50 protein-coding genes (1 of these 50 running past the window's edge) are annotated in these 57671 nt (G+C 36.2%); 22 read left to right on the top strand and 28 right to left on the bottom strand.

Going from position 1 to position 57671, the window contains the following annotated elements; all coding sequences use genetic code 11:
• Positions 1 to 154: 154 nt before the first annotated feature.
• Positions 155 to 598, bottom strand: coding sequence for a DUF4268 domain-containing protein (locus tag ABH942_RS15510; protein ID WP_370033549.1), 444 nt, complete (start codon positions 596 to 598; stop codon positions 155 to 157).
• A gap of 67 nt (positions 599 to 665) precedes the next feature.
• On the opposite strand from ABH942_RS15510, the gene ABH942_RS15515 reads away from it, so the two are divergent.
• Together ABH942_RS15515 and ABH942_RS15520 are read left to right on the top strand one after the other, a co-directional pair.
• Complete coding sequence (locus ABH942_RS15515; RefSeq protein ID WP_370033551.1) at positions 666 to 1304, top strand: CoA pyrophosphatase; 639 nt, start codon at positions 666 to 668, stop codon at positions 1302 to 1304.
• Between the two features lie 51 nt (positions 1305 to 1355).
• Positions 1356 to 2171: a 1-acyl-sn-glycerol-3-phosphate acyltransferase gene (locus tag ABH942_RS15520; RefSeq protein ID WP_139997850.1), complete on the top strand. Its 816-nt coding sequence runs from the start codon at positions 1356 to 1358 to the stop codon at positions 2169 to 2171.
• Between the two features lie 32 nt (positions 2172 to 2203).
• On the opposite strand, the gene ABH942_RS15525 is transcribed toward ABH942_RS15520, so the two are convergent.
• Both ABH942_RS15525 and ABH942_RS15530 read right to left on the bottom strand, forming a co-directional pair.
• Complete coding sequence (locus tag ABH942_RS15525; RefSeq protein WP_370033553.1) at positions 2204 to 2839, bottom strand: hypothetical protein; 636 nt, start codon at positions 2837 to 2839, stop codon at positions 2204 to 2206.
• Positions 2840 to 2855: 16 nt separating this feature from the next.
• Positions 2856 to 3350 (bottom strand): RNA polymerase sigma factor, encoded by a 495-nt coding sequence (locus ABH942_RS15530; RefSeq protein WP_056073003.1) that lies wholly within the window; start codon positions 3348 to 3350, stop codon positions 2856 to 2858.
• A 122-nt stretch (positions 3351 to 3472) separates the two neighbouring features.
• On the opposite strand from ABH942_RS15530, the gene ABH942_RS15535 reads away from it, so the two are divergent.
• The gene (locus tag ABH942_RS15535) at positions 3473 to 4777 is read left to right on the top strand and encodes an NAD(P)/FAD-dependent oxidoreductase (RefSeq protein WP_370033556.1); all 1305 of its coding nucleotides are present in this window, start codon (positions 3473 to 3475) and stop codon (positions 4775 to 4777) included.
• 14 nt (positions 4778 to 4791) lie between these two features.
• On the opposite strand, the gene ABH942_RS15540 is transcribed toward ABH942_RS15535, so the two are convergent.
• Together ABH942_RS15540 and ABH942_RS15545 are read right to left on the bottom strand one after the other, a co-directional pair.
• Positions 4792 to 5466, bottom strand: a complete 675-nt coding sequence (locus tag ABH942_RS15540; RefSeq protein ID WP_370033557.1) for a hypothetical protein — start codon at positions 5464 to 5466, stop codon at positions 4792 to 4794.
• Between the two features lie 60 nt (positions 5467 to 5526).
• Positions 5527 to 6609 carry a DUF3810 domain-containing protein gene (locus ABH942_RS15545; protein ID WP_370033559.1) on the bottom strand — a complete coding sequence of 361 codons (1083 nt, stop codon included), beginning with the start codon at positions 6607 to 6609 and terminating at the stop codon, positions 5527 to 5529.
• Between the two features lie 164 nt (positions 6610 to 6773).
• On the opposite strand from ABH942_RS15545, the gene ABH942_RS15550 reads away from it, so the two are divergent.
• The 3 genes from ABH942_RS15550 to mazG all read left to right on the top strand — a co-directional run bounded on the left by ABH942_RS15550 (position 6774) and on the right by mazG (position 9450).
• Positions 6774 to 7031: a ferredoxin gene (locus ABH942_RS15550; RefSeq protein ID WP_139997842.1), complete on the top strand. Its 258-nt coding sequence runs from the start codon at positions 6774 to 6776 to the stop codon at positions 7029 to 7031.
• Positions 7032 to 7090: 59 nt separating this feature from the next.
• Positions 7091 to 8557, top strand: a complete 1467-nt coding sequence (locus ABH942_RS15555) for an aminoacyl-histidine dipeptidase (protein ID WP_370033561.1) — start codon at positions 7091 to 7093, stop codon at positions 8555 to 8557.
• A gap of 119 nt (positions 8558 to 8676) precedes the next feature.
• Complete coding sequence (gene mazG, locus ABH942_RS15560) at positions 8677 to 9450, top strand: nucleoside triphosphate pyrophosphohydrolase (protein WP_370033563.1); 774 nt, start codon at positions 8677 to 8679, stop codon at positions 9448 to 9450.
• Between the two features lie 63 nt (positions 9451 to 9513).
• Here mazG and ABH942_RS15565 read toward each other — a convergent pair whose 3' ends face one another.
• From ABH942_RS15565 to ABH942_RS15650, 18 genes are all read right to left on the bottom strand, one after another.
• On the bottom strand, positions 9514 to 9969 hold the full coding sequence (locus ABH942_RS15565; protein ID WP_370033565.1) for a hypothetical protein: 456 nt from the start codon (positions 9967 to 9969) through the stop codon (positions 9514 to 9516).
• Between the two features lie 74 nt (positions 9970 to 10043).
• Positions 10044 to 10397 carry a hypothetical protein gene (locus tag ABH942_RS15570; protein WP_370033567.1) on the bottom strand — a complete coding sequence of 118 codons (354 nt, stop codon included), beginning with the start codon at positions 10395 to 10397 and terminating at the stop codon, positions 10044 to 10046.
• A 101-nt stretch (positions 10398 to 10498) separates the two neighbouring features.
• Entirely contained in the window at positions 10499 to 12529 is a 2031-nt protein-coding gene (locus ABH942_RS15575) for a DUF349 domain-containing protein (protein WP_370033642.1), read from the bottom strand.
• 185 nt (positions 12530 to 12714) lie between these two features.
• Complete coding sequence (locus ABH942_RS15580; RefSeq protein ID WP_370033569.1) at positions 12715 to 13458, bottom strand: shikimate dehydrogenase; 744 nt, start codon at positions 13456 to 13458, stop codon at positions 12715 to 12717.
• 76 nt (positions 13459 to 13534) lie between these two features.
• Positions 13535 to 14923: a tetratricopeptide repeat protein gene (locus tag ABH942_RS15585; RefSeq protein ID WP_370033570.1), complete on the bottom strand. Its 1389-nt coding sequence runs from the start codon at positions 14921 to 14923 to the stop codon at positions 13535 to 13537.
• 134 nt (positions 14924 to 15057) lie between these two features.
• Complete coding sequence (locus ABH942_RS15590; protein WP_370033571.1) at positions 15058 to 16251, bottom strand: aspartate aminotransferase family protein; 1194 nt, start codon at positions 16249 to 16251, stop codon at positions 15058 to 15060.
• 24 nt (positions 16252 to 16275) lie between these two features.
• Positions 16276 to 17973: an OstA-like protein gene (locus ABH942_RS15595; protein ID WP_370033572.1), complete on the bottom strand. Its 1698-nt coding sequence runs from the start codon at positions 17971 to 17973 to the stop codon at positions 16276 to 16278.
• Between the two features lie 240 nt (positions 17974 to 18213).
• On the bottom strand, positions 18214 to 19485 hold the full coding sequence (locus ABH942_RS15600; RefSeq protein ID WP_370033574.1) for an adenylosuccinate synthase: 1272 nt from the start codon (positions 19483 to 19485) through the stop codon (positions 18214 to 18216).
• Between the two features lie 22 nt (positions 19486 to 19507).
• Positions 19508 to 19972, bottom strand: a complete 465-nt coding sequence (locus ABH942_RS15605) for a Fur family transcriptional regulator (protein ID WP_056072956.1) — start codon at positions 19970 to 19972, stop codon at positions 19508 to 19510.
• 136 nt (positions 19973 to 20108) lie between these two features.
• Positions 20109 to 22328: a bifunctional (p)ppGpp synthetase/guanosine-3',5'-bis(diphosphate) 3'-pyrophosphohydrolase gene (locus ABH942_RS15610; RefSeq protein WP_370033576.1), complete on the bottom strand. Its 2220-nt coding sequence runs from the start codon at positions 22326 to 22328 to the stop codon at positions 20109 to 20111.
• Between the two features lie 143 nt (positions 22329 to 22471).
• Entirely contained in the window at positions 22472 to 23998 is a 1527-nt protein-coding gene (locus ABH942_RS15615; protein ID WP_370033578.1) for a serine hydrolase, read from the bottom strand.
• 13 nt (positions 23999 to 24011) lie between these two features.
• A complete protein-coding gene (locus ABH942_RS15620; protein WP_370033580.1) occupies positions 24012 to 24797 on the bottom strand; it encodes a TrmH family RNA methyltransferase in 786 nt (261 codons plus the stop codon).
• 95 nt (positions 24798 to 24892) lie between these two features.
• Positions 24893 to 26224 carry a DUF58 domain-containing protein gene (locus ABH942_RS15625; RefSeq protein WP_370033582.1) on the bottom strand — a complete coding sequence of 444 codons (1332 nt, stop codon included), beginning with the start codon at positions 26222 to 26224 and terminating at the stop codon, positions 24893 to 24895.
• A 17-nt stretch (positions 26225 to 26241) separates the two neighbouring features.
• Entirely contained in the window at positions 26242 to 27258 is a 1017-nt protein-coding gene (locus tag ABH942_RS15630) for an AAA family ATPase (RefSeq protein ID WP_370033584.1), read from the bottom strand.
• 12 nt (positions 27259 to 27270) lie between these two features.
• Entirely contained in the window at positions 27271 to 28497 is a 1227-nt protein-coding gene (locus ABH942_RS15635; RefSeq protein WP_370033586.1) for a DUF4350 domain-containing protein, read from the bottom strand.
• Complete coding sequence (locus tag ABH942_RS15640) at positions 28497 to 29258, bottom strand: DUF4129 domain-containing protein (protein ID WP_370033588.1); 762 nt, start codon at positions 29256 to 29258, stop codon at positions 28497 to 28499. Before ABH942_RS15640 ends, ABH942_RS15635 begins: the two co-directional genes overlap by 1 nt.
• A complete protein-coding gene (locus ABH942_RS15645) occupies positions 29251 to 30204 on the bottom strand; it encodes a hypothetical protein (RefSeq protein ID WP_370033590.1) in 954 nt (317 codons plus the stop codon). Before ABH942_RS15645 ends, ABH942_RS15640 begins: the two co-directional genes overlap by 8 nt.
• The gene (locus ABH942_RS15650; RefSeq protein WP_370033592.1) at positions 30201 to 31169 is read right to left on the bottom strand and encodes a stage II sporulation protein M; all 969 of its coding nucleotides are present in this window, start codon (positions 31167 to 31169) and stop codon (positions 30201 to 30203) included. The genes ABH942_RS15645 and ABH942_RS15650 overlap by 4 nt, the downstream gene beginning before the upstream one ends.
• 20 nt (positions 31170 to 31189) lie before the next feature.
• Here ABH942_RS15650 and ABH942_RS15655 point away from each other — a divergent pair, with 20 nt between their 5' ends.
• The gene (locus tag ABH942_RS15655) at positions 31190 to 31936 is read left to right on the top strand and encodes an RDD family protein (RefSeq protein WP_370033594.1); all 747 of its coding nucleotides are present in this window, start codon (positions 31190 to 31192) and stop codon (positions 31934 to 31936) included.
• Positions 31937 to 32147: 211 nt separating this feature from the next.
• A complete protein-coding gene (locus tag ABH942_RS15660; RefSeq protein ID WP_370033596.1) occupies positions 32148 to 32750 on the top strand; it encodes a trimeric intracellular cation channel family protein in 603 nt (200 codons plus the stop codon).
• A 1-nt stretch (position 32751) separates the two neighbouring features.
• On the opposite strand, the gene ABH942_RS15665 is transcribed toward ABH942_RS15660, so the two are convergent.
• Positions 32752 to 34563 (bottom strand): gliding motility-associated C-terminal domain-containing protein, encoded by a 1812-nt coding sequence (locus ABH942_RS15665; RefSeq protein ID WP_370033598.1) that lies wholly within the window; start codon positions 34561 to 34563, stop codon positions 32752 to 32754.
• Positions 34564 to 34696: 133 nt separating this feature from the next.
• Between ABH942_RS15665 and ABH942_RS15670 the strand changes: the two genes are divergently transcribed.
• The 4 genes from ABH942_RS15670 to ABH942_RS15685 are packed head-to-tail and all read left to right on the top strand — an operon-like array spanning position 34697 to position 38807.
• Positions 34697 to 35674 (top strand): GNAT family N-acetyltransferase, encoded by a 978-nt coding sequence (locus ABH942_RS15670; protein WP_370033600.1) that lies wholly within the window; start codon positions 34697 to 34699, stop codon positions 35672 to 35674.
• A complete protein-coding gene (locus ABH942_RS15675) occupies positions 35671 to 36768 on the top strand; it encodes a DegT/DnrJ/EryC1/StrS family aminotransferase (protein WP_370033602.1) in 1098 nt (365 codons plus the stop codon). Before ABH942_RS15670 ends, ABH942_RS15675 begins: the two co-directional genes overlap by 4 nt.
• Positions 36769 to 38061: an O-antigen translocase gene (locus ABH942_RS15680; protein WP_370033604.1), complete on the top strand. Its 1293-nt coding sequence runs from the start codon at positions 36769 to 36771 to the stop codon at positions 38059 to 38061.
• An 11-nt stretch (positions 38062 to 38072) separates the two neighbouring features.
• Positions 38073 to 38807 carry a glycosyltransferase gene (locus tag ABH942_RS15685; RefSeq protein ID WP_370033606.1) on the top strand — a complete coding sequence of 245 codons (735 nt, stop codon included), beginning with the start codon at positions 38073 to 38075 and terminating at the stop codon, positions 38805 to 38807.
• A 7-nt stretch (positions 38808 to 38814) separates the two neighbouring features.
• Here ABH942_RS15685 and ABH942_RS15690 read toward each other — a convergent pair whose 3' ends face one another.
• On the bottom strand, positions 38815 to 40479 hold the full coding sequence (locus ABH942_RS15690) for a hypothetical protein (RefSeq protein ID WP_370033608.1): 1665 nt from the start codon (positions 40477 to 40479) through the stop codon (positions 38815 to 38817).
• A gap of 3 nt (positions 40480 to 40482) precedes the next feature.
• The gene (locus tag ABH942_RS15695; protein WP_370033610.1) at positions 40483 to 41631 is read right to left on the bottom strand and encodes a glycosyltransferase; all 1149 of its coding nucleotides are present in this window, start codon (positions 41629 to 41631) and stop codon (positions 40483 to 40485) included.
• A 66-nt stretch (positions 41632 to 41697) separates the two neighbouring features.
• Here ABH942_RS15695 and ABH942_RS15700 point away from each other — a divergent pair, with 66 nt between their 5' ends.
• Both ABH942_RS15700 and ABH942_RS15705 read left to right on the top strand, forming a co-directional pair.
• On the top strand, positions 41698 to 42768 hold the full coding sequence (locus ABH942_RS15700) for a glycosyltransferase (protein WP_370033612.1): 1071 nt from the start codon (positions 41698 to 41700) through the stop codon (positions 42766 to 42768).
• 3 nt (positions 42769 to 42771) lie between these two features.
• Complete coding sequence (locus ABH942_RS15705) at positions 42772 to 43170, top strand: FdtA/QdtA family cupin domain-containing protein (protein WP_370033614.1); 399 nt, start codon at positions 42772 to 42774, stop codon at positions 43168 to 43170.
• Here ABH942_RS15705 and ABH942_RS15710 read toward each other — a convergent pair.
• Positions 43161 to 44105: a glycosyltransferase family 2 protein gene (locus ABH942_RS15710; RefSeq protein ID WP_370033616.1), complete on the bottom strand. Its 945-nt coding sequence runs from the start codon at positions 44103 to 44105 to the stop codon at positions 43161 to 43163. The two genes, ABH942_RS15705 and ABH942_RS15710, sit on opposite strands and share 10 nt — an antisense overlap.
• Positions 44106 to 44185: 80 nt before the next feature.
• Between ABH942_RS15710 and ABH942_RS15715 the strand changes: the two genes are divergently transcribed.
• A complete protein-coding gene (locus ABH942_RS15715; RefSeq protein ID WP_370033618.1) occupies positions 44186 to 45310 on the top strand; it encodes a hypothetical protein in 1125 nt (374 codons plus the stop codon).
• Here the strand turns inward: ABH942_RS15715 and ABH942_RS15720 are convergent.
• On the bottom strand, positions 45307 to 45990 hold the full coding sequence (locus ABH942_RS15720; protein WP_370033620.1) for a cell division ATP-binding protein FtsE: 684 nt from the start codon (positions 45988 to 45990) through the stop codon (positions 45307 to 45309). The two genes, ABH942_RS15715 and ABH942_RS15720, sit on opposite strands and share 4 nt — an antisense overlap.
• Before the next feature lie 231 nt (positions 45991 to 46221).
• Here ABH942_RS15720 and ABH942_RS15725 point away from each other — a divergent pair, with 231 nt between their 5' ends.
• From ABH942_RS15725 to secDF, 7 genes are all read left to right on the top strand, one after another.
• Entirely contained in the window at positions 46222 to 49239 is a 3018-nt protein-coding gene (locus ABH942_RS15725) for a tetratricopeptide repeat protein (RefSeq protein WP_370033622.1), read from the top strand.
• Between the two features lie 31 nt (positions 49240 to 49270).
• Entirely contained in the window at positions 49271 to 51028 is a 1758-nt protein-coding gene (locus ABH942_RS15730) for a TonB-dependent receptor (RefSeq protein ID WP_370033624.1), read from the top strand.
• Between the two features lie 154 nt (positions 51029 to 51182).
• Positions 51183 to 51632, top strand: coding sequence for a hypothetical protein (locus ABH942_RS15735; RefSeq protein WP_370033626.1), 450 nt, complete (start codon positions 51183 to 51185; stop codon positions 51630 to 51632).
• Between the two features lie 204 nt (positions 51633 to 51836).
• On the top strand, positions 51837 to 53453 hold the full coding sequence (gene asnB, locus ABH942_RS15740; RefSeq protein WP_370033628.1) for an asparagine synthase B: 1617 nt from the start codon (positions 51837 to 51839) through the stop codon (positions 53451 to 53453).
• 221 nt (positions 53454 to 53674) lie between these two features.
• Positions 53675 to 55615, top strand: coding sequence for a DNA topoisomerase (ATP-hydrolyzing) subunit B (gyrB, locus tag ABH942_RS15745; RefSeq protein ID WP_370033630.1), 1941 nt, complete (start codon positions 53675 to 53677; stop codon positions 55613 to 55615).
• A gap of 54 nt (positions 55616 to 55669) precedes the next feature.
• On the top strand, positions 55670 to 56605 hold the full coding sequence (mdh, locus tag ABH942_RS15750) for a malate dehydrogenase (protein WP_370033632.1): 936 nt from the start codon (positions 55670 to 55672) through the stop codon (positions 56603 to 56605).
• Between the two features lie 221 nt (positions 56606 to 56826).
• Positions 56827 to 57671 carry the beginning of a protein translocase subunit SecDF gene (gene secDF, locus ABH942_RS15755; RefSeq protein WP_370033634.1) on the top strand. The gene runs 2173 nt beyond the window's last position, so 845 of the gene's 3018 nt are visible here — the first part of the coding sequence; the start codon lies at positions 56827 to 56829; its stop codon lies beyond the right edge, outside the window.

Consider the following 57671-nt stretch of genomic DNA (forward strand, 5'->3'; position numbering starts at 1 on the left):
GCGCAGATGGTACTGCAATCCTGTGGGAGAGTATGTCGCCGCCTTCCTTTGAAAAGGGTTCCCATAGGGAACCCTTTTTTGTTTTGGAGATAATTCATAAATAAAATAAGCCAATTAAAATTGGCTTATAAAATCTTCGAGAATGAAAATGCTATTATGTATTGATTTCTAAATCAGTTATATAGTCTTGGTATTCATAGAAAAACCTTTCAAAAGCATCCATATTTTCATAGAAAAAATCAAATATGGCTGGCCAGGTTGACTTATTAAAAAGGCTAATTCCTGTCTTTTCAACCCAAATTTTACTGATTATCTTTCCTGTTTCTAAATGAAAGTTTCTTTCAAAAATAGCATCAGGAATGTATTCGTCTATAAGAATCTGTTTTAAAGACTCAATTTTTTCAAAGTAGATTTTTCTTTTCTCTTCATCTTTAGATTCGATATCAATGAGTACTTGCGCCTTTTTGTTGTCGACATAAAATTTAAAAGAGAAATCTTTTATTTTGGTATCATAGAGAAGCCATTTTCTTGGATATTCCTCAGCGAAATTGACCCAGAATTCTTTTTTTATGATTTGTGCTTCTGCCTTGCTGTACATTTGGATAAATAGATTTGATTAAAATTAATTTTGCGTACCTTTATTGGATAACACTGCAAAATTTATAATGGATTTTCAAGCATTTTTAAAATACCTCCCAAAAATAGAAAAAGAAACGCTACCAGCCGTCGAAGCTCATGTAAAATTGGCTTCATTTGAACGCATTTCTGCTTTGCTTAATCAATCATATGATAGAGAAGGACTTCGAAATGCTGCTGTCATGATGCTGGCGTATCCTAAAAATTCAAAAGCCTACCTAGCTTTGATTTTAAGAAATGCTTCTACGGGAGTTCATTCTTCACAAATAGCTTTGCCTGGTGGTAAGGTAGAGCCGGAAGATATAAATCTGGAAGCTACTGCACTTCGCGAAACTTTTGAAGAAATTGGCGTTCTGCCTGAAAGAATACAGGTCGTAAGAGCTTTTTCAGAGGTATACATACCACCAAGCAGGTTTTTAGTTTTCCCATTCTTAGGAGTTTCCCAGAACGAATTGACTTTTGATCCAAGTCCTGATGAAGTTGCAAAAATGATTGAATTGCCTCTTGAAGATCTTTTGGATGATTCTAATCTGACTGTTGTTCCATTGAAAACATCCTATTCTGACGAGATTGAAGTGCCTGCATTTGATCTACAAGGATATATTGTATGGGGAGCAACAGCAATGATGCTTAATGAGCTTAAAGAAACGATAAAAAGAGTGCTTTAATAACGATGATTTTGTATGTTTGCCGTTCTGTTTTAAAAATGCTGAATTCTTATGGGATTGTTTAAAAGAAATCCTTTTGGCCACATACTTTTTTTGAAAAAATGGCTTATCCGCGTGTTCGGAATACTAACTCATAGACGCTATAGAGGCTTTAATGAACTGCAAGTTGATGGTTCTGAAATCATTAGGGCGCTACCGGATAGAAACGTGCTGTTTATTTCAAATCACCAGACCTATTTTGCGGATGTAGTGGCTATGTTCCATGTTTTTAATGCCAGCTTGAAAGGAAGAGAAGATAACATAAAAAATATTGGTTATATCTGGAATCCAAAGCTTAATATTTATTATGTGGCAGCCAAAGAAACAATGAAAGAAGGTCTTCTTCCTAGAATTTTGGCTTATGCAGGAGCTATCACAGTTGAAAGAACCTGGCGTGCCAAAGGAAAAGATATCCAACGTGAAGTTAACCTAAACGATACTGAAAATATTAAGGTTGCTTTGGAAGATGGTTGGGTAATCACGTTCCCACAAGGAACTACAAAGTCTTTTAAACCCGTACGAAAAGGTACTGCTCATATTATCAAACAGCACAAACCAATTGTTGTCCCGATTGTTATTGACGGTTTTAGACGTTCTTTTGATAAAAAAGGACTACGCCTGAAGAAAAAAGGAATACTTCAATCCTTTATTGTCAAAGAACCATTAGATATTGATTATGAAAACGATTCTATTGAAGAAATCGTTGAAAAAGTAGAATACGCTATTGAGCAGCATCCTTCATTTTTAAAAGTACTTCAACCGGAAGTTTTGGAAGAAGTCTTAAAAGTAGAAGAAGAATTAAACAAAAAAAGGAGATGGGATTATTAATCCCATCTCCTTTTTTTTATAATCAAATTCTGTTAAAGGTCAATCTTTTTTAGTTCTTCATAATTCTTATAGAGTTTTCGCATCAGGATACCATAGAGCAATTTGTAGAAAAGCCAGAATATCAACGTCAATACGATTAACATTAAGACCATTATCCCGATAAAAACCACTAAGGTTTTTATACCATCATGCTCAATTTTATCCTTTACCATGGCTAATTCAGGATTGTAAAAATAGGCTAAATAAAATCCTATTATTAGGCAGGTAATAACCATTCCTAAATTATACCATACATAAATATTTACGGTTCTTCGTGTTTTCAGGATATTTTTCATCAGGACTTTAGTGGAGTCCGTTGTTGAGATAACTACATAATTTTTATAAAATGCATAGATGAAAAAGATAATAATTGCATAATGAATGTAAGAGAGCACTTTTAAAAACGTTACTACATTCTCAAGATTAAGTTTATTAAAATAATCATCATTATTTGAGAAGACGCTGATTCCTATCCAAAATAAAAATTCGAAAATTCCTATAATTAATATTAAGCGTACCACAGATGACGAACTCTTGTGGATCATCTTATAGATATCTTTTTCAGAAACCTGTTGGAAGGAATTTGCCCTCTGTTGCCAGTCTTTCTTTAATAAATCTAATTCTTTCATATTCTTTATTTCCCTATTAAGGATTTAATATTTTCTTTAATTTTCCTTTAATCCTGTTCATTTTCACTCTCGCATTCACTTCGCTGATTCCCAAGGTTTCTGATATTTCTTCATAATCCTTGTCTTCCAGATACATAAAAATTAAAGCTTTTTCAATATCGTTTAATTGATATACGGCTTTGTACATTAATTTTATCTGCTCTTCTTCTTCATAATTATAATCCTCCTGCTTAATGAAATGCTTTGTATTGTCAAATTCTGTTGTTGATATTGACCGTGTGCTTTTCCTATATAAAGTAATAGCTGTATTCAGGGCAACCCGATAAGCCCAGGTGGTGAATTTTGAGTCACCTCTGAATTTAGGATATGCTTTCCAAAGCTGGATTGTTATTTCTTGAAAAAGATCATTATGGGCGTCTTCACCAGACGTATATAATCTACAAATCTTGTGGATTATATTCTGGTTCTCTTTTAACTGTTTGACAAAAGACTTTTCTAAATCTTGACCCATATTGTGTTAGTAGCGTACAAAACAAATTTGTTACAAGTTAGCTAAATTTTATTTTTAATAGGGTCGTGGACAGCCCAATTTTAGGCAGAAAACTTCGTATCTTGCAGTAAGAATAAAGCAAGATGAATATTCCACAGTCAGATTATCCCAGAATTGTTATAGTTGGTGGCGGTTTTGCAGGAATTGCATTAGCCAAGAAATTAAAAAATAAACCTGTGCAGGTTGTACTTTTAGACAAGCACAATTACCATACTTTCCAGCCTTTGCTGTATCAGGTGGCTACTGGCGGCCTAGAAGCAGGTTCTATTGCTTATCCAATTCGGAAAGTCGTACACGAATATAAAAACTTCTACTTCAGGCTTTGTCATGTAAATGAAATTAATACAAAAAGCAATAAGGTTATAGCTGATATTGGAGAGCTCCGATACGATTATCTGGTCATTGCAACCGGTTCTAAGACCAATTATTTCGGAAATAAAGAAATTGAAAGGAATAGCATTGCCATGAAAACGATTCCGCAGTCGCTTAATATCCGAAGTCTGATTCTCGAAAATTTTGAACAGGCACTTCTGACAGATGATGAGCTCGAAAGAAATGCACTTATTAATTTTGTTCTGGTTGGAGGCGGGCCAACAGGCGTAGAGCTGGCTGGCGCTTTAGCCGAAATGAAAAATGCCATATTGCAAAAGGATTATCCGGATCTGGACATCAGCAAAATGCAAATCAATCTGATTCAGAGTGGTGATAGGATACTGAATACAATGTCTGAAAAATCGTCAGCCGCTGCAGAAAAATACCTGAAAAATTTGGGCGTAAACGTCTTAAAAAATATCAGGGTGACCAGTTATGACGGAAGGACAATTTCTACTAATACAGGCCTTATTTTGGAAACTGCTACATTAATATGGACAGCTGGAGTACAAGGAGCAATTGTTAATGGTCTTCCGGCTTCTTCTCTGTTGGAAAAAGTAGAAAGAATTAAGGTCAATGAATACAACCAGGTTCTCGGTTTCCCGAATATTTTTGCAATTGGTGATATTGCGATGATGGCCACCGAAGAATTTCCACAAGGACATCCTATGGTGGCACAACCAGCAATACAGCAAGGCAAATTACTTGGAGAAAACATTATAAGACTCATTCAAAAACAAGAAATGAAACCATTTCACTATAATGACAAAGGATCAATGGCAACAATTGGAAGGAATAAGGCCGTTGTCGATTTGCCAAATTATCATTTTCATGGTGTTTTTGCCTGGTTTGTATGGATGTTCGTCCATCTTTTCTCGCTAATCGGATTTAAAAATAAGGCGGTTGTCTTTTTAAACTGGCTCTATAATTATATCCGTTTTGATCGTGAAGGAAGACTTATCGTAAGGCCTTATAAAAAGAAAAGCTTTACCAGTTTTACCTTTGACGAGATATAGAAAATTATCTATAATTAAGGAACAATGGTATAAGAAACCAATCGATCTTCCCATGAATAATTAGAAGAAACGGCATGGCAAACTCTTTTAACAAGCCCGACCTGTTTCTGATAGTTGTATTCTACAGTTTTGCTCACAAGATTAACATCGGTAGGAATGAATACGCCTTTATATGGCAAGACGCGATAATTGTTGTTTTCAACACTCATTGCCGTTTCTCCTGTTAAATTATAAGTAATTGTTCCCCACGGTTGTTCTTGAACAAATTGAAATCCGGAATCTGTTCCTGGATGTTGGATAAATCCATCGCTTGCAACAAAATGAGCCATAGTTTCGTCTGTACCTGTATAAACACTTCTCAAATGACCGAGTTCATCAATTCTTAGAAACTCATATTCAATAATCGGGGTTGAGTTGTTTTCGAAAGTTTTAGTGTGCTTTAATTTAGAAAAGCTCAATCCATCGACGGTTACAATTTCCGTCACTTCTACTGTCTCAGTTTGGCCTGAAAAAGTATAAACACCAGGATTACTGAAATCAAAATCATATTTTTTGTAAACCCATCGGTTACCAACATTAATATTGAAAAATTCAGTATTTGTTACAGATGGACTACTATCGTCATTTGAGCAAGAGGCAAATGAAACGGCTAAAAAAAGAATGGAAATTTTAATAAAATAGTTTTTCATAAAGTTGAGGGATTGGTTTATGAAACAACGCAAGAATTATATTTGTAGTATTTTTTTTGCTTATAATTCTTCTGTTCTATAATAACCAATCATGAGTCCCACAAATTTGCTGTAGCTTTCCAAGCCGTCTTTTTGTTGATTTATCTTGAGGAAATTGTCATAGAAATAATGAAAAAATGTATCGATAGGAGTCTGGTAGCTTTTCCAAAAATCTTTTGTTTCCTGAAAACTTTTAAGTATTCCCGGATGAATGAGTGGCAGGAATTCTTTACTTTTTCCCTCTTCAATTTTTTCGAGATTGCTTAGGCAATATTTCAAAGCATAGGAATAACCCGAATATTGAAAGTAATCGTCTTTATTGTTTATAGAGGCCAGATAGCCTATAAAATTAGCTTCGCTTTCTGAGGCATAACCAATCTGATGTGCCATTTCATGACAAACCGTTGTTGGGAAGTTATATTTTGGAATCTTATAATTGACCTGGGCCTCATTCGTAAAAGGATTCAGATAGCCACCAAAACCCATATAAGTTAACGGTAGACTCACAAGCGACTTTTTTATGCTTGGTGATTGGTATTCAAAGTAGGAGTGTTTTTTTCCAAGATTGCCATATCCGCTTAATGTCATGGCATATATGGTTTCAATATCATGAGGGTTGATAACCTGCAAGCTGTCATCTTTTACAATCCTGCTATGTACTTCATTGGTTTTGGCAATCATTTTTTTTGTAAAAGCCTGCAATTCTTCCAACGTATATTCTTTGTCGATACCCATTTTAGTGTATAAAGGCACACGATGGTAATTTAATCCCCATAGGACATTGAAGAAAAAATAAAAAATAGAGATAAAGCTCAATACAGTAAGCGACTTCGATTTCCAATCCATTTTCCACGATTTCCATGAAAAAACGTCTTTCCTCTTTTTATAAAGTTTGAACAGCAGGAAAAGAATCAAAATCAGATACAAAACATCACCTACTGAAAATGGAAGGTTGCCAAAAACGGTCCTTGAAATTTTAGAAACCTTTAGATAGAAGCCATTACTGTAGTATTTTTCGATGACTTCAGGAAAGAAAGATACTATTTTGAGCACAATTATCTGAACCACTAAAAAAATGCTCCAAATAATTTTCGATTTCTTCATAAATAGAATGTTTGTTTGCGTAAATATACGACAGAACGATTTAAAGTTTTTTAGAAGTCAAATTTTAGGCAAAAATTAATATCCGGGACTCATCAGGAAAGAATAATAAGTCGTAAAATTGCAGTAGGTTTTAACGCAAAATCAAGAGCTTACTTTGATGGTTTATGAAAAAGAAAAATGACGAGAAGATAATTTTTTTCTGTAATGGAAAAAAGTGTGGTAAGTATAACAAAGACCCGAAAGATTACCTCAAAAATAAGATTATTGAGTTTGGTCTGGAAGATAAGGTTTGCGTCTCAAAAATGGACTGCCAGGGAATGTGTAAAAAGGCACCGGTAGTTTGTATACAGCCAAAAGACGTTTGGAAAAAAGAAGTCTCTGTAAAAAAAGCCAAAAAAATATTTGAAAAACATATCCTTTAAGACCAGTCTTAGCCTGTAGGATTTTGTAACTTTGTTATACACTAAATTCAAAATAAATAATGAGTCAGGAAATAAGAAACCTTGAGCCAAAAGCACTTTGGAATAAATTCGCCGATTTGAATGCTGTGCCTCGTCCTTCAAAAAAAGAAGAAAGAGTTATTGCTTTCATGAAAGATTTCGGTAAAAAACTTGGTCTTGAAACTATCGAAGACGAAGTAGGGAATGTAATCATCAAAAAACCGGCAACTGCTGGTATGGAAAATAGGAAGACCATCGTTATGCAGTCGCATTTAGATATGGTGCACCAAAAAAATAACGATACAGTCTTTGATTTCGATACCCAAGGTATTGAAATGTATGTAGACAATGGCTGGGTTCGTGCTAAAGGAACCACGCTTGGAGCAGATAATGGTCTTGGTGTTGCTACTATAATGGCTATTTTGGAATCTACAGATATTCCTCACCCGGCAATCGAAGCTTTGTTTACGATTGATGAAGAAACAGGAATGACCGGAGCAATGGGCTTAAAAGGAGGCCTGCTTGATGGTGAAATTCTGTTGAATTTGGATACAGAGGAAGACGATGAAATCGACATAGGATGCGCTGGCGGAATTGATGTGACAGCAACAGCTGAATATGATGAAGAAGATACACCGGAAGGATCAGTTGGATATGCCATTACGGTTAAAGGATTGAATGGCGGGCATTCTGGAATGGATATTAACAAAGGTCTAGGTAATGCCAATAAAATCATGAACCGTTTATTATTTGACGGTTTTGATAATTTTGGTTTGCAGATTTCCGAAATCAAAGGTGGAAGCCTTAGAAACGCAATTCCTCGTGAGAGCGTTGCTAAAGTGATTATCGCTAAAGTGTATGATGAAGCATTTGTTTTTGACATGCAGGAAATCGTAAATGAAATCAAGACAGAATTCAAGACAATGGAGCCTAATCTGGAAATCTTGTTTGAAAAACTAGAAACGGTTCCAACGAAAGTAATGCCTTCAATTGCACAATTCTATTTCGTAAGAGCAATGTATACTGCTCATAATGGCGTTTATAGAATGAGTGCTGATTTCGATGATTTAGTTGAAACATCTAACAATATTGCAAAAGTTATTGTAGGCGAAGGAAAATTATCGGTACAATGTCTGACGCGTTCGTCTGTAGAATCTTCAAAAATGGACTTGGCAAACGCTTTACGTTCAGCATTTGAACTAATGGGCTGCGAAGTTGAATTTACAGGTTCTTATCCAGGATGGACTCCAAATGCAAAATCAGAAATCCTTGATGTATTAACGGGGATCTATGAGAAGCAAAACGGAAGCAAGCCAAACGTAGTAGCTTGTCATGCAGGATTAGAATGCGGAATATTAGGAACCAATTATCCGGAAATGGATATGATTTCTTTTGGACCTACAATCAAAGGAGCGCATTCTCCGGATGAGAGAGCTGATATTGCTTCGGCTCAAAAATACTGGAAATTTGTTCTGGAGATCCTGAAAAATATTCCAAGCAAAAATTAATAATTTCTATACAATTTTAAGCCATGGATTAAAAGATTAGCACAGATAGGATAAGTCCAAAATCTGTGAAAATCCTCTAATCTGTGGCTATTTTTTTTACTTTTATAAAAACCTTTCCTATGAATACAAGACAGCAAAAACTCGATGCCTTTGGTAGATTGTTGGATATTATGGACGATCTGCGTGAAAAATGTCCTTGGGATAAAAAACAGACATTGCAGACTTTACGACATCTTACCATTGAAGAAACCTACGAATTGGGCGATGCAATTCTGGATAACGACCTGCAGGAAGTCAAAAAAGAATTGGGAGACCTTTTGCTGCATATTGTTTTTTATGCCAAAATAGGAAGCGAAACCAATGATTTCGACATTGCTGATGTTTGCAATGAGATATGCGAAAAGTTGATTTACCGCCATCCGCATATATATGGAGATGTAGTTGTGGAAAATGAAGAAGATGTCAAACAGAATTGGGAAAAGCTGAAATTAAAAGAAGGAAAAAAATCGGTTTTGGAAGGTGTTCCTAAAAGCCTTCCGGCACTTGTAAAGGCAAGTAGAATACAAGATAAAGTAAAAGGCGTTGGATTTGATTGGGAAGAACCGCATCAGGTTTGGGATAAAGTAGAAGAGGAAATTCAAGAATTCCAGGAGGAAATCAAAAACGGAGATCAGGATAAAATCGAGGCGGAATTTGGAGATGTTTTGTTTTCGATGATTAATTATGCCCGATTCTTAAAAGTCAATCCTGAAGATGCTTTGGAAAGAACCAATAAAAAATTCATCAAGAGATTTCAATATCTTGAAAATAAAGCAGGCGAACTAGGCAAACAATTATCTGAAATGACATTGGCAGAAATGGATGTCTTTTGGAATGAAGCCAAGAAGCTGTAAAACAAAAAAGCCGTCTAAAAATAGACGGCCCTTTCAAATGAATTATAATTAACACAACTAACTTTAGATAGTACTTTCAACAATCAATTGCCATTTTTTGGCTATTTGTTCGTTTTCTTGCCAATAGGCCTTTCCTAGTTTATCATTTTCTAAATCGTATAGCACGATTGAGGTTGTATTCCCGTTCTTTAACTTGAACGTAAATAATATTTTGTCGTCATTTCCTGAAGATGTTTCTTCTATCCTGCAAGAATTGACTTCGTTTAGATCCACGAAAGAAGCCCTGTCATTTTCTTTATTTAAGTCAATAAATAAAAAGCCTTTATTGTCTTTGTCTAAGGCGTAGATCTTTTTATAATGTGTTTCTCGTGTTGAAAAATCATATTTTCCCTGACGGAAGTGATTGAAGATTTCTTTTACTTTCTTTTTGTTTTTTGCCTGATTGTTGGCAATATAGAATAAAGGCACGGCGCAAACTAATGTCAGCACAAGCCCTATGATAAGAGATGCTGTATCCATTTTTTTTTATTTAATAAATAGTAACTGTGGGCTGTAAAGTACAGCCTTAGATTTTTAATTCAACAAAATAAAAATCACCAGAAAATATGGAAGGGAAATAATAAGATTGAAACATTCAGGCATCGATTGATGTCTTGTTTCAAAAAAGCTGCAGTAGCTTCGCAGGCGCTGAACCCTGAAAAACTTATGTTGTAATATAACTCAAACCACTTGGCATAGGTAGGAAGATCTGCTCTAGGATTTGAGATTGAATGTATACTTACTTCCTGGTTGATTAAGGCAGAAGCCTTGAGGAAATCAACCTGTTCAATAGACTTTTTATTTAGAGGAATGGATACAGCGCCAAAGGCCTTAGCTTCTCCTGTTTGGGTAAAAAGGAAAGAAGCCAGGAACACAAAAAACACTGTTATGTTTTTAATCCATTTCATTGCGCAAAGATACCTTTTATCCTAAAGGAACAAAAGGAATAGGGCATTAAATGCTATAAATCAAAGAAAAGCCCCGCAAATGCGGGGCTTTTTATGAAATTTTATTCTGTTTTTAAGTTTCTTACTTGCTTCAACTTATCTTTCCACATCTGTAAGCTCTCTTTATGTCTTTCGATGTTTTTCTTTACTTCAAGCACCATCGGATTGTCTTTTTTCGCATTGGCAAAAAACTGGATGTTGTTTTCAAGCTGGAAAATTTCCTGTTGTACTTCTTCGATTTTACGAATCAGGAAGATTTTCTCATTTTCTAGTTTTCTGCTGTCGTCAGAGCTGGAAAGCTGGTCAATTCTGCTATTGAATCGTGCCATTTCTGAATCTTTTTTACTCAGGCTCAGCTTGTCGAATAAGGCATCCAATATCTTATTGAATTTTCCTTCAATATGACGTCTGGCGTGTGGTACTTTTCCAAAGCCTTTCCATGTTTCGATATGAGCTTTGATAGCATCCAAATCTGTTTTATGATCGCCAGTCAATTCAAAATCCCTGATGGTTTCAAGATACGTTTTCTTTTTCTCAAAAGCTTCCAATTCTTCTGAATTTACTTCATTTCTCTGGGCATGAAGTTTGTCAAAATAATGATTGCAGGCTTCTTTAAATTCTTTCCAGATACTATCTGAATATTTTCTAGGAACATGACCAATCTGCTTCCATTCTTCCTGAATTTGTTTCATTACTGGAGTGGTTGCCCCAAAGTCTTCACTATCCTTTAAAGATTTTGCTCTTTCGACCAAAGCCATTTTTTTGTTTAGGTTTTCTTGCTGGTCTTTTTTGATGTCTTTATAGAATGAGTTTTTCAACGCATTGAAGTCACGGACAGCATTTTTGAATGCAGACCAGGTTTCTTCATTAACATCAGCAGGAACTTTTCCGGTAGCAAAAAACTCATTACGTAAGGTCTCAACTTTTTCAATTTGTCCCTGCCATGAAGAGTGCGCCTCTACTTTTTCCTTAGCGAGTTCTGCTATTTTTGATATAATATCTTTTTTCTTTTCAAGATTTTCCTGCTCGGTACCTCTTTGTTTTTCAAACAAAAGCTCTCTCTTGTCGTGGATTTTTTTAGTCAATTCGCTAAAAGTATTCCAAATAGCTTCACGGTGTTCTCTTGAAACCGGGCCGATATCTTCTTTCCAGATTTTATGTAGGTCTTGCAGTTCGCGGAATGCTTTGTTTACATCCGACTCATTGACAAGTTCTTCTACTCGTGAAATAATTCTTTGCTTTTGTTCAAGATTGTGTTTGAAATCTAAATCTCTGGCTTCTCTGTCAAGATGCAGGTAGTCATAGAAATTTTCAACATGGAAATGGTAGTTGTTCCAAACGTGGTTGTATTTGTCTCTTGGAATTGGTCCTGCATTTTTCCATCTTTCACGTAGCTCGTTGAAATGTTTCAACGTGTCTTTGATGTTTTCCTGAGGATTGATTAATTCTTTGAGTTCTTCAACAATTGCCAAACGTACATCTAAATTTGCCTTTAGGTTGTTTTGAAGGCTCTTAAAATGAGTGTTTTTCTTATCTCTATATTGATTTATTAAAGTATCAAATTTAATTTTCAATGGAAGATGGTAATGGAAATCTTCTGTTGTATCCGGATTTTCGGCCAGAAATTCTTCTCTTTTTTCTTCTATGAAATGGTTGTATTTTGATAAGAAAGCAGTGCGAAGCTCTTCTACGTGGTCTTTTACAGACATCACTTTTTCTACAGTAACCAGTTTTTCCAGTTCCGCAACAAGTGATTCCATGTCCATTGCTTCATAATCCTGCATTGGAATCTCATGGCGTTCCTTAAGAGTTTCATCTTCGCTTTCTTCGGCATTGGAATCCGCTATGGCGTCCAAAGCTTTTTGGTTGTCATTGACAACAACGGTTTCTTCCAGTTCTTCTGGAGAAATTTCTATTGCATCCGCATTTTCAGAAACAGCATCATTTACATCGTCTGAACTTACTTCTGCAGCATCAGCGTTGTTTTCGATTGGCTCCTCAATTTGCGAATTTTCGTTTTGAGACACATCTTGTGTTTCATTCTCATTACTTCCATCTGCTTCATGCAGGTTATCATTCTTTTCGTCTAACATCATTAAATGTTTATGGTTGGTAATACTTTCGTTTGGAAAGATAGTAAAGGCAACTGAAAATTCAAAGAAAAACCAATATTTTACTTGATTTTTCTAGGTTATTCTTTTTTTGCGAATAAGATTGTTTCAGATTTTGGTAATCTGTTTTTTATCAGAACGATAGTAGTCTTATCTTTTTTTAATGTTTATTTATTCCAGATTTTCCATGATTTTTCTGCCTGATATTGAAGCATCTCTAAACCGTTCTTAATTTTTGCGCCTTGTTTTTTTGCTTTTTTAAGGAAAATCGTTTCTGCCGGATTATAAATCAGGTCGTGAGCAATATGCTTTGGTGTAAAATACTCATAAGGAATAGGTGGATAAGCATCGGTATTAGGTGATGTACCTAATGGAGTGCAATTGATGATAATCTGATGATTGTCAAACGTGGTAGCATTAACCAAATTATATCCAATACTTTCACCTGTCGCTTCTCTGGAAACGAACGTGTATAAGATTCCAAGTTCTTCTAATGCGAAAGCAACGCCTTTTGAGGCGCCTCCGGTTCCTAAAATCAAGGCTTTTTTATGATGTGGTTCTAACAGAGGTTCTAAAGATTTCTTGAAACCATAATAATCGGTATTGTAGCCTTTTAAATTTCCTTTTCGGGTAACTCTTATGGTGTTGACAGCACCAATTTTCTCTGCTTTTCTGGAAATTTTATCTAAATAGGGCAGAACGGCTTCTTTATATGGAATCGTTACATTCATCCCTTTTAAGTTGGGATTTTTCTGTCTGATGTCACGAAATTCTTCGATTGATGGAATATCAAAGTTTACGTAATCGTAGTTTTTCAAATTTAAAGATTTGAACTTTTCCGTAAAATATCCTTTTGAAAAAGAATATGCGATGTTTTTTCCAAGAAGTCCGAATAAGTGAGTGATTTCCATATAACCAAAATTAAAAAGCCTGACAAAGCGAAATTAATCATTTTTGTCAGGCTTTAAAAGTTATCCTCAGTATTGTCTATTTCTTGTTTATCATTTCCTGGACATCTTCTCTTGCCCAAACATCTGGAAATAGGTTTTCTAAGATTGTATTATTTTCAAAACTTACACGTAAACCATTACTCAAGTGAAACTTACCTTTGGTATCGTCTCCATCCATGAAGTAAAGTCCGGCCAAACGATATTCTAATTGGAATTCTTCAGGGAAATATTCTGAAGCCTGCAATAATGTATGGATAGCAGCGTCATATTCGCCTAAGTTCTGTAATATGTCAATCCAATAGAGCCAGGTGTCTAGTTCATAGTCACCAAATTCTACGGCTTTTCTATATCCCATTTCGGCTTCTTCCAGAAAATCCAAGGCTTTGTTGATGGTTGCATAACGTTTCCAGTACAATCTGTTTTCGTTATCGATTCCTATCGCCTTATTTACATAGAACAACGCTTTTTGGTAGTTTTTCTGTCTTACATAGAAATCAGTAATGGCAATCCATCCTTTGTCTAATAATGGGTCTTCATGTACCGTCTTATGGAAATATTTTAAAGCCAAAGGCTTGTTACCTAATTTCTCATAACATTTTCCAATTCGCAATAGCGCATACGACGTAGGATCGTCTAATTCGATAGTCCTGTTATAACTTTCAATTGCTTCTTCATAACGTTTAAGACGCTCCAGTGATTTTGCCTTTTCCATAAAAGCGCCCATGAATTCATCATCAATCATCGAAGCATAATCGAAGCATCGCAATGCGTTTTCATAATCCTGTAATCCATAGTAAAGCCTTCCGCTTTGATGCCATGCAATTTCACTATACGGATTTCTGTCGATATATTTCTCAAGGAATTCAATAGCTTCCTTGTTTTGGTCTAAAAATTCAAAACAATACACCACATTATATAATGCGGCCTGGTCTTCAACATCTTCTTCAAGGCATTTAATAAAGTTCTCTTTGGCGAATTCCAGATTGTCCATAAAAAGATATTCCATACCAATCAGGTTATAAACGTCAGCATAATCATCAGTAAGTTTTAAGGCCTCCTGTAATAATTCTACCGCTTTTTCATGATTGTCTCTTTTGGAATAAATGTTGGCTTTCTGGATAAAAATCTCCTCGTTTTGTGGTTCAATGGCGTAGAGTTCATTTAATAGCTTTTCAGCTGTTTCAAGCTTGTCATCATATACCAACATTTCTACTTGTACTAGTTTTAAGCCTGTAGAACGTGGATGCTGCTCAAGCGCTAATTTTAAGGCTTTTTTAGCCAGAGACGCTTTACCCATATCCAGGTAATGAAGAATAATTTCTTCAAATTCTTCCGAATCAAAGAAGAGAACTTTGTTAGTTTTCAACATAGATTCGAACTTGGACAAGGATAAATTGTAATCTTCTTCATCGTGACTCAAATGCATACTCTTTGTTTTTAAAATTATCCTTAATAAATTTAGGGAACGTAAATCTTTTGTCGAGGTTGGGCTAAAATTGTTGTGAACAATTTAATTAACAAAACTACTCTCTGTAAGTTACGGATTTTTATTGTTAAATCCTAGTTTTTCAGTGCTGCATGAACTTCATCCATTACTTCTAACATGATCGCACATCCTTCTTTAATTTCCTCTTCGGAGATAGTAAGAGGAGGCGTAATCCGGATTGCTTTTCCTTCAAACAGCAGCCAAAATAAAATCAGTCCCTTGTCCTGGCATTTTAAGATGATCTGGTTTGTAATTTCGGCGTCTTCGGTCATTGCCGCCAACATTAATCCACGTCCTCTTATATCTTTTATCAAAGGATGTACCAAAAGCGATCGGAACAGCTTTTCTTTTTCCAGCGTCTGTGGAATCAGGTCGGTTTCTGTGATTTCCTGGAGTGTAGCAAGGCTTGCAGCCGCTATGACAGGATGTCCTCCAAAGGTTGTGATGTGTCCCAGTTTTGGATTGTCGCTTAGTAAATCCATCATTTCTGACGAAGCTGTAAAAGCGCCTACTGGCATACCGCCACCCATTCCTTTGCCTAGAATTATGATATCAGGAACAACATCGTAGTTTTCAAAACCAAATAATTTTCCGGTTCTTCCAAAACCAGGTTGGATTTCGTCAATAATCATCATGGCGCCTACTTCAGTGCAGCGTTCTCTAACTTTTTTCAAAAAGCCATTTTCTGGCTGTATGAATCCAGCCCCACCTTGTATACTTTCTAAGATTATCCCGGCGGTTTTTGTCGTAATTTTCTTTAGGTCTTCTTCATTGTTAAATGTAATAAAGTCGATATCAGGAATCAACGGACGGAAGGCTCGTTTTCTTTCTTCAAAACCCATAACGCTCATGGAGCCCATCGTATTACCATGATAGGCATTGTTGCAGGAAATCAGCTGGCTACGTCCTGTAACTCTTCGGGCTAGTTTTAATGCACCTTCAGTAGCTTCAGTACCTGAATTGACCAAATAGGTTTTTTCAAGCGGTTTGGGTAGGAGAGAAGCTAATAATTTGCAAAATTCAACGGCCGGATTTTGCGAATATTCGCCATACACCATGACATGCGAATATTTGTCAAGTTGGTTTTTTATAGCATCATTCACTCTTTTGTTCTGATGGCCAAGCGTACAGGCGGAAACTCCGGCTACGAAGTCAAGGTATTTTTTATTGTTTGTGTCGTAAATGTAAGAACCAACGGCATGAGAAACTTCCATTCCAAGCGGGTAAGGGGAAGTTTGTGCCTGGTATTTTTGAAAATCTTTGTTCATTTTATTTGCATTATCATAGTGGTGCTACTGAGTTTTTGCTTTTTTTTCAAGTTTTTTCTCAGGTTTTTTCTTGTCGTAATCCAGAGTTTCTTTGCGGACTTCCATAGGAACATCTTCCTTGGCTTTGTCGACTTTGCTCTGCTTTACTATTTTTTCATGGATTTCATTTTCTTCCGGAGGAAAAATATCATCCTTACTTTTTATTATTTCATCGCCGCGCCATATAAATCCTCTCAGTTTCCGGGCATTTTCGGGCAGGTCTTTTTCAGGATAACTTTCACTTTCTGGATTTGTAAAAGAGGTGACAGAGGTAATTTTGTTATCTTCCAGTTCCAGATGGATACGGCTGCTAATTCCTTTATCAATAGCCATCAATTGTCCTTTGTCATATCCGTAGTAGAGCTTCTCTGTATTTTTGACGAGATCGACTTCATATAGTTTATTATCCCGGAATTTGCCATATAGGTTGACGCCTTTAACCTGATTGTAACCGGTTCCTAAGGTGTCTTTTGACGCTATAAACGCGTCCGTCAGAACCTTGAGCGAATCCAGCTTTTCCGTTTGGGTATTTGAAATCAGATGTATCACTTTTCCGGTCAACTGGTTTTCTCCGTTCCAAATAACAGGTCTTCCAATCAATTGTGTCAGCCCATTTTTTTGATTGGAATGTAAAGAGTCGCATTTGCCGCTCATGTCGATTTTATAAAATCGGACGTTATTAAAGGCGCGAATAATACGGTTTTCGGGTTTTCCGGTTACCATTAGCTTTTTTCCATGAACATAAAGTGTGTCTTTTTCTATCAGCGTGGCTGCTACGGCTCTTTTAGTCATAACTAAAGAATCCTGGTTTCGATAGACTTCCCCATAATGGCCGCGAACAACTCCTTTGTTGATGGAATCTGTAACTTTTACATTATTCGTGGCGGAAGCAAATTCCCGATTTCGGTCATAATATAAACTATCTCCTTCAATGAGACGATTGTTGTATTTGATATAGGAGTTTTTGACAAAATGGGCAAAATTCTTCTTGGTGTCATAAAATCCTTTTTCTGTATAGATAAAGTTTTCTTTGCTCGTAATTGTTGAAGGGCCAAATAGATAAGAATGTCCCGAATTTGAATAGTAATCCAAATGGTTTGATTTGATTACGTATTTTGGATTTGTTATGGTAACGGCAGTCAGGAACTGGAACTTTTTCTCATTAAGATAATATCTTCCCGATTTGCTTCTCAGCGTGTTTTCCTGATCTTTTATAGTTCCGTATGTTGTATAATAAGCCTGTTGTATTCTCCTGTCAAAGTTAATCGTGTCTGTTGTCAGTGTCATTTTTGGATCGCGCATGACCACATTTCCGGTCGCAAAGGCAAATTTTATATTCCCTTGGTATTCGGCATAACGGCTGTCCATAAATACGGTATCGCCCTGGTTCATTTTTACATCACCGAAGGCTTTTATATAGTTTTCCTTTTGAAATAAATAGGCCGTATTACAGGTCATTCTGACACCATCATGCAGAATTCTCACATTTCCTCTGTATCGGATAGCTCCAGGGATTTCTTCCTGTTGGATATCGACAAAATCGGAATTCTCTACTATTATTTTTTTTGGTGGTGCTTGTGCCAGCAGCGTATTGAAACTCAGTAGGATAAAAAAGCTTGCAAGAAATAAAAAGTTCTTCTTCAATGGATTGAATTTTGGCTCAAATTTAATTAAAATCTCCATAACTGATTTTTAATTAAGAATTATTTGTGTAAACAATTGAATGTAAACTTTGTGGAGATGATTTTTTTAGAATTTGTCACTGATTATAAGTCTTAATGGATTTTGTTTTGGAATAAATCCGCTAGAATCCGTGATATCTGTGGCATAGTTTTTTTGCCGCAGATTATAATGATTAGAAAGATTTTTTGTTAAATCTATTCAGAATAAAAAAACGCCTTGAAATTATCCAAGGCGTTGTTCTTATTTTAAAATGGTCTGTTTTCTGTCAGGACCAACGGAGATAACCTTGATTGGTACTTCTACGAAATTTTCGATAAATTCGACATATTCCTTTAATTCTGAAGGAAGTTCGTTGTAGCTTGTCATTCCGGTAAGGTCAGCTTTCCATCCTTTTTTCTCTACATAAACAGGAGAAACGTTTTCCGGTTCAATATTGTAAGGAAGGTGGTCAATTTCCGTTCCGTTGTATTTGTATGCCGTACAGATTTTTAGCGTATCAAATCCGGATAGTACGTCACCTTTCATCATATACAAAGCCGTTACTCCGTTAACCTGGATAGCATATTTCAAGGCTACCAGATCCAACCATCCACATCGTCTGGCACGACCGGTAACTGAACCAAATTCGTTTCCAACTTTTGCCATAGTTTCGCCGTCTTTGTCAAAAAGCTCGGTAGGGAAAGGGCCGCTTCCAACTCTTGTAGTGTAGGCCTTGAAAATTCCAAACACTTCCTTTACGCGGTTTGGAGCAATTCCTAATCCTGTACAAGCTCCGGCAGCTGTTGTGTTTGATGAAGTAACGAAAGGATAAGTTCCAAAGTCAATATCCAAAAGAGAACCTTGAGCTCCTTCGGCTAAAATTGACTTACCATCTTTCATAGCTTTGTTGATGTATTCTTCGCTGTCGATGAATTGTAGTGTCTTTAAGACTTCAATCGATTGGAAAAATTCGTCTTCCAGTTCTTTCAGGTCATACTGAAGATCAACATCATAAAAAGCAATCATTGCCTGGTGCTTGTCAGCCAAAGTTCTATAACGATCTTTAAAATCAGCCAATTCGATATCGCCAACACGCAAACCATTCCTTCCGGTTTTATCCATATAGGTTGGCCCGATTCCTTTTAATGTAGAACCGATTTTTGCCTTGCCTTTTGATGCTTCAGATGCCGCATCAAGCAAGCGGTGTGTTGGTAAAATAAGGTGTGCTTTTCTTGAGATAATCAATCGGGACTGGATGTCAATATCAAATTTTGCCAAGCCTTCCAATTCTTTTTGGAAAACCACAGGGTCAATTACGACACCGTTTCCGATAATGTTGATTGAATTTTTATGAAAAATCCCTGACGGAATTGTTCTCAAAACGTGCTTGATTCCATCAAATTCGAGCGTATGCCCGGCATTAGGTCCGCCTTGAAAACGGGCAATAATATCGTACTTTGAAGTGAGAACGTCAACAATCTTTCCTTTGCCTTCGTCGCCCCACTGCAAGCCGAGTAGTAAATCTACGGTCATTTTTTTGTTGTTAGTTGTTTATTTATTCTTTAGGTGTAGTCTTTTTGTTTCCGTAAAGGTATAGGGAGTGATTGTGAATTTCGATATCAAAAATTTCTTCAATAGTTTTTTTGATGCTTTGGATTCGAGGGTCGCAAAACTCAATCACCTCGCCAGAATCTGTCATGATGATATGATCGTGCTGTTTGTCGAAATAAGATTTTTCGTAGTGTGCCTGATTTTGCCCGAATTGGTGCTTTCTTACCAGGGCACAATCCAATAAAAGTTCGATCGTGTTGTAAAGTGTTGCTCTACTCACACGATAGTTTTTGTTTTTCATCTTGATATAAAGAGATTCGATGTCAAAATGCTCTTCATTATCATAAATCTCCTGGAGAATAGCATAGCGCTCAGGAGTTTTGCGATGTCCTTTCGTTTCAAGATATTTTGTAAAAACATTTTTTACAATCTCTTGATTTTTATTATTATCTACAGAAATTAGTGTCATATCCTGCAAAGATAAATCATTTTATTTCAAGTATCAAGTTTCTCGTTTGTTGATTTTTACCTAAAAAAATATTAAAATTTTTTAGTAGAGAAAGTCTCTCAATTTATTGAGTACAAACGGGTTTGATTCTTATTTTTTAATTCTTGTTAATTCTCGTGACTTTATCGATTCCATCAATTTTTTTGATGTTTTCGATTAGCTTTTTCAAGATCGTATTGTTCTGTACAACTACTACGACTTGTCCGTTAAAAATACCGGCATCACCACTCAGGGAAATACTCTGGATATTTACATGCATGTTGTTGGAAATTACTTTAGTCAGCTCGTTTGTCAAACCAAGAGTATCCATTCCGGTAATGTTCAGGATAGCTTTAAATTCTTGTTGTGATGAATCAATCCATTTGGCTTTGATAATCCTGTAAGCATAGTTAGATTGAAGACTAATGGCATTAGGGCAGTCTTTTTTATGGACTTTAATTCCTTCGTTGATAGTTACGAATCCAAAAACTTCATCACCCGGAATCGGGTTACAGCAAGTTGCCAGCTTATAATCCAGTTTGTCTTGTTCTTTTCCAAAAACCAGCATGTCAAAATTATTGCTGATTTCTGGCTTGTTGATGGTTTCGGGATTTGAAGAAGGCGTACGTTTGATCTTGTTTTTGAAGAAATTCATAAACGTATTGCTCTTCTGGGCAGCGAAATCTTTAAGCTGTTGGTTGTCAATAGCTCCAATTCCTACGCGATAGAAAAGGTCAAGACTGGTTTTTAGCTTGAAATAATTGACCAGCTCGTTTACGGTTGCTTCTGACATGTTGACTTTCAAATGGCGTAATTTTCGGGTCAATAATTCTTTTCCGTCTTCCGCAATTTTCTTTGTATTCTCGTTGAGTACGTTTTTAATTTTGGTTTTCGCACGTGATGTCGTTACATAATCCAGCCAGTGCGAGGTAGGTTTTTGATTTGGAGACGTAATGACTTCTATCTGGTCACCACTATTCAATACGTGGTTTAATGGGACTAATTTTCCATTAACTCTGGTTCCGCGTGTCCTGATTCCAATTTCGGAGTGGATACTGAAAGCAAAATCCAGTGATGTAGCTCCTTTTGGAAGCGATTTGATTTCTCCTTTTGGAGTGAAGACGTAAATTTCTTTGGAATAGAGATTCAGTTTGAAATCTTCTACAAAGTCAACTGCATTGGTTGAGGCATTTTCCAGAGCTTCTTTTAAAAGATTCAGCCAGGTATCCAAACCGTGTTCTTCGGAGCCGCCTTGTTTGTATTTATAATGTGCTGCGTAGCCTTTTTCAGCAATCTCATCCATTCTTTCACTTCGTACCTGAATTTCTACCCAACGTCCTTTTGGGCCCATTACAGTAATGTGGAGGGCTTCATAACCCGTCGATTTTGGAGAAGAAATCCAATCGCGAAGACGGCTCGGGCTCGGGCGATAATGGTCGGTTACGATCGAATATATTTTCCAGGCAAGGAATTTTTCTTCACTAGGAGCCGCCTTGTAAATAATCCTCAGGGCGAATTTATCGTATACTTCGTCAAAGCTCACGCCTTGTGCAAGCATTTTCTTCCGGATGGAAAAAATAGATTTAGGACGGCCTTTGATGATATAGTCAATTCCTTCAGCATCCAATGATTCTTTCAATACATCAGAAATAGACTTGATGTATTCGTCCTGCTGTTCTTTGGTTTCTTTTATCTTGCTGACAATGTCATTATAAATTTCAGGCTCCGTATATTTCAGTCCTAAATCTTCCAGCTGGTTTTTGATGTTATACAATCCCAGGCGGTGGGCAAGTGGTGCATAAATATAAAGCGTTTCAGATGCTATTTTTGCCTGTTTGTAATCCACCATCGATTCCATAGTCTGCATATTGTGCAAACGGTCAGCAATCTTGATAAGGATAACACGTACGTCATCGTTTAAAGTCAGCAGCATTTTACGGAAATTTTCCGCCTGCATCGAAATTTCGTTATCTGTCTTTACCTGAGCTATTTTAGTCAATCCTTCAACGATTTTTGCAATCTTCGGATTGAACATTCTTTCAATGTCTTCTACTGTGATATCAGTATCTTCAACAACATCATGCATCAACGCAGCAGCAATAGAAGTAGCGCCCAAACCGATTTCCGAAGCTACAATTTTTGCTACGGCAATAGGATGGAAGATATAGGCTTCGCCAGATTTCCTGCGCTGGTCCTTATGGGCATCTACAGCCACATCAAAAGCCTTACGGATTAGTTTCTTGTCATCTTCTGACAACGTTTGATAACTGATTCGTAAAAGTTCTTTGTATTCTCTCGCAATTGCCTTGTTTTCTTTTTCTAAATCAATCTCTACCATGGCGTTTCTGATGTTTGTTTGCTATTGACTAAAAGTAAAATAAAGTTTTTGAATTTGCAATTTTTTTGCCTCTTTGTATAAAAGCAAAAACCGCTCCAAATTGGGCGGTTTTTATGCTCTGAAAATAGTTCAGAGTTGTCTTTTTATTTTATTCTGAAAAAGTTAAGATCTTGAAAATCATAACTAAAATCTGTAGCTGGAGAAATTGGTTTCATAGTAAATTCTGCATTATCTTTTTGGAAGAAGATATGAGCATCTGCATGAAAATAGCGATTGTCCCATTTTACTACAAAATTATTGTCTTTATAGAAGAAAATTTCGCCTTTGAGTTGCGGTGAACGTTTGGAAGCGAAATACATTTTCCCTTTTTTTTCAGTGATGGTAACTTCGCCAAACCAATTGTCTTTATAGGTTCCGATATACTTTTTGGTATCGATTTTCAGGTTTTTATTTTTTGCGACAGTTTGCCATACTTCATCTGTAATTTTGTCTGCTTTTTCTCCGCTGGCTTTTTCCCTGTCGCTAAAATATTTGACGTGGTCAATAGGTTCTATTCCAAGGTAGCTGTCTTTGATTGTATTGGTTATTGCAGAAAAAGCAGCGCCGGATTGCTGGTTCGTGAAAACAATAATTCCAAGCTGAAGTTCAGGAATCAGAGTTACCTGTGTTACGATTCCTTCCAGGCCTCCTGTATGGGAAACCTGCATTTTTCCTTTAACATCATTCAGCTGCCAACCCAAACCATAGGCTTTAAAAAGCGAATTGTATGGCGGAATCGGTTTGTTAGGCATAAGTGTTTGCGGCGTCCACATTTCGGAATGTTCTTTCTCGGAGAACATTTTCTGGCCGTTGCCATATTTCCCTTTATTCAGTTGCATGATTGCCCATTTGCTCATGTCATTTACGCTGGAATAAATACCTGCGGCGGCATCAAACATTTGGTTTTTGTAACGTGAGATTACTTTTAGCTTTCCATCAATAGGAACGTGAGGTACAATAACATTGGATGTATCTTTTAGCCTGACCCATGAAGAAGCCGTGTTAGCCATTCCAAGCGGCTTAATGATCCTGTTTTCTATAAATTCATTCCATGTCTGCCCGCTTACTTTATGGACGACTTCTCCGGCAATAATGTATAAAAGATTGTCGTAATCGTATTTTGCTCTAAATCCTGAAACCGGTTTAAGGTATTGGATGTTTCCAATAATATCTTCTGCTTTGAAATCAGAACCGTCAGGCCAGATCATCAAATCGCCGGCACCAAGCCCAAGTCCGCTACGGTGAGTTAGTAAGTCACGAATTGTAAATTCATTGGTAACGTAATCATTATACATTTTGAATTCTGGAAGGTAGTTGATGACTTTATCGTCCCATTTGATTTTACCTTCATCAACAAGCATTGCCAATGCAGCACTTGTAAATGCTTTACTGTTGGAGGCAATTCCAAATAAAGTGTTTTCATCGACTTTTTGCTTGGTGATTATTGATTTTACGCCATAACCTTTGGAATGGATAACCTTTCCATCTTTTACGATAGCCACGGCAATACCCGGAACGTCAAATGTTTTTATGGTTTTTTCAACGACTTCGTCGATTTGAGTCGGAGTAATTTGCGCTGAAAGGCTGGTGCTTATTAAAAAAGTAGCTAAGAAACCTAATTTAAAATTCATAAGTTGTAATTGATTAAAATCCTCTTTGTCTTTTTGCTTCAAAAATCAAGATGGCCGCTGCAACAGAAACATTCATCGAGTCGATTGCTCCCTGCATTGGGATAATGATATTTTGAGTTGAATTGTCGCGCCATTCCTTTGTCAATCCTGTTGCTTCCGTTCCCACAACCAATGCGGTTGGAGTAGTGTAGTCTTGGGTATGGTAGCCAGTCGAATCTTGTAAAGTAGCGCAATAAATATTGATGTTTTTTTCTTTTAGGAAAGCGATAATCTCTTCGGTAGTTCCTGTTGCAATTTGGTTTGTAAACAGGCATCCTACGCTGGAACGTACTATGTTGGGATTGTATAAGTCGCTTTTTGGATTGGCGATGATCACGGCATCCATTTTTGCAGCATCGGCTGTTCTTAGCATAGCGCCAATATTTCCTGGCTTTTCAGGAGATTCAGCAATCAAAATCAACGGATTTTTACCAAGATTTAATTCTGAAAGAGAAAGGTTTTTGGATTTTGCTACGGCTAATATGCCTTCTGTAGTATCACGATAGGCCAGTTTCTGATATACTTCTTTGCTGATTTCAATCAATTCAGCAGAACCGGAAAGTTTTTTGGTGTCATTTTCGGAACTGATTTCCGGAAGGAATAAAACAGTTTCGATTTCATAGCCGCCTTTTTGAGCCAGTTCAATTTCTCTGTGGCCTTCAATTAAAAATGTTCCAGTCTGTTTTCGGGCTTTAGATTTTTCCTGAAGCAGTACTAGTGATTTGATAAATGGATTCTGAACTGAAGTGATTTGTTTCAAGATTCTGATTTCTGTATTTCTAAGCCGCTAAGGTACTAAATCATAAACCATAATCAAAAATCGCCAATCCCAAATCTAAAATCAGAAATCCCAAATCAAAGTATTCCCCTTGCCTTAATCTCCAAATATTTATTAATCGTGTCTAAAGTCAGGTTTTCAGGTTGTGTCAATACAGAATGGATTCCGTATTTTTTCAGCTCATTTACAATCAATCGCTTTTCGAATGCAAATTTCTCAGCAATTACTTTGTCATATACTTCCTGGACAGTAACGGCTTTTGAATTGATAATATCGTTTAATTCCGTGTTTTGGAAGAATACAACAACAAGCAGGTGGCTTTTTGCAATTGCTTTCAGGTAAGGAAGCTGTCGGTGCAGGCTGTCTAGCGTTTCAAAATTGGTGTACAGGATAATCAAACTCCTGTGGTTGATGTTTTTCTTTATATCAACATACAATCGGCTGTAGTCGCTCTCAAAAAAGTCGGTTTTGATGTTGTAGAGGCTTTCCAAAATCTTGTGCATTTGCGAGGAACGCTTTTCTGCCACAACACGATTTTCTACTCTTTTAGAGAAGGTAAACATTCCTGCCTTGTCCTGCTTTTTTAAGATAACATTAGATAAGACAAGCGTTGCATTTATAGCATAATCCAGCAAACTCAATCCGTTAAAAGGCATTTTCATAACGCGCCCTTTATCGATAGCCATGTAAATAGATTGTGATTTTTCGTCCTGAAACTGATTGACCATCAATGCATTTTTCTTGGCGGTCGCTTTCCAGTTTAGCGTACGGATATCATCGCCCTGCACATATTCTTTAATCTGCTCAAATTCCATCGTATGACCAATTCTCCTGATTTTTTTTACACCATATTGGAATAAATTGTTGGAAAAGGCCATTAGGTCATATTTTCTTAGCTGTATATAGGACGGATACGTCGGAACCATCTGGTTTTTGTCAAATGTAAATCTTCTGGAAACAAGCCTAAGCGGTGACATGGCATAAATATTCAGATTTCCAAAGACATATTCACCTCTCGAAGTCGGACGTAAGTAGTATTGAATATCATCTTGCGAAGAAGCCTTGATTTTTCTTTTTATTTCAAAATTACGAATCTGGAACTGTTCCGGAATTTCGTCTATAATTTTTACGCCAATAGGAAAGGTGTAATAGTTTTTAATATTGATTCCTATAGGATTCTCATCTCCATTTGACAATTTTTCGGGTGCAATACGAGTTCCATCAAGCCCGTTTTTGGCACTAAACAAAATCAATATGTCAAGAACCAAAAATGCCAAAAGCATCAGCAATAGATAACCCGCAGCGTTGTAAAGTGCCGGAAAAATAAAGGCAACGCAATACAAGAATGCCACGCCAATCAGCGCGTAAAAAAAGAAATTGTTGATGTATAATTTTTTGAGCAGTTTCAACAGGCGTAACTTTTAGATTATCTAGGAATTTCGATGGCTTCGATGACTTGTTTGATGATTTCTGTGCTGGTAATACCTTCCATTTCACGTTCCGGAGTTACGATAACTCTATGTTGTAATACCGGAATTGCAGCTTCTTTAATATCTTCTGGTGTTACGAAATCTCTTCCGCGGATTGCCGCATATCCTTTTGCTGCATTTAATATGGCAATAGACGCACGAGGCGAAGCTCCCAAGTATAAGAAAGCATTTTCACGCGTATTGACAACCAGTTTGGCAATGTATTCCAAAAGCTGAGGTTCTACGATAATCTGCTTTACAAGAGATTGGTATTTCTGGATTTCATCAGAAGTCAGTACAGTATGGATATTGTCTAGTTTTCCGTGATTTTGCAATTGGTGTTCTTTCTGGATGATAAGGATTTCTTCATCCAGTTTTGGGTAATCAATATTGATTTTGAACAAGAATCGGTCTAATTGAGCTTCCGGCAGGCGGTAGGTTCCTTCCTGTTCGATAGGGTTTTGGGTTGCAATTACTAAAAATGGAGCATCCATTTCGTATGTAATTCCGTCCATTGTAATCTGGCGCTCTTCCATAACTTCAAACAAAGCGGCCTGGGTTTTGGCAGGAGCTCGGTTGATTTCGTCAATCAAAACCAAATTAGAGAAAACAGGCCCTTTTTTGAATTCAAATTCAGATTTTTTCAAGTCGTATACTGAAGTTCCCAATATATCTGATGGCATCAGGTCAGGAGTAAACTGAATCCTGCTGAATCCGACATTTAAGGTTTTAGCGACTAATTTTGCAGTAATTGTTTTGGCAACACCAGGAACACCTTCCAGCAAAACATGACCATTGGAAAGAATGGCAACCAAAAGTTGGTCGATCATTTTGTGTTGTCCTACAATAACACTACTGATTTCAGACCTGATTTTTTCGATGCTTTCCTGCAGTTGGCTCAAATCAATTCGGGATTGAAAATTTACATTCTCAATTGGATTTTCATTCGGATTGTGTGCTATATTTTCTTCCATTTTGTAATTGGATTATGTTTCTTGATTGTTTTTTTCTTTTGCTAGAATTTTTTCAATGGCTGTATTCAAGGCTATAAGGTCGCTTTCAATACTTTGATGATAGCTCTTTCTGCGCTGATTGATAAGATGAATAACTCTGCGTATGTCTTCTGGTTTTTTACCGGACTTCTGCTGTAGCTTTTTTTCAAAGTTTTCATCCAGTACTGTCGTGTCCAGCAAATAATCGTTCCTTATTTTTTCAAGGAAATATATGATTTTCTTTTCAATTATGTTGTCATGGTTCCCTTCCTGAAAGTATAAATTCCCGATGGTCTTCGTAAAATCGACAGTAGTATTTTCTAAAGGTTTTATGATAGGGACGATTCGTTGTTTTCTTTTTGCATTGAATATGAAAAAAACAACTATACCTATCAAGAATATATACCATGCCGCTTTTAATGCGGGCTGACTCAAAAAATAACGCATAGGCGAATTGGAGAGAATTTCTCCAGACTGGTTTTTAAGTAGCCAGAATATTTCTCCTTCAGTATAGCTTAAGACTTTGGCTGTATATTCAGAACCATTGCCCTTTAAAAGATGGTAATTAGTAAATACGGTTGGTTGCGTATGTAGGTAAAATTCTCCTTTGCCGTAGGGAACTTTTATGAAATTGACCAGTTTTTCTTTTGAATTTTCATGATAGCCAAGAACTGTCGTTTTTAAAGTATCAATTTTTTCAAAGTATGAATTTCCGGCACCCACAGAGATGTCGTATTTTTTCTTGCCAAGATGCGGATTGGCTAGCATGGTAAAAATAGAATCTTTGCCCAGCCCCATGAATTTCATAGTATAGGAGAATTTTAAGCTGTCCTTCAATTTACTAGGAAAGGATTTCGCACTAATAAAAACCTTATTTCCATGTTGGGCAAAGTACAAAAGTTCCTGTGCTGATTCTTCATCAATCAGACATTGGTCTGAAATAGACAAGATGGTTCCATGCACCGTATACGTATTTACGAGACTGTCGTAGTCGTATTTTGGTTCAAAATATTCATAGGCAGTTTTTGTGATTCTATTCACTTTTTGCCCAAATAGGTCGGGAGCTTCTTTGTTAAAGACATACATCCCGAAAGGAATCTTGTCTGTGATGTCGTAAGTTGGAGACCAATTGATAGGTTTTGGACGGACTACATCAATAAAAACAATGCCTACCAAAAGCAGTACCAAAAACGCGATATATATTTTGATAGTCTTGTTCATTATAAAGTCTTGATTGTTTTTTCAAACGATTGTATTGCTTTGGAAAGTGTTTCTTCTTCAAGCTCAAATTCTCCATACCAGATATAGTTGTAGAGGTAGGAAAGATAAGCAAAGTCGTTCCTTAGCTTTTCGTTTTTTATTTCATAGAGATAATCGGAGTTTGTTTTTTCGGCATCCCATTCGATAATTTCTTTTGCAGCTAGTTTTTTTAGAAGCCACAAATAATAGTAGCGTATAACCAAACGGCTTTCACCCGTTTTTACAGCTTCTTTAATCAGTTTTTCAAAATCTACCAGATGAAGGTTCTTTTCAATTTCATCGTAATGAATGACTTTTTTGTCGGATGGTTTTCCAAATACCCATCGTCCTTCGTCATTCATGATTGCTTTTACTATAAGGTAAATCACGATCAGAATGATAATGACGGCTAAGATTTTTAAAATCAGCTCAATAGCTGTTTTAGAGGCTCCCTCATTGCCAATACTGAAAATTTTATTATACCAATAGGCGAGCCATTCCTTAAAACGTTCCCATGCACTTTTTTCTTTGACTTTGGTTTCATAATTAAAGTCAGGATCGTTGTATTTTTTTTTATAATCGGGAAACGAAAGGCTTTTTATTTTAGTAGTGTCAATAAGAATGTCTTTCTCGGAAAATTTTTGGGCTACAACAGTTGTATCCGTTTTGTTAACCGAAAGAGAGTCCTGTCCGAAAGCATTTAGGCAGAAGAAAAATAAAAATATGTAGAATAGTTTATTCAAAATTTGTTCCGATACTGTCAATTTCACCAAAAGTAGCTTTGTTCTCATCATGTTCTTTTCGGCTATAATAGATCATGCCTTGGTTTACGATTAATAAGTTGTTCAATATATAATTGGCTAAAATTACGGTTACGAATACGACAGTCATCAAAACTCCAAAAGTTGATAAGGCATCTTGGGTAGGCCCGGTTGTACGATCTCCAATGGATGTAAAAAGCATGACCATAGCAATCACATAAGGAATCATTGAAAATAGGGTTAACACGACTTGAATAATCATATACATGAGCATAGTAACCCCAACAATTGGCCAGAATTGCTTTTTTAAATAGCCTGCTGCATTGCCAAGTGAGGTAAAATAGCCGTTCTCAGTTGTCAGATAGTCATAGAATGTCAATGTAATCAGAGAGAAAATGGCAGGAAAGGCAATCATCATCAATGGAATCCCGATAATAATAAATGAAAGCAGTATCAGGACTGTGAATAAGATTGCTATTGCTGGAGTTATCACAAACAGTGAAATAATAAAAAATAAAAAGATCCTTCCCATTTTGGCTTTTAGGCCGTTTATTATTTCCGCAGTGCTAAAATTACTTCCTTGGAACTGGTCGTATTTGTCAAGATAAATAATAGGATAAGCAAAATTCAGCAGCGTAAGAAAAAGTGATAATAGTATGAATCCGATGAGCGACGCAATAAAGACACCTAAATTTTCATTAAAAAGCTCTTCTACAAAATTATATCCCGGATTGGTCTGATCTAGTGTAGAAAAAATAGCTTCAAAATAAATTTTCGAAAGGAAATAAATAAAAACGACCAGCAACAACAGGAAAATCCCGTTGAGAACGAAATAGTTTTTTAGGAAATGCTTTCCGTCTTTTTTGAAAAAAGAGAAAGTGTCATTAAGGTAGTCGTTAAAATTTCTTTTCTTGAATAAAGCGATCATTTGGCGGATTGTATTTTTTTATTGACTATAAAAGGAAAGATCAAGAAATAAAAAGAAATTAAAGATAGGGTAGACAAGATGATAAACACGTTTAGCCAATTAGGCATTTCGAGAGAATAACGGGTTACAAAACCTTCTAAAATTCCGGCAGCAATAGTAAAAGGCATTGTTCCTAATACTATTTTAAAGCTGTTTTTAAAACCTATTTTAAAAGAAGCCATTCTGGAATAGGTTTTCGGAAACAATAGGGAAGCTCCTAAAATAAAACCTGCTGCAGCTTCAATAACAATGGCAAAAATTTCCATAGAACCGTGAATCCATATTCCTTGTACACTTTCCCAAAAGACACCCTGCTCGTAGAAGAAATATTGAAAAGAACCCAGCATAATGCAGTTTCGGATCAGTATATAAAAGGTTCCAATTCCAGCAAAGACGCCAAATATAAAAGATAGGAGCCCTACATATAAATTGTTTAATGTGATTCCAATGGTCATGCCCCAATTACTTCCACTTTTGTATACCGCTACAGGATTGCCCTCTTTAATATTCTGTAGGGTCATATTGACATATTCGTCACCCATAATCAGCCGTACAAAATCGGGATCATATTTTGCTGAAACAACACCAATGGCTGTTGTCATGAAAAAAAGCAGGAATGCATATAGCACATACCTTCGATATTGATACACGATTAGCGGTACTTCTATTGAAAAGAAATATACGAACCAATTGGTTTCGGTTCTTTTGGTTTTGTAAATCTTTTGGTAAATCTGTGCGGCGAGGTAATTGAGATAGACAACTGTCTTGCTTTTAGGATAATAAGTTTGTGCATACGACAAATCGTTGACCAAATGTATATACAAACTGGCCATTTCATCAGGATTTTTTTTAGCTTTACCGAAAATTGCTTGCTCGAAGTCGAGCCATTTTTCTTTATTTTGCTTTATGAATGCAACTTCTCTCATTGGAAGCTAAAATATAAAATATGACACAATTATCTATAAATACGACTCAAAATGTCAATATTAATTTTACGGCAGCTACTATAGGTGATAGGATTTTGGCGTATATACTTGATTTTCTGGTTAAAGCGGCTTATGTGATTGTTGTATACTATATCTTTTTTTATGCCTTGGGAATCAATAAGCTCATGGATAGGATGGATGATAAGTGGTCACAAGCTTCAATACAAATTATGTTTTATTTGCCGGTTATTTTTTATTCGCTTATTCTAGAAAGTTTGCTTGAAGGGCAGACATTAGGCAAGAGACTGCTTAAAATCAAGGTGGTTAAAATAGACGGTTATCAGGCCTCTTTTGGAGACTATATCATGAGGTGGATTTTTAGGATTGTAGATGTCAGTCTTAGCAGCGGTATTGTAGGATTGGTTAGTATTATCGCAAGTGAAAAATCGCAAAGACTGGGAGATATGGCAGCGGGTACTTCAGTCATTACGCTAAAAAACAATATCAACATCAACCATACCATTTTAGAGGAAATCGATGTGAATTATGTGCCTACTTATCCTTTGGTTATAAAGCTAAGTGACAATGATGCCAGAATTATTAAAGAAACTTTCAATAATGCAAGGACAAATAAAGATTACCAGATGATTTCGAAGTTAAAGACAAAGATTGAAGATGTCACAGGAATCAGGAACCAATCAGGTAATGAGGAAGATTTCATCAAGACGATTTTGAAAGATTACAATTATTATACACAGAAAATGTAATATAAAGTTGATAGTTGATAGTGGGTAATGGATAGTTTATAGTTGATAGATGATAGTGGGTAATGGATAGTTTATAGTTGATAGATGATAGTGGGTAGTTTATAGTTAAAAGCCAGAAATCATAAGTCTAAAATCTAAAATCACAAATCTGAAATCTGAAATCATAAATCCTAAATCCCAAATCATAAATCAAAAATCCCCAAAACCAAATATGTTTTATCTTTTAGATATAATCGGAACTATGGCTTTTGCGCTTTCGGGCGCTTTAACAGCAATGAATAAAAGGCTGGATCCTTTTGGTGTTTTTATTATTGCCTTTGTAACGGCTGTTGGCGGCGGAACGCTTAGAGATACGCTAATTGGGCGTACACCTGTGGGATGGATGCGTGATTTAAATTACGTTTACTTTATCATAGCCGGCTATTTTCTTGCCATTATTTTCAGAAAGAAACTCGACAGGCTAAGAACTTCATTGTTTTTGTTTGATACGATAGGTTTGGGTGTTTTCACATTGATCGGGCTTGAAAAAGGATTAGCTACCAATCTTCATCCAATTATCTGTATTGCTTTAGGTACAATGACAGCTTGTTTTGGTGGCGTGACAAGAGACATCCTTTGTAACGAAATACCGGTAATCTTTAGAAGAGAAATTTATGCTACAATTTGTATCATAGGCGGAATCGTATTTTTTATCCTAAAACGCTGGAATCTTGATGATGACATTCTTTATGTGATAACTTCCTGTGTGATGATTACACTCCGACTTCTGGCAGTAAAATTCAAGTGGTATCTTCCGGCATTGAAGCAAGACTAAATTATCGGGTCAGGTATACATATCCTGTCAATGGTGTCTTGTAATCAGGGTCGTTTAGATCAAGTATGTAATAATAAGTGCCATCCGGAAGATTATTCCCGATGATTTCGATGCCTTTGGTTGCCTGGCCCCGCCAGTTTTCAGTATTGTTATTTCCTGTCCAAACTAAAGTGCCCCAACGGTTATAAATGGAAAGCTGGAAGTTGACAAAAATATCTCTCAGTCCTCTTATAAAGAAAAAATCATTCCATCCGTCTTCATTAGCCGTTACAGCATTATAAACTGTTGGCGGACAGTTTTTAGTGTCCAGGAAAAAAGAAGTAATGCTATAGCAGTTCTCATCTTCTATTCTTACGAAAATCTCTTTTGGTGTAGTAGAAGCGATGTAACGGTTTGTATTCAGGATTGGGTTTTGGTTTGCCTGGGCCTCTTCTTGGGAATTGAAAAAATGGACAATGTGGTCTGGATCCACTTTTACAATTTCTTCGTAATGTGAAAAATCGAAAGTGCCTTTTTTTAGCCCTTCATTACAGGCGATAATTTTGTCCAGCAGATTAAATTCCGGCGAAACGAGTAAAGAAACAGAAACAGAAAAGTCATTATTTGTTTCGTTTAATTCGGTTACGATCCCGGTACCGTTTCCGGTATCATCCACCACGAATTTTAAGGTAAAATCATTTGGAATTTCATCGGGTATCGTCAGGTAGATTGTATCGCTGTAGCTACCGCCGATAGGAATTGGAGGTACGGTCAGGGTTTGTTCAATCAATGTTCCGTCAGCATAGATTGCAATCGGGACTTCTGCTCTTAAAGGATTTGTACTATCAAGATTGTATACCGTGTAATCTACAATAATCCGTCGTGAATTGCACTCTAAAGTTACATTGTCTATAGAAATTGTGGCATCGGGAAGTTGATTGTTCAGTTTGGTAAGTATGGTACTAATCATGACAAAATCCTGTTCCGATATAAGCTGGATTTCTACAGATTCATCATGGATCTGGATGTAATTCTGGATTTCATATACATCCAAATCCATATTGTACAGGGTTCTGGAATTGGTAAATGAATTGGTGCCGTTAAAAGCATTGTTGGGCGGATTTAGGGCATTACTCAGAATATGTCCATTAATCTTTAAAGATTCTGTAAATCCGGGAGTTGGAAGATTTACATCACCTTCCCATGCAATAAATCCTATTTTTGATCCGGCATTGTCGATTACATTTAGGCTGTTCAATGTCAATGTCAGATGAGTCTGTGTCCTTGAAACACCTTGGAGTCCATCGTATATGTTGATCTGATTCAATGGAAGACTTTCATTTTTATAAATGATCACAATAGCCCAACCTGCAAAATTGGTACGATTGTTACAATAATGGTTCGCATCTAAAAAAGGAGAAACATCTAAATCGGATAATGTATAGTTTCCATTTCCTGTAGAAAGTATTTGGGAAGTAACATCTGTAAAAGCACAGAAATAATCAAGGTCGTTTTGGAAGAAAGCAAAATTCCTTTCGGAAGTGATAGGAACACCGTTTAGGACTACATTAAAGTCGCCAGTTCCTGAACCTGCCCAATACAAATAGGCTTTTTCGATCATATCAGCACTTCCCAGATTTAAGGAAGCAGAAGAAGATGTCGTGATAGTACAAAAATTATTGAGGTTGTTTTCGGAAGTATTTAATGTGTTTCCAACGATAGTAAAATCATAACGTCCGTTAAATTGCCGAAATAAAGCTACATCTTGTGCAAAAGCTACACAAGAGAAAAAGAAAAGGACAACAAAAAATTTAATTTGTAGTTTTAGATTCACCCGATAATCAATTGAAAGTTATAAAGATACTATTTATTTACAATAGAGTATGTTAACAAAATAAAATTAGCGTTACGGAATGGCCTAATCATATTCAAAAAATTAGTACTTTTCCAAAGCATAAAAATAAGCTGTGAGAAACTATACTGTAAGGAAATATAGAGCTGAAGACTATCATGATTGGAATGCCTTTATTGCTAAAGCCAAGAATGCTACCTTTTTGTTTCATAGAGATTTTATGGAATATCATAGTGATAGGTTCCACGATTATTCACTGGTAATTTTGGATGGTGAAAACTGGATTGCTGTTTTACCTGCAAATGTAGTTGGAGATATCGTTTTTTCACATCAAGGCCTGACCTATGGAGGTATTGTTTGTGATGCAAAAATGAAGCAATCAATGATGCTTCTGATTGTCAAAAACGTGTTGCAATATCTTGAAGCTGACGGAATACTGAAGCTCCATTTTAAGATGATGCCGTCAATCTATTTTGACTATCCGTCAGACGAACTCAATTATGCTTTGTTTTTGACAGACGCAAAATTAACCCGGCGAGATGCTTTGTCTGTTATTGATAATTCCAAACCACATAAGATTTCCCGAGCCAGAAGAGCTTGCGTACGCAGAGGGCAACAGCTAGGTCTGGTCATCAAAGAAGAACCTAATTTCAGGCTATTCTGGAATGAAATCCTGATTCCAAATATTTCTGCAAAACATGATGCCAAACCGGTGCATACCGTAGAAGAAATTGAAAAGTTGCATCGGCTATTCCCGGAAAATATCCGGCATTTTAATGTGTATTTTGAAGGTAAAATTGTTGCCGGGACGACCATTTTTATTTCTAAAAACGTAGCCCATCCTCAATATGTATCGGGACAAAATGAAAAAAATGAATTGGGTTCGCTCGATTTTCTCTACAGCCATTTGATTCTTGAAGTATTTAAGGATAAAAGATTCTTTGATTTTGGAATTTCAAATGAAGAAAATGGACGAAAACTCAACGAAGGACTTATTTTTTGGAAGGAAAGTTTTGGAGCAAGGACACTTACGCAAGATTTTTATGAAATCACTGCTTCCAATTATGACAAGCTAGATAATGTTTTGATATGATAAAATTTCTGGATTTAAAAAAAGTAAATCAACCTTATGAGCAGGCTTTCCAAGACAGGTTAAAAACTATCATGGACAAAGGTTGGTATATTTTAGGTGATGAAATCAAGGCATTTGAAACAGATTTTGCCCACTATTGCGGGACGAAATATTGCATTGGAGTTGGAAACGGACTGGATGCCTTGGTGCTGATTCTTAAAGCGTACATACAATTAGGGAAAATCCAAAAAGGAGATGAGGTTATCCTACCGGCAAATACATATATCGCCAGTATTTTGGCTGTACTTCAAGCCGACTTAGTGCCGGTGTTGGTGGAGCCTAATCTGGAAACATACAATCTTGATCCGGAAACCATCGAAAAAGCCATTACACCCAAAACAAAAGCAATTCTACCAGTACATCTTTACGGACAATTGGCTCCGATGAAAGAAATTAATGCAATAGCAAAACAAAATAACCTGCTTGTTATTGAAGATGCTGCGCAAAGTCATGGAGCTGTCTTAGATTCAAAGAAAGCAGGAAACTGGGGCGATGCTGCTGCATTTAGCTTTTATCCGGGAAAAAATCTGGGAGCTTTGGGCGATGCAGGTGCTATCACGACAAACGATGATGCATTGGCAAAAATGATTTTTTCAATCCGGAATTACGGTTCAGAAAAAAAATATGTCCATGATTATATTGGCGTAAATTCTCGTTTGGACGAGCTGCAAGCAGCTTTTTTAAGTGTAAAACTGCCAAATCTGGATGCAGAAAACGAACTAAGAAAGAAGGTTGCAGAACGTTATCTGGCAGAAATCAAAAATGATAAAATAAAACTGCCGTTCTTTGACGGTTCACAAAATCATGTTTTCCATCTTTTTGTAATCAGGACGGAGCATAGGGAAGAATTCCAGGATTATCTGTCAGCAAATGCTATCCAAACCTTAATTCATTACCCAACGCCACCACATCAGCAAAAAGCGCTTTCCTACATGAGCAATTTGTCATTTCCCATTACGGAAAAAATCCATCGTGAGGTTTTGAGCTTGCCTATAAGTCCTGTTATGACAGATGAGGAAGTAGGATATGTAATTGAAATAATTAATAAATTCTAATTGGTTTCTATAAAAAAAATAGTCGAATCTTCACTATTCAAGGTAACTTCTTTGAATAGTATCAGCGTCATCATAAAACTTCTGATCGGTATATTATCCTCAAAGGTAATCGCTATTTTTTTAGGAGCTCCGGGTATGGCTCTGGTAGGGAACATGCGAAACTTTTTTACTTCAATCGAAACCGTTACTACCTTGGGTTTCCAGAACGGAATTGTAAAATATACTGCTGAGAATAAAGATGATGAAATCCATCTCAAAAAAGTAATTTCTACAATTTTTATAACCTTACTGGGTTCTTCTGTATTTTTCGCTTTGGCGCTTTTTGTCTTTAGTGAATTTTGGAGCAATCAGGTTTTTGGAAATCATAATAACTATGGTTTTGTCATTTCAATTTTGGCCCTTTCCATCCCATTTTATGTCATGAATGTTTTTCTGACAAGCGTTTTGAATGGTTTCGGAAAATTTCATAAAGTAATCTATATCACTATTTTCGGAAATATAATCGGATTGATGGTTTCCGTCATTTTGATATGGAGGCTGAATATTGCCGGAGCACTGATTTCAATTGCCGCCACGCCTGCGTTGCTTTTGATAGTTACCTATTTGTATTTCAGGTCGCTAATGAATATGCGGGAATATATCCATTTCCGGTACTTTAATTTTGCCGTCATCAGAAATCTATCTTCGTTTTCGCTGATGGCTTTTGTGTCAGGATTCTTTGGTCCGTTGGTTTATCTGACAATCAGAAATAATGTCATCCAAAAGTTAGGAGAAGAACAAGCCGGATATTGGTCAGCAATGGAAAGGATTTCTTCCAATTACCTGTTGTTTATTTCCACTTTGCTAACGGTTTATTTCCTTCCAAAACTTATATTGGCAGCTACTAATCAGCAGACAAAGAATGTTTTTTATAGTTATTATAAAACGATTTTTCCACTTTTTATTTTTGTAGCCGCAATTATCTATATATTGAAAGGATTTATTGTGAAATTCCTTTTTACAAAGGAATTTTCACCGGTTGAAGATCTGTTTCAATGGCAGTTGATTGGTGATACATTCAAAGTTGCCTCGATGATTCTTGGATATCAATTTTTTGCTAAAAAAATGACGGTAGCTTTTATTGTTACAGAACTGATATCTTTAGGGATTTTATATACTTCCAGTATGTTTTTTATTGGTGAATATGGTATTAAGGGTATTGTTATGGGACATGCTTTTACTCATGCATTTTATTTTTTGCTGTTGGGTGTTTATTTCAAAATTAAAATGAAACCCGCCAGCGGTGTCATCTAAACAAGACTAAAATGAATCAAACTCTTTTTATCATACCATTTTATAATGAAGGAAAAAGAATTTCTTTTGAGGAATACCTACAAATCATGGGTGCTTCAAATGAAATAGATTTCCTATTGATAAATGATGGGAGTTCTGACGATACTTTGGATGTATTAAACAGGCTTTCGGAGAAATTAGAAAACTGTACAGTTTATAGTTTATCGCAAAATTCAGGCAAAGCTGAGGCGATAAGGCAGGGAATTTTAAACAGCGAGAAAGAATACGAATATATCGGTTATCTCGATGCCGATTTTTCGACGCCAGTTTCTGAGATGATAAAGCTATTGAACTATGCGAAAAAAAACCGGCATTTAAATATTATTTTAGGGAGTAGGGTAAAGCTTCTCGGAAATCAGGTCGTAAGATCGCAGGCAAGGCATTATTTTGGACGAATCTTTGCTACGATAATCAGTAAAGTCATTTTGCGTGTTCCGGTTTACGATACCCAGTGCGGAGCAAAAATTATAAAAGCAGACATAGCAAAAAAACTATTTGAAAAGCCCTTTTTAACCCGATGGATTTTTGATGTTGAAATGCTATTGCGCTATAAGATTACCTATCCTGATTTTTTGATAGCGGTTAAGGAATTTCCGCTGGAAACCTGGATAGAGAAAGGAAACACCTCTATAAAATTAAAAGAGTTCCTTGTTTTTCCATTTCAAATTTTGAAAATATACTTCCATTACGATAAAAGAAAAGCGTAGTGTTTTTTTAATGAACGGATTTCCTTATGATAACTGGGAATGCTTCGTTTTTTTCTTGTGTATTGAAGATAATAAAGTGTTTTGTTTCGTCTATTTTTTTGAAATTTTTATAGATATAAACAGCAGTCACGCTAAAATCGGCTCTATTTTCAAACATATATTCTTCGCCTTCCAAAAAGCTTTTTTCCAAGAAAACCACATTTTCTTTTTGTGCTGCAATCTTTAAGATACGTTCAGGGTCTCTATTGATCTCATTATTTGTAAGCCAATCTGCCGGCAGTAGACTTTGAGTGTTGAAAACATAATGAGCCATAGGAAAACTTGGAGCGACAATATAATTGTTGCCGTACTTTTTGATTAAGGATTTAAGATCAAGCAATTTATCCCTGTTATCCTTATTGGTCATAAGATATTTTAGCTTAGGCGAAACATCGGCAAGCGAATAGTTTAATTCTGAAATAGGTTTCTCTCTATACGGTTTTAGATTTAAAGAATAAGCTAAAACTAGAATGATACTTCCGGCAATGATAAATACTTTTTGGTTGTAAACTTTATCTAATTTCTCAGTAAATAAAACAGTTATTGATACGATGATTCCGGTTGAAAAGAAGATTGGATAGTTATATCCCATACTTATAGAGCAGCTCCATGCAATCAAAAGTGACAACAGGATTGGGATGTAATAGCTAAAGTTCTTTCTATCTTTTACGATTTTACTGATTACAGCAAAAGAAGCTGAAAGCATTGCAATCCTTGAAGCAAATAAAAATTCTCTGAAGAAGCATAAAGAAAGAGCAAAAACAAGCAAGACAATTGATAAGTTTTTTAAATATTCAAGAGTACCCAACGTTTTACGCTTTGGGAAATAAAATAATAAAAAAGCGGATATAATAAGCAGGGGAATAAAAATAACGATTTTAGGGTAGGTTATTATATAATCCAGAAAACCCGAAAAAAGGAGATCTTTAAAATGGGTTTGCCCGGTTGTCTGCTCTAAAAATTCATGAATCGATGAGGTATAAGCAACCCAGGAAAGGAAAAGCAGGAAAAAGAGAACCAGATAGAAAAAGAAAAGCAGACCCTTTTTTATTCCTTGCATACCAATTATGGTGAAAAGAAATCCAATAGGAATTAAATAGAATGACTGTTTTGTGAGACTTGCCATGAGACAGAAAAAAGTTATTGCCATGAGCTGCCATCCATTCGATTTCGTATTCAATGAAAGGATATACAATGCAATAACAGCGAAGAGCAAACCGTCGGTTGTAGGCCAAGGATAGGCAGTAAAATTTAATAAGGAAATGACAAGTCCTAGTATCATTAAAGCCCATTTATTAAACTTTATTTGTTGCGGATAAAAATTAGTAAAGCTCTTAACCGCTAAAAACACCTGCAAAGCAAACAATAAATAATTTGTGACCTTTATAAAATAAAACTGACCGATTTCAGGAAGGATTTTCATGAAAATTGCCTGAAAATATAATGTTGAAGGAGGAGCCTTATAAACAAAATCTTTATATACATCCTGCCCATTTGCAATTCGCCATGAAAAACTCGGGATATATCCCGTGTCCCAGGTTTCAAAGCCATATCTTGCCGTGAATAAGCAGTATACTGCCAGAATCAAGAAAAATAAACTGCGATAAATAGTATTGGCTTTAATTGTCTTCATAAGTTAGTTGTTGGAGGTATTCCAGCCTTCAAGGTATTTTTCTGCGATGGTAATAAAATAGTGCTCTTTTTCGATAAATTGTCGGGCCTGTTTTCCTATCAACGCTAATTCTTCCGGGTTTTCAATCAAAAAAGAAAGCTGTTTCACTATAGATTCAACATCGGGCAATGCATTGATGGCCACGGTGTCTGATAGCTGATAATACTTCTGGAATTCAGTTTCGGCTCCGGTAAAAACAACTTTTCCTAGTGCCATAGCTTCCAATGCATTATAACCCTGGTCGAACGAATAAATCTGGTCGAGGATAATATGTGCCGAACGTATGTGTTTTTGGTATTCATCATAAGGTAGGCTATTGACAATCTTAATTTCGACCTTGTCGCTATATTTCGATTCTATTTTTGCTAATGCCTCTAAGAAAATAGAACTTCCCTTTTTTACTGCGCTATATTTGTTGATACCATGGAAGATGATAATTTTTGAGGGAATTTCCATAGGTATAAATTCCAACTTGTCCGTATTTATAGGATTTGGAATAAATGTAAAATCAAACCCGGTCTGCTCCAATGGAATTTTATAATCGAGATCTGATGCAAATAATCCATCGCAATTTGCTTGCAGAAAATCAAAGAGCTTTCGCTGCTTTGGGTTTGCGTAATTAAGCGTATAATGATAATATTTTTTGTTATCAGGGTTCTCAAAATAAGGTGTAAGTACTGAATACTTCAAATTGTTTTTTAGCAAGACATCAACAATTGGAGTTTCGTCACCACATACTAAAAGGAATTTTTTTTTGTTTTGGGCAAACAGTTTTTTGTAAAGCCTTTCAGCCGTTTTAGGATAGGTTTCTATAGCATTGGAATTAATCAGCTGGACGACATCATAATCCTTTAATTTTGGCAAAAGCTTCCGAAACCGGAAGGCTCTTTCATAGGCTTCAAAGTCCAAACGAAGCAATTTCTTAGTAACCCTGTTACAGAAACGAAGTAATGCATTATGAGACACTAATGTTGAGGAGATTGAAAAATCAACAGGATATTTTTTAAAATCATCTCCGGTACCCACAATATGCACTTCATGTCCTAAAGCGGTAAGTCCTTCCTTTAATGAATTGTGTAACCGGCTGAATTCTCCAACGAGTAGAATCCTCATAATTGTTTATATTTGTTTCAAAAATAATTAAAAAAGTAGCAACAGATGCATCAAACCAAAATATGTTTGATAGGAATTACTCTTTCAAATGGTGGCGCACAAAAGATTCATGCTATTTTGTCAAATTTTTTTTCCAGCAAAAACATAGAAGTACATAATATTGTCATATTGGATGAAGTAACGTATGATTTCTCAGGAAAATTGCTGAATTTGGGCAAGTTAAAAGATAAAGAAAACGGAGTTTTAAATAACTTAAAACGATTTCTGACCCTGAGAAAATATATCAAAGAAAACAATTTTGACTATATTATTGATGTCAGGACCAGAAACAACCAGGTCAAGGAGTTTTTAATTACCAAATTTGCTTACAAAGCCCCCTATATACCTATGATCCATAGCTATAATACAGATTGGTATTTTCCTGAAAATGGTTTTTTAGCAAAGAACATTTTTTCAAATGCCTATGGTATTGTTTGTGTATCAAAGGAAATTGAGAAAAAAGTCAGTGCCAAATACAAATATAAAAACCTGAAAACAATCTATAATCCTCTTGAAATTGATAAAATTGTATCGTTGTCAGAAGAAAATATAGATTTAGAATTTGAATATATTTTCGCGGCAGGTAGGATGGTCTTTGATAATAATAAACAATTTGATAAGATGATTCAGGCGTATGCAGCATCCAGGCTTCCTGCCCAAAATGTCAAATTGCTGCTGCTTGGAGACGGGCCGCAAAAAGAATATTTGCAAAAATTGGCGAAATCCGAAAAAATGGAGGATAAGGTAGTCTTTTTGGATTTCCAGAACAACCCTTTCAAGTTTATGAAATCGGCAAGGTTCACCATCTTGACAAGCAAAAATGAAGGATTGCCAAATATTATAACCGAATCGTTGACTTGTGGTATTCCTGTTGTAGCATTTGATTGCAAGTCGGGGCCGGGAGAGTTGATAGAAAATGGCAAAAATGGTCTTTTGGTAGAAGATCAAAACTTCGATGCCTTTGTTAAGGCAATGAATGAAATGAATGAAAATGAAGCATTGCGGGCAACCTGCAAGGAAAATGCGTTTGAAAGTATAAAACGCTTTTCAGTAGAAAAGATAGGTGCCGAATGGCTTGAATATTTAAAAATAAAATAGGTAATGAATATTGAGATTATTGAAATTCCTAAGATAGAAGATTACAGAGGGAATATAGCCGTCATTGAAAATGAAGTAGTTCCTTTTGATATTAAACGTGTTTATTATCTGTTTGATGTGCCCAGCAGTTCCCATCGTGGAGGCCATGCACATAAAACATTAATACAGTTGCTGATTCCGTTGTCAGGAAGCTTTGACGTGGTATTGAATGACGGAAAGAACAATCAGGTAATAACGCTTAACAAACCCGATAAAGGTCTGCTGATAAAACCTACGATATGGAGAGAATTAGGAAACTTTTCGTCTGGAGCCGTATGTCTTGTTATTGCTTCGGAAGTGTATCAGGAAGATGACTATATAAGAGAGTTTGACGAGTTTATAGAATACGTAAATCAGTCATAAATTGATACAAGGATATTTTTACGCTCCAGGTATTTTTTAAAGGCATAGAATTTTTGGGCAAGTAGGGTAGGCATAGCCATCACAATCTTTGCTTTTAAAGGAATATTGGCCTTATCAACAGATTGGATGTAGAAGTTATATGTTTTTGTATCGCCAGCCAATTTATGTTGAATTGCAAAAAAAACTCTATGGAGATCGAGGTATTTCTTTAGTGAAACATTCTTTTTTTCTTCCTCTTTAAATTCATCCAATCGGGCATACGAACGTCTTAAGGTTTTTTCCAATGAAATTCTGTTTTCAGCATCAAGCACATGTCTTGAGGAAATTTCATTGTCAAACGCCACATCATAGCGTAAGGCAAGACGAATCCATAAATCGGTATCTTCACCGGCACCTAACGTAATTGTTGTTTTAAAACCGCCTATTTCATTCAATACCGCCAGTGGAACGGCAACGGCAGAAGTCCAGGCTATCCGGTCAATATAACTCGACTTAAAAAAATCCTTTACGATTCCTTTCCACGGATAAGAAGGAATATCGATATGTTTGGGCTTTATTATCTTATCAGCATTAAAAAAACGCTCATAATTAGTGCAGTAAAGACCACACTCCGGGAACATTTTATACAGATTGGACAATTGCTCTAAATGGTTTGGAAACCAATAATCATCAGCATCAAGAAAAGCAACCAAAGTGCCGGATGCTTTTGATATCCCATAGTTTCGTGCTTTAGAAACGCCTTGGTTTTCTGTAGAAAATAGTTTAATTCTGGTATCGCTGATTTCTAAGGCTCTCGATTCGCTTAGATCAGTTGACCCGTCATTTACCAAAATAACCTCGAAATCGCTAAATGTTTGGGACAATAAGCTGATTAACGTGTTTTTAATGCTGTTTTCCTTGTTGTATAAAGGTATGATAACGGAAAAAAAAGGCATTGTTACGAGATTATGAGGTTTTTGTCAAAAGTACTTTTTTTATTGAAATAAGCCTAAAAACTGTATTTTTGTTTTTATCTATGCAGAAGAAAGAACTTCATATTGTTAGTTTTGATAACCCATTTCCTCCAAACTATGGAGGCGCAATTGAAGTTTTTTATAAAATAAAAGCACTGCACGAAATAGGCTATACAATTTACCTGCATTGCTTTGTGAATTCAATTCCCCAACAAACTCCGGAATTGGATGCCATTGTTTCAGAAGTATATTTCTATAAAAATTCACATAACTTATTTTATCTTTTTTCAAAAATCCCATTTTCGGTACTTTCCAGAAATAACAAGGAACTTTTGAATAATCTAAAAAAAAATAAAGCACCTATCTTATTTGAAGGCTTAAAGACGGCTTATTCTTTTGAAAATGAAGATCTGAAAAGCAGAATAAAAGTTGTCCGATTGCACAATCTGGAGCAAGATTATTTCAAAGGAATTGCTGTAAGTGAGAATAATTGGATCAAAAAAGCATTGTACTTTCTTGAAAGCAAGAAATACGAATCGTATGAAAAGAAATTACAATATTTTGATCGGGTTTTGGCACTATCCAAATTTGAAAATGAATATATAAATTCAAAATTTCACAACTCCTCCTATATTCCTGTCTTTCATGGAAACGAACAGGTGGAAATTGTAGAAGGATTGGGTAAATATGCTTTTTATCATGGAGATTTAAGAACTTCAGACAACCGAAAGGTCGCAAAATATCTTATTGAAGTTTTTAAAGAAATGGATTATAAGCTAGTGATTGCTTCAGGATCAAAAGAAAAATGGGTTAAGAAGCTGATTGGGAATGCCCCAAATATAGAATTTGTGTTTTTAAAGGATTTTGAAATGCTAAAACAGCTTTTGGGCGAGGCACACATCAATTTAATCCTTTCTTTCCAAAGATCCGGCACAAAGCTGAAATTGCTAAATTCTTTATTTAGAAGCCGCTTCTGTATTATCAATGAAAATATTATTGATGATGAAATCGTTTCGGATTTCTGTGTGAAAATTGATTCAAAAGAAAAATTAATTTCCCAAATCAATTTATTGAAATCAAAACCTTATACGGGTAGCGAAACTAAAAAAGCAGTCCTTGAAAAATATTTGGACGATAAAAAGAATGCCCAAATTTTGTCAGGAATCCTGCAAGATTTAAATCATTAAACCGTTCTCTGTACTACTTCAAAAACAGAGCCGCTATCGCATTTTAAGGTCTTGGAAGGGAATTTCATCAAAAGCGCATAATCATGCGTTGCCATGATGATTGTTTTTCCGTTTGCGTTGATATTTCGCAATAATTCCATTACTTCCACACTGGTTTGAGGGTCAAGATTTCCGGTAGGTTCGTCGGCCAATATGATTTCAGGATCATTAAGCAAGGCTCTTGCAATGGCAATTCGCTGCTGTTCGCCTCCAGATAGCTGATGCGGCATTTTATTGGCAAAGTTCTTCATACCCACTTTTTCCAGAACTTCCTCTATCTTGACCTGCATTTCCTGTTTGTCAGTCCAGCCGGTAGCTTTCAATACAAACATCATATTTTCCTGTATGTTTCGGTCTGGAAGCAATTTGAAATCCTGGAATACGATACCAATTTTACGTCGTAGGTAAGGAATGTTTTTTTCTTTGAGTGTCGCCAGGTCATAGTCCACAATACTTCCTTGTCCTTCCGTAAGTGGAAGATCAGCATATAAAGTTTTCATGAAACTGCTTTTTCCAGAACCGGTTTTTCCAATAATATAAAGGAATTCACCATGTTTCACTTCAATATTTACGTTCGATAAAATGAGGTTTTTCTCTTGATAGATATTTACGTTTCTTAAAAAAAGCACAGGTTGCGACATAGTAATCTTGTTTATGTTGTAAAAGTAATAAGTTAACGTGCTTTATCAAAATTAAATTGCAAATGGTTGTTTTTAATTTTTGCAGGCCGTATTCTTTTGAGTTTCAATAATCCGGAGCTGAAAGCGAATAAAACTTCAAAATGTTAAAAAAGATGTTTACAATAAACACAAAAGAGCTTCCGTTATAAACTTAAGAATGATATATTTGGATATTAAACAAAACCATTAAAAATGCACAGACTTTCAAGGTTATTTCTGTTGTTTTCATTTATAGGAACCGCTCCGGTTTTTGCTCAGCAGACAGCAATTTACACCAACGATTTAACGGAATACAATAAGGCTGTTTCGCTTTATAAAGACAAGCAGTATCAGGCCGCGCAAATTATTTTTGAAAAAGTAAAAGCTGAAAACAGCAATAAAAATTCAGATATCCAAGCGGATTGTGCTTATTATATTGCAAATTGTGCGATTCGTCTGAACCAGGCCAATGCCGATCAGATGATGGAGAACTTCGTGGAAGATTATCCAACAAGCACAAAACAGAATCAGGCCTATATTGAAGTGGCACATTATTATTTCGAACAGGGAAAATATCCGCAATCGCTTAAATGGTTTGATAAAGTAGACGAAGGTTCGCTAAGCGATAGTGACCGCGAAAGATATAATTTCCAAAAAGGATATACTTTTTTTACTGCCGGTAAGAAAAAAGAAGCCACAAATTATTTTAATCAGGTATTGAATTCTAAAGAATACGGCTCACAGGCAAAGTATTATTTAGGCTTTATGGCTTATGAATCGGATGACTATACCAAAGCTACCAAATTGTTCGATGAAGTTTCTGGTGAAGAGAAATATCAGGAAAAGATGTCGTATTTCCAGGCAGATATGAACTTTAAGCTGGGCAAATTTGATAAGGCGATAGAGCTTGGAAAAGCGGCTATGGCTAAGTCAAATGCTTTGGAAAAATCTGAACTGAACAAAATTATTGGAGAAAGCTATTTTAACCTGAAAAAGTACGATCAGGCAATTCCATACCTGAATGAATACAAAGGAAAAAAAGGCAAGTGGAACAATACCGATTTTTATCAACTTGGATATGCTTACTATAAGCAGAATGACTACGAAAATGCGATTTCGCAATTCAATAAAATTATTGACGGACAAGATTTTGTAGCGCAGAATGCCTATTATCATTTAGGAGAAAGCTACTTAAAAACCGACAGGAAACAACAAGCGCTGAATGCATTTAAAAATGCTTCAGAAATGGCGTTTGATGCAAAAATTCAGGAAGATGCTTATCTGAATTACGCTAAGCTGAGCTATGAAATTGGAAACTCTTATCAAAGTATTCCTGCCGTATTGAATGGCTTTATTGAAAAATATCCAAAAAACCCAAGCAGGCCGGAAATTGAAACTTTATTGATTAACTCTTATATAACTTCAAAGAACTATAAGGAAGCATTGACTCTATTGGAAAAGAACAAAACTGCCAATAGAGAAGCGTATCAAAAAGTTACGTTTTACAGAGGTTTGGAATTGTATACCGATGGTAATTATCAGGAAGCGCTTGCCATGTTCAAGAAATCTTTAGCAGAAAGAAGCAATGCAAAATTTACTGCCCGTGCCACTTTCTGGAAAGGAGAGACAGAATATGTTTTGGATAGCTTTAAAGAAGCAGTGCTTACCTACAAGCAATTTTTGGGTGATGCAGAAGCTAAAAATACACCGGAATATAAAAACATATACTACAACTTAGGATATGCTTATTTCAAGCTGAAAGATTACGATCAGTCTGCAACCAATTTCCAAAGCTATATTTCAGCATCAAAAGACGATAAGGTTCGTTTGAATGACGCTTATCTTCGTTTGGGAGACAGCTATTATGTTTCGGCAAAATACTGGCCTGCTATGGATGCTTATAACAAGGCGATTGAAATCAAAGGAATCGATGCAGATTATGCGGCCTACCAAAAAGCGATCAGCTATGGTTTTGTTTCCAGAAACGAAAAGAAAATTGAAGAGTTGAACAGCTTTATCAAAAACTTCCCAAAGTCGCAATTGCGTGATGATGCTCTTTATGAACTTGGAAATACATATGTAGCAGAAAAGAAAACAGAAAGCGCCATCCAGACTTATGATAAATTGATTGCTGAATATAGAGAAAGCTCCTATACTTCAAAAGCAATTCTGCGTCAGGGATTAGTATACTACAATGCAGAAAAAGACGATCAGGCATTAACTAAACTTAAAAAAGTTGTGGCTGAATTCCCAAACACTCCGGAAGCCTTAGAAGCAGTATCTACAGCAAGACTGATTTATTTGGATAAAGGTAAAGTAGACGAATATGCTACATGGGTAAAAACCTTGGATTTTGTTGAGGTTTCTGATGCTGAATTGGATAATGATACCTATCAGGCAGCTGAAAAACAATACCTGCAAAACAATATCAAGCCTGCAATTGCAGCATTGAGCGGTTATGTTGCAAAATTCCCGAACGGAATCAACTCATTAAAGGCAAATTTCTATTTGGCACAATCGTATTTTGCTGATGGTTTGGAAAACAATGCCATCCCGAATTATGAGTTTGTAATTTCAAAACCAAGAAACGAATTCACAGAACAGTCACTTGCAAGACTATCTCAAATTCTACTTAAAAAAGCAGATTATGTAAAAGCAGCTCCGGTTTTGAAAAGACTAGAAGCAGAAGCAGATTATCCGCAAAACATAACATTTGCTCAATCCAATCTGATGAAATCGTATTACGAGCAAAAAGACTATGCCAACGCTGTAGTATATGCTGAAAAAGTATTGGCAAATGCAAAGACAGACGATAGGGTAAAAAGTGATGCTCAGGTGATTGTAGCGCGTTCTGCAATAAAAATCAATGATGAGGCGAAAGCTAAAACGGCTTATGCGAAATTGCAGACAATTGCTAAAGGAGAACTGGCGGCGGAAGCGTTGTTCTATGATGCTTATTTCAAAAATAAAGACGGAAAGTTTGAAGCGTCAAATACAGCGGTTCAAAAATTAGCCAAAGATTATTCAGGATATAAGTATTTTGGAGCCAAAGGCTTGGTTGTAATGGCGAAAAACTTCTACGGATTAAAAGACAGCTTCCAGGCGAATTATATTCTGGAAAGCGTCCTTAAAAATTTCAAGGATTATCCTGATGTTATTGAAGAAGCACAAAAAGAATTGGATATTATTAAAGGAGAAGAAGCAAAACGCAACTCATCCATCCAAAATTAATCACATCTCATTCTAATACAATTTAAGTAATATGACACATAAAACCCAATATAAGATTGCATTATTATTTCTTTTCGCAGGCTTGCAAGGAGCATTTGCACAAAAGAAGGATGAGAATATCGGAACCGAAGTCGTAAACGTAGTAAAACCATATACGCCAACCATTTCTGATGCTTTCAAAGTAAAAGAAACTCCGGCATTGGAAGACGAAGACAACACGAAAAAAGAAGAAATCAAATACAATATTTTCTCTTTTCCGGTAGCTTCTACATTTACGCCGGCCAAAGGAAAAGCGGCTTCTGTTGATAAAGCAAAACAAGAGAAACTATATAAAAATTATGCTACTCTAGGTATCGGGAATTACGGTACACTGAATGCAGAATTGTTTGTTACCGAAAACCTGAACCGTAACGAATATGTAGGCGGAATGCTTCGCCATCTTTCTTCGCAAGGTGGTATCAAAGACCTTTTGCTTGATGACAAATTTTACAATACATCGCTTGATCTTGCTTATGGAAACCAGCAGAAAGATTACTCTTGGAATGTAGATGCAGGATATCAGCATCAGATATATAACTGGTACGGATTGAGAAACGATTTTGCCAATGATTTAGCCGATCCACAAGACAGAAAAGACCTGATAAACAGTATCGATCCGCAGCAGACCTACCAAAACATTTATCTAGGCGGAAGAATCAGCGTAAAAGAAAGTATTTTTAAAGAAGCGAGCTTAAAATTCAACCATTTTTCAGATGCTTTTGGCTCTTCAGAAAATAGATTTTATGTAAAACCTGCCATCGGCTTGGATATTTCGGGCAATAAGATTAATGCGAATTTCATAATTGATTACCTGGGCGGTTCATTTAAAAAAGACTATTTTGGTACAACAGATATCAAGTACGGCTACACCAATATTGGTATACAGCCAAGTTTTATATACCAGCAAGACGACCTGACGGTTAATTTGGGAGCAGGACTTTTTTATAGTATGGACAATGAAAATAGCGACAATAAGTTTTTTGTTTATCCACAAGTCACAGCTACCTACAGAATTGTTGGCGATGTTATGATTGCTTATGCAGGAGCAGAAGGAAGCCTGAAGCAAAACTCGTATCGCGATTTTACACAAGAAAATTTCTTTGTGTCTCCAACACTTGGAATCGCTCCAACCGATCAGAAATATGATGTATATGTAGGTTTAAAAGGAAAAATTGCCAATAATGTGAGTTTCAATATTAGAGGTTCTTATAAAAACGAAGACCAAAAAGCCATGTTCTTAAGCAATCCGTACAATAATGAGAATCCAAATAAAGAAGGATATGCTTTCGGAAATTCATTTAGTGTAGTATATGACAACGTAAAAACAATCAGCTTTTTTGGTGAGCTAAAAGCCGACTTCTCTAAAAACGTATCCTTTGGTGTGAGCGGAACTTTTAACAGCTATAAGACAGATAAATTGGCTGAAGCATGGAACCTTCCACAACTTCAGATTGCTGCCAATCTTGATTTCAACATTACTGAAAAATGGTATGCCGGAACAAGCCTGTTCTTTGTAGGCGAAAGAAAAGATATTTTTAGTTATACATCGCTCCTAAGAAACGAAACAGAAACGGTGAATCTGGATAGCTATTTTGATCTTAATGCGCATGTAGGCTATAAATACAACGACAGATTGACTGCATTCCTGAGAGCAAACAACCTGACTAGTCAGGATTATCAAAAATGGCTAAACTATCCGGTTCAAGGAATTCAGGTTATGGCAGGAGCCAGTTATAAATTTGATTTTTAATAAATCAGAAATCAAAAATCTGAGGCTGGATAAATGCTAAGAAGAATCAATTTTAAATATCAAAAAGCCTGCATTCACCTGTAGGCTTTTTTATTGTAAAAAAATCAGCGAAAATCAGCGTCATCTGTTTTATCCGCGTCTAAAAAAATACCCAATGACACTCAAAGAAAAAACACTGAACTATTATAAACAGCTTGTCCAGGATAAAATCGATGCCTTTCAAGATATGATTTCAAACCTGACTGATGATGCTCAAAATGATGCAAAAGGCTCTGCTGGCGATAAACACGAAACAGCACTATCCATGATGCATCTGGAGCAGGAAAAACTCAATCACAAGCTAAAGGAATTCCTGGAGCAGAAGAATGTCCTGGATAAGATAGATTCTTCAAAAGAAACCAAGATAATCACTATGGGCAGTATCATCAAGGCGAATGGAATCTTATTGTTTATGAGTGCTGCATTCCCAAAAATTAAAATAGAAGAAAAAAACATTATTGCGCTTTCGCCACAATCGCCGCTAGGAAATAAACTTCTGGGACAGCAGGCCGGCTATAGTTTTGAAATCAACGGCACAAAATACCTGATAGAAGAAGTTCAATAATAATGATAGTATAACCATCCAAAAGGATGGTTTTTTTATAAAATAAACCAAATCGTCTATTTTTAAACGGATTAAATTTCATAATTGCTAAAAATAAACATTTTTAGTTTTAAATTATAACTAAAAATAGATTTATAGTTTAATAAATAAAACAAAAACCACAATTTTGCTTTAATAAAATAATCAAATTTAAAAAGTAAAGATATGTGCGGGATAGTAGCAATTATAGGAAAAGGAAAAGATGAAGAATTAGTAAAACAGCTTTCAAAAAGAATGTCACATCGTGGGCCGGACGAAAGCGACCTGTATGTTACTGATAACGGACATATCTTAAGCCACGAACGCTTGTCGATTATCGACTTGCATTCCGGAAGACAGCCTATAAAAGGAACCAAATCGGCTTATATGGTTCATAATGGCGAAATCTACAACCATCAGGAATTAAGAGACACGGTATTGAAACATCATACCTTCAGAACCAAATCAGATTCGGAAGTAATCGTGCATCTGTATGAAGAATTTGGATATGATTTTTTAAACAAGCTCGATGGCGATTTTGCTTTTGTTGTTATTGATGGTGATGATTTTATAGCGGGAAGGGATGCTGTGGGTGTAAAGCCATTGTATTACGGACTTGATGAAAGAGGACGTATCTACTTTGCTTCAGAAATGAAACCAATAGCTGACCAATGCAAGACATTCGCGACTTTTCCTCCGGGACATTATTATACGCAAAAAACAGGCTTTGTAAAGTATTACAGACCGGAATATGAAGACCACGAAAAAGCTACAGAAGTTCTGGATTTGTCAAAAATCAGGGAAACCTTAACCGAAGCTACAAGAAAAAGATTGATGAGTGATGTGCCTATTGGAGTGTTGCTTTCCGGCGGATTGGACTCCTCCTTAACATCGGCTATAGCGGCACGATTGCTAAAAGAAAAAGGCAAAGAATTGCGCTCGTTTTCTATCGGACTGGATGCTGAAGCGCCCGATGCAAAAGCAGCCCGAAAAGTAGCCGAGTTTTTAGGTACGGAACACCATGAAATCTATTTTACAATTGAGCAGGGAATTGAGATTCTGGATAAATTAATTTGGCATCTGGAAACCTATGATATCACCTCTATTCGTGCCAGTACGCCAATGTATTTCCTTTCAAAAGCGATTACAGATATGGGTGTGAAAGTAGTGCTGTCAGGTGAAGGAGCCGATGAGATTTTTGGCGGATATCTTTATTTCAGAAACGCACCATCAACAGAAGATTTTCAAAAGGAAACCATCGAAAGAGTACAGAAATTGTTTACTGCCGATTTGCTTCGTGCAGATAAGTCAACAATGGCTCACGGCCTCGAAGCTAGAGTGCCATTTTTAGATAAAGCATTCCTGGATTTGGCAATTAGTATTCGTCCAGAAGAAAAACAACCAAAAACATACGATGGAGTTGAAAAATACATTCTCAGGAAAGCATTTGATACACCTGAAGATCCATATTTGCCACAGGAAGTATTGTGGAGACAAAAAGAGCAGTTTTCAGATGGTGTGGGCTATAACTGGATTGATACGCTGATTGACTATTGTTCTTCTCAGGTTACAGATTTGCAAATGGAACAAGCCGCCGAGCGATTTACATACAACACTCCGGTAACAAAAGAAGCCTACTTCTATCGTGACATATTTCACAAGCATTTTCCACAGCTAAGTGCGGCCCAAACCGTTAGGAAATGGATACCAAAATGGCAAGATAACTTAGATCCGAGCGGTAGGGCAAATGCAGCACATATTCAGGCAGATACTGCAATATCAAAAACCAGTGCTGTAGCCTGATTTAAAAATAAAAGTTTAGTTTGTTTGTTGCAAAAGCGTTCACTTTAAAGTGGCGCTTTTTGCTTTTTTAAAAAGGCTTGCCAGATGTTGAAAAATAAATGGCTAAACCTTAAAAATGTTGATAACTTAAGTGCTAAAATCTCCTTTTGTGGCTGATTATCACTCCTGTTTTTATATATTTGTTCGTTAAACAAAAAAATACCTTTTTAGACAGATTATATATGAGCGAAGAAATCAATAAGAGCAATTATTCAGCCGATAGTATTCAAGCATTAGAAGGGATGGAGCACGTTAGAATGCGTCCATCGATGTATATTGGAGATGTAGGTGTAAGAGGTTTACACCACTTAGTTTATGAAGTTGTCGATAACTCTATCGATGAGGCAATGGGTGGCTATTGCGACACTATATCCGTTACCATTAATGAAGATAATTCCATAACTGTTGAAGATAATGGTCGTGGGATTCCTGTAGATATCCATAAAAAAGAAGGTGTTTCCGCACTTGAGGTTGTAATGACTAAAATTGGTGCCGGAGGTAAATTCGACAAAGACTCATATAAAGTTTCCGGAGGTTTGCACGGAGTAGGTGTTTCGGTGGTAAACGCCTTGTCCAACCATATGAAATCTACCGTTTTCCGTGATGGGAAAATTTATGAGCAGGAATACGAAAGGGGAAAAGCAATGTATCCTGTAAAACAGATTGGCGAGACTGAAAAAAGAGGTACGCGCCAGACGTTTTATCCGGACGATACTATTTTTACGCAGACAACAGAGTTTTCATACGATACGCTTTCTGCACGTATGCGTGAACTTTCGTTCTTAAATAAAGGTATCACCATTACTTTTACAGACAGAAGAGAAAAAGATGAAAAAGGAGAGTTCGTGAGCGAAGTTTTCCATTCTGATGAAGGTCTTAAAGAATACATCCGTTTCCTGGATGGTAACCGTGAGCCTATCATTTCGCATGTAATCAGTATGGAAAGCGAAAAGGGTGAAATACCTGTTGAAGTAGCTTTGATTTATAATACCAGTTACTCAGAGAATATTTTCTCTTATGTAAACAATATCAATACCCATGAAGGAGGAACGCATTTGCAAGGTTTCAGAACTGGTTTGACCCGTTCTCTTAAGAAATATGCTGATGCTTCCGGTCTTTTGGAAAAACTGAAGTTCGAAATCACAGGAGACGATTTCCGTGAAGGTCTTACAGCTATTATTTCTGTAAAAGTTTCGGAGCCTCAATTTGAAGGACAGACCAAAACCAAATTGGGTAACAGAGAAGTAGTTTCTCCGGTTAGCCAGGCGGTTGGAGATATGATTGAAGCCTATTTGGAAGAAAATCCAAATGATGCAAGAGTAATCGTTCAGAAAGTTATTTTGGCAGCACAAGCGCGCCACGCAGCTAAAAAAGCTCGTGAGATGGTGCAAAGAAAAACCGTTATGGGTGGCGGTGGATTGCCAGGTAAATTATCGGACTGTTCTGAACAAGATCCGGCAAAATGTGAGGTTTTCCTTGTCGAGGGAGATTCTGCGGGCGGAACTGCAAAACAAGGACGTGACAGGAATTTCCAGGCTATTTTGCCATTGCGTGGTAAAATCCTGAACGTTGAAAAAGCAATGCACCACAAAGTATTCGAAAATGAGGAAATCCGAAATATTTTTACAGCTCTTGGTGTAACTATAGGAACGGCTGAAGATTCGAAAGCCTTAAATTTAGAAAAATTAAGATACCATAAAGTAGTAATCATGTGTGATGCCGATGTCGATGGTTCTCACATTTCTACCTTAATATTAACCTTCTTCTTTAGATTCATGAAAGAGCTGATTGAAAACGGACACGTTTATATCGCAACGCCTCCTTTATATATGGTGAAGAAAGGAAACAAAAAAGAATATGCATGGAATGACACCCAGCGTGATGAAATTACGGAAAAAATGGGTGGAGGTTCTAACATACAGCGATATAAAGGTCTTGGGGAGATGAATGCGGAACAATTGTGGGAAACTACCTTGAATCCGGACTTCAGAACTTTGCGTCAGGTAACAATTGACAGCCTTGCAGAAGCTGACCGTATTTTCTCTATGCTAATGGGTGATGAGGTACCGCCTCGTCGTGAGTTTATCGAGAAGAATGCGGCCTATGCCAAGATTGATGCATAATCTCTTTTGAATTAATTTGAAATAAACAACAACAAATAAACAAATACAATTATTATGAAAGTTACAATAGTAGGTGCCGGAAATGTGGGCGCAACCTGCGCTGATGTGATTTCCTACAGAGGAATTGCCAGTGAGGTAGTTTTATTAGATATTAAAGAAGGATTTGCAGAAGGTAAAGCAATGGACATCATGCAGTGCGCTACAAATACAGGATTTAATACAAAAGTTTCCGGTGTAACCAATGATTATTCTAAAACTGCTAACAGTGATGTTGTGGTAATCACTTCTGGTATTCCTAGAAAACCAGGAATGACAAGAGAAGAATTAATCGGAATTAATGCTGGAATCGTTAAGTCGGTTGCAGAAAATGTTTTGAAATATTCTCCAGATACCATCGTAGTTGTAGTTTCTAATCCAATGGATACAATGACCTACTTAACTTTAAAAGCAACCGGACTTCCAAAAAACAGAATCATCGGAATGGGTGGTGCTTTGGATAGTTCCCGTTTCAGATACTATTTGTCAAAAGCTTTAGACAAACCATCTAATGATGTTTCGGCTATGGTAATTGGAGGACACGGTGATACTACTATGATTCCGTTGACTCGTTTGGCGTCTTATAATGGTATTCCGGTTTCTGAATTTCTTTCACAAGAAGCTTTGGATAAGGTAGCAGCAGATACTATGGTTGGTGGTGCTACATTGACAGGGCTTTTAGGAACTTCAGCTTGGTATGCTCCGGGAGCTTCTGTGGCTTATCTAGTTGACAGTATCTTGAATGACCAGAAGAAAATGATTGCTTGTTCTGTATTCTTGGAAGGAGAATATGGGCAAAATGATATTTGTTTGGGTGTTCCTTGTATTATAGGAAAAAATGGTATAGAAGAAATTCTTTCTATTAACCTGGATGAAAAAGAAAAAGCATTATTGGCGAAAAGTGCCGATGCGGTAAGAAATATGAATGCCGATTTAAAGTCGGTTTTGGCATAATTTCTACCTTATAAATTAAGAGACTGCTTCTTGCAGTCTTTTTTTTATGATATAATTAGCAAATTAATTGGTTAATCTTTTGGTTAATTATATATTTGCTCGTTTTAAAAAAAAGGGAATAAGTCAAGTTTTATTGTTGTTATCTGATAACTGCTTGATTTAGCCTGTTTTATCTGTTTGAACACACCAAGAATAAGAAATTTAATTAATTTTTAGTAATAATGCAGAATAGAGGACTCGTTAAATTTTTTGCAATTTTATTTGCATTGGTAAGTATTTACCAACTATCATTCACATTTGTCGCCAACCGCGTTAAGAGTGATGCAAAAGCTTTTGCTAACGGAGATGAGAAAAAAGAAGTAAAGTATCTGGATTCAATCGGCAAGGAAAATGTATATAACCTTGGCTTTACGAAATTTACTTACAAAGAAGTTTCCGATAAGCAAATCAACAAAGGGCTTGACCTTGAAGGTGGTATCAATGTGATTTTGCAAATTTCTGTAAAAGACGTTTTGAAAACTTTGGCTAATCACACAAAGAACCCGGTTTTCAATAAGGCTTTAGAAAATGCTGATAAGAATCAACAAGGTAACCAGGATTATATCGATGCCTTTTTTGTAGCATTTGATGAAGAGTCTAAAGGAGCCGTAAAATTAGCAGATCCTGAAATTTTTGCACACCGTAATCTTGAAGAAGTTAACTTTAACATGAGTGACTCTCAGGTGAAGACAATCATTAAGAGAAAAGTTAAAGAATCGGTTGAGAGCGCATTTAGAGTATTGACTGAGCGTATCGACAAATTTGGTGTAGTTCAGCCAAACATCCAGATGCTAGGTGAATCAGGAAGAATCTTGGTAGAACTTCCAGGTGCAAAAGATGTTGACCGTATCAAAAAATTATTACAAAGTACAGCCCAGCTTGAATTCTGGGAAACGTATAAGATTGAAGAAATGGGTAATTTCTTGATGGCTACTAATGAAGTCCTTAAGAAAACCGAAAAAGCAATCGAAACAAAAGAAACTCCTAAAACAGCTAACGATACTCTTGGAAATCTGTTAACAGATGC

The sequence above is a fragment of the Flavobacterium sp. 28YEA47A genome, from assembly GCF_041262125.1.
Classification (GTDB): Bacteria; Bacteroidota; Bacteroidia; order Flavobacteriales; family Flavobacteriaceae; genus Flavobacterium.

What these genes read in the sequence shown, in the direction of transcription:
- ABH942_RS15570 (WP_370033567.1), bottom strand. Translation starts at nt 10,397, where the DNA reads ATGAAATGGATTAAAAACATAACAGTGTTTTTTGTGTTCCTGGCTTCT.
- ABH942_RS15725 (WP_370033622.1), top strand. Translation starts at nt 46,222, where the DNA reads ATGCACAGACTTTCAAGGTTATTTCTGTTGTTTTCATTTATAGGAACC.
- ABH942_RS15585 (WP_370033570.1), bottom strand. Translation starts at nt 14,923, where the DNA reads ATGCATTTGAGTCACGATGAAGAAGATTACAATTTATCCTTGTCCAAG.
- ABH942_RS15610 (WP_370033576.1), bottom strand. Translation starts at nt 22,328, where the DNA reads ATGGTAGAGATTGATTTAGAAAAAGAAAACAAGGCAATTGCGAGAGAA.
- ABH942_RS15650 (WP_370033592.1), bottom strand. Translation starts at nt 31,169, where the DNA reads ATGAGAGAAGTTGCATTCATAAAGCAAAATAAAGAAAAATGGCTCGAC.
- ABH942_RS15695 (WP_370033610.1), bottom strand. Translation starts at nt 41,631, where the DNA reads ATGAGGATTCTACTCGTTGGAGAATTCAGCCGGTTACACAATTCATTA.
- ABH942_RS15730 (WP_370033624.1), top strand. Translation starts at nt 49,271, where the DNA reads ATGACACATAAAACCCAATATAAGATTGCATTATTATTTCTTTTCGCA.
- ABH942_RS15550 (WP_139997842.1), top strand. Translation starts at nt 6,774, where the DNA reads ATGAAAAAGAAAAATGACGAGAAGATAATTTTTTTCTGTAATGGAAAA.
- ABH942_RS15690 (WP_370033608.1), bottom strand. Translation starts at nt 40,479, where the DNA reads ATGAAGACAATTAAAGCCAATACTATTTATCGCAGTTTATTTTTCTTG.
- ABH942_RS15600 (WP_370033574.1), bottom strand. Translation starts at nt 19,485, where the DNA reads ATGACCGTAGATTTACTACTCGGCTTGCAGTGGGGCGACGAAGGCAAA.
- ABH942_RS15595 (WP_370033572.1), bottom strand. Translation starts at nt 17,973, where the DNA reads ATGGAGATTTTAATTAAATTTGAGCCAAAATTCAATCCATTGAAGAAG.
- ABH942_RS15605 (WP_056072956.1), bottom strand. Translation starts at nt 19,972, where the DNA reads ATGACACTAATTTCTGTAGATAATAATAAAAATCAAGAGATTGTAAAA.
- ABH942_RS15675 (WP_370033602.1), top strand. Translation starts at nt 35,671, where the DNA reads ATGATAAAATTTCTGGATTTAAAAAAAGTAAATCAACCTTATGAGCAG.
- ABH942_RS15645 (WP_370033590.1), bottom strand. Translation starts at nt 30,204, where the DNA reads ATGATCGCTTTATTCAAGAAAAGAAATTTTAACGACTACCTTAATGAC.
- ABH942_RS15720 (WP_370033620.1), bottom strand. Translation starts at nt 45,990, where the DNA reads ATGTCGCAACCTGTGCTTTTTTTAAGAAACGTAAATATCTATCAAGAG.
- ABH942_RS15710 (WP_370033616.1), bottom strand. Translation starts at nt 44,105, where the DNA reads ATGCCTTTTTTTTCCGTTATCATACCTTTATACAACAAGGAAAACAGC.
- gyrB (WP_370033630.1), top strand. Translation starts at nt 53,675, where the DNA reads ATGAGCGAAGAAATCAATAAGAGCAATTATTCAGCCGATAGTATTCAA.
- asnB (WP_370033628.1), top strand. Translation starts at nt 51,837, where the DNA reads ATGTGCGGGATAGTAGCAATTATAGGAAAAGGAAAAGATGAAGAATTA.
- mdh (WP_370033632.1), top strand. Translation starts at nt 55,670, where the DNA reads ATGAAAGTTACAATAGTAGGTGCCGGAAATGTGGGCGCAACCTGCGCT.
- ABH942_RS15705 (WP_370033614.1), top strand. Translation starts at nt 42,772, where the DNA reads ATGAATATTGAGATTATTGAAATTCCTAAGATAGAAGATTACAGAGGG.
- ABH942_RS15555 (WP_370033561.1), top strand. Translation starts at nt 7,091, where the DNA reads ATGAGTCAGGAAATAAGAAACCTTGAGCCAAAAGCACTTTGGAATAAA.
- ABH942_RS15565 (WP_370033565.1), bottom strand. Translation starts at nt 9,969, where the DNA reads ATGGATACAGCATCTCTTATCATAGGGCTTGTGCTGACATTAGTTTGC.
- ABH942_RS15540 (WP_370033557.1), bottom strand. Translation starts at nt 5,466, where the DNA reads ATGAAAAACTATTTTATTAAAATTTCCATTCTTTTTTTAGCCGTTTCA.
- ABH942_RS15515 (WP_370033551.1), top strand. Translation starts at nt 666, where the DNA reads ATGGATTTTCAAGCATTTTTAAAATACCTCCCAAAAATAGAAAAAGAA.
- ABH942_RS15655 (WP_370033594.1), top strand. Translation starts at nt 31,190, where the DNA reads ATGACACAATTATCTATAAATACGACTCAAAATGTCAATATTAATTTT.
- ABH942_RS15660 (WP_370033596.1), top strand. Translation starts at nt 32,148, where the DNA reads ATGTTTTATCTTTTAGATATAATCGGAACTATGGCTTTTGCGCTTTCG.
- ABH942_RS15545 (WP_370033559.1), bottom strand. Translation starts at nt 6,609, where the DNA reads ATGAAGAAATCGAAAATTATTTGGAGCATTTTTTTAGTGGTTCAGATA.
- ABH942_RS15715 (WP_370033618.1), top strand. Translation starts at nt 44,186, where the DNA reads ATGCAGAAGAAAGAACTTCATATTGTTAGTTTTGATAACCCATTTCCT.
- ABH942_RS15530 (WP_056073003.1), bottom strand. Translation starts at nt 3,350, where the DNA reads ATGGGTCAAGATTTAGAAAAGTCTTTTGTCAAACAGTTAAAAGAGAAC.
- ABH942_RS15575 (WP_370033642.1), bottom strand. Translation starts at nt 12,529, where the DNA reads ATGTTAGACGAAAAGAATGATAACCTGCATGAAGCAGATGGAAGTAAT.
- mazG (WP_370033563.1), top strand. Translation starts at nt 8,677, where the DNA reads ATGAATACAAGACAGCAAAAACTCGATGCCTTTGGTAGATTGTTGGAT.
- ABH942_RS15630 (WP_370033584.1), bottom strand. Translation starts at nt 27,258, where the DNA reads ATGGAAGAAAATATAGCACACAATCCGAATGAAAATCCAATTGAGAAT.
- ABH942_RS15635 (WP_370033586.1), bottom strand. Translation starts at nt 28,497, where the DNA reads ATGAACAAGACTATCAAAATATATATCGCGTTTTTGGTACTGCTTTTG.
- ABH942_RS15735 (WP_370033626.1), top strand. Translation starts at nt 51,183, where the DNA reads ATGACACTCAAAGAAAAAACACTGAACTATTATAAACAGCTTGTCCAG.
- ABH942_RS15520 (WP_139997850.1), top strand. Translation starts at nt 1,356, where the DNA reads ATGGGATTGTTTAAAAGAAATCCTTTTGGCCACATACTTTTTTTGAAA.
- ABH942_RS15510 (WP_370033549.1), bottom strand. Translation starts at nt 598, where the DNA reads ATGTACAGCAAGGCAGAAGCACAAATCATAAAAAAAGAATTCTGGGTC.
- ABH942_RS15525 (WP_370033553.1), bottom strand. Translation starts at nt 2,839, where the DNA reads ATGAAAGAATTAGATTTATTAAAGAAAGACTGGCAACAGAGGGCAAAT.
- ABH942_RS15580 (WP_370033569.1), bottom strand. Translation starts at nt 13,458, where the DNA reads ATGGAAATCACTCACTTATTCGGACTTCTTGGAAAAAACATCGCATAT.
- ABH942_RS15535 (WP_370033556.1), top strand. Translation starts at nt 3,473, where the DNA reads ATGAATATTCCACAGTCAGATTATCCCAGAATTGTTATAGTTGGTGGC.
- ABH942_RS15590 (WP_370033571.1), bottom strand. Translation starts at nt 16,251, where the DNA reads ATGAACAAAGATTTTCAAAAATACCAGGCACAAACTTCCCCTTACCCG.
- ABH942_RS15685 (WP_370033606.1), top strand. Translation starts at nt 38,073, where the DNA reads ATGAATCAAACTCTTTTTATCATACCATTTTATAATGAAGGAAAAAGA.
- ABH942_RS15615 (WP_370033578.1), bottom strand. Translation starts at nt 23,998, where the DNA reads ATGAATTTTAAATTAGGTTTCTTAGCTACTTTTTTAATAAGCACCAGC.